This is a genomic window from Bacteroides sp. An279, from assembly GCF_002159615.1.
Taxonomy (GTDB): Bacteria; Bacteroidota; Bacteroidia; order Bacteroidales; family Bacteroidaceae; genus Phocaeicola; species Phocaeicola intestinalis.
In genome coordinates this window covers 1-54,423 of record NZ_NFJA01000008.1, presented here as the reverse complement: position 1 = coordinate 54,423, position 54,423 = coordinate 1, and the positions used below count along the sequence as shown (strand labels likewise).

The following is a 54,423-nucleotide window of genomic DNA, read 5'->3' as shown; positions in this document are numbered from 1 at the left end:
CTGTGCAGTAACGGGCTTACAATCGAGCTTCTTTGTCTTTTGCTGTACAACCACGGCCTGCCACGTTCCTTTGCTTGTCTGCTGAATCTGTTTCCACTTCAACGGCTTTATGTCACTGTGGCGTAAGCCGGTCAGGATTGAGAACAGGAACGCACGTTTCAGCACATCATCCTTGCAGGGCGTATCTACCAGCATCTGTACCTCATTCATAGTAAGAGCAACACGAGGCTTTTCAATCGAACTGATACCTTTCACCTTTGCACTGATGTCAACGGTTAGGTATTCATCAATGAATGCTTGTTTCAGTCCGGCCTTGACGATAGAGAAATAAGTGGATGCCGTATTCTGTGAGATTGTGCCTTTCTTGTTACCTCCCATTGGGGCACGGAGCAGGAACATCTTGATGTCCTCAAGTAATTTTACGGAGATGGATTTGAACGGAATGGGATTCCCTTGCGAATAGATTTTCAGCAACTCGCCCACACGCATCCAATTGACGATAATCGAATTTGAACTGTTGGGATGGCGTTTGCTGATGATACCGTTGAAGTATTTGATGAAGTCCTGTTCACTACGTTCATTCTGCGCTGCAAGTTCATTTTCCTTATCTGTATAGAGAATGGCACTATCGTACTCATGCTGACGCAACTTCCGGACATTATCGGCATAGATACAAGCTTCCTGGTCGATTGTGGAACGGCATTGAATAATTCCGTTCAAATCCCTCTTCGGCTTGTAGTTGAAACTGCCATCCGGCAGAATTCGTGCGATGGATGACTTATCCCAAATAGGCGTGGATATAGTCCGGTTGATTGACTCTACCACTCGGCTTGCTCTGTTTGAGCCGTGTTTGTACACAGGATATGATTCGATAATCAGATACCACTCTTCCTTGTATCTCGACCTTCTGAGCTTAACGGTCACTTTAGTGTTAGGCAATGCTTTCTTCATAATGACTTGTATAATTTATCTATTTCTGTTTTTGGCACATAAACATAGTTACCGATTTGACGTGTTGGGATAGAATTACGGCGAATATGCGTAAGTACAGTACCCTCATTGATGTGAAACTTTTGGGCTATTTGTCCGATTGTATAACAGTCCTTGGGGTCAAAAGACAATGCTTCCTTTTTCTTATTCCTTTGCCTAGGTTTCTTCTTGAAGTGCTCATCCATATACTGACGACTTAAACGTGTTTGGCGTTGGCCGAAATTGTGTGACGGAAGAAGTCCTTGCCTGATCATACGATAAAGAGCATCTTTACTGATGCCATAAATCAATACGGCTTCCTTGACGGTCAGATAACCTTTACTCGACGGTATTTGTCTGATTAAAGCCTGACGAATTGCCTCTTTTTCCTTTGCGATTTGCCTTTTCTTGTACGCTTTTTTAGAACAGGCTGAACAACAATACTTTGACATCAACGTAGGAGGAGTGAAGATTTTACCGCACTCTTCACATACTCTTTGGATTTTGTAATTACCTCTTGGCATATCTTTCTCTTTATAAATAGTTTATGTATATTTAAGTTGTTCCTTTTCGCCAAATAAGACGTGATGCAAATATGTCGCAAATAAGAGATAAAAAAGGGCGTAAAAAAGGCATAGAAACCAAGAACCCCATAAACGCAAAAAGCGTGCAACTCGTTGAGCTGCACGCTTTTGCTTATTGTTTATTATTTGTTTACTTATCGGAATCATTTGACTTCCTCAAATATAACACACACTGATTATCAATAATATACAAATTTATGGTACAAATATGGACTATTTATACACCCAAAATAAAGGACAATGATATTGGAATCATAATAAGTATTCGCTCTAAATTATTTATATTTATTTAACCATTAATATCTTGTTTGCTCTTGTTTATATTCGTGTTTTTCGTTTCTGCTTTTGTTTCACTCTTGCTTTCATAAATACCATACTGAGAGATTGTTGCGTTTTTGCCCTCTATTTTTGACTTTCGTTTTTTATGAAAATACGTTATACCTTTGCAAAAACAACCATAGACAAAAATAGTTATGAAGCAAAAACAACATACATTTCAATCCTTGGCAAAAGAGGTAGGAATGGTACTTTTGGCATCAGCAATATCATTTTTCTTGAGTGCTGTTGTTAGTGTGCCGTCAAGCATTTTACCTTTTGTCATAGTCGCTTGTTATGTTGTTCTAAAACTCATTTATCATTTATGCCTTTTCATGTCAGAATATATAATAACCTTACCCTCTTTATTCCGCCACATTATACAATCTGACCGACAAGCCAAAGAAGAATGCAGCTATGCTGCTACATATGCGATTGGCAACAACATCCCAATGAAACGAATGGAGCTATTCCATTATGAATATCAGCATGAAGAACGGGAATATCTTAAACAAAAGGAAAGGCAAGAGGATGAAAAACTGCAAGCTATATTACAATACACAAGAAACACATTCCGGCAATTTGACTTTAACGAAGAAGAAATCTTCCAAATATGCGAATGCGTCCGATATTTTGTTACCAACAGACAAGTTCTAACTGTAAACATCCACATCAAACGACGTACAGATGTTACTCAAATTTCATTAAAGAATTTTGCTTGGAACATTGCTTTCCAATACAACATCAGTCGGGACATAACGGCACAGTTCGTCATGCAAACATTTCATGAATGGTTTGTCAATTCCACTCTTGATACAATCAGGAAGAATTTGCGTACAACGACTGGAAAGCATAAAATAAAAATTGATGAAAGGATCATTCCTTCAACTGTTTCCAATCCGATAAAACAGCAAACTGAAAAATAAAGAGTTTTATCTGCTTTCTTGCTGTTCTAATAATTGGGAAATCACTTATTGATATACATCTCTATTTTAACCGTTCTAATTATTAGGCATAATTGTTCATTACAACAAAAGAAAAAGTTTTTGCTGGCCAAAAGAAAAAGCCAGTCTGTCCTTTTATTCTCTTCGAGTCATATTCCAAACTGCACAAAAACGGGTACACCTGTAACTTCACATTTATACTTTTCTTTGGTTTAGGATATATATACTAATGGAGCAAAGTAAAGTGTCGGTAAGCCATTCCTCACTCTTCAAATAATCTATTTGACTATTTTCTTTTTTGGCCAGCACCTTTATATCTTATTACCGCTTATATCCATGGACATTTTCACTATTGCGCTACTCCTTTCGGGCAACTTGACATAATTGTGCCGCAAAGGTAACTTCCATACTGTGCTTTCTTGCAAGGTCAGCGCCTTACGGTTCATTGCCGAAATCTCCACCCTGTAAGGTAGTATTTCGTCCTGAAACCTTGCCGAAGCTGTATGGAACCTTTTGTGGCGGCAAAATTATAGTCAAGCCCGAAAGTAGCAGAGCTACATAAGGGAAATGAATAAACCTAAAAACTGAAGATTATGGCAAACTATGCGACCAATCTGTTCTATGCGGAGACAAAGAACATGAATGACCTTAAAAAGGTAGAAGATTACTTGGAAGAGAATTTCTGTGACTGTTATGTAAACCGGTTGGAGAACGGTATCGAATGTGAGTTTTCCTCAAAATGGGTTTACCCTGAAGAAATGATGGACAACATGATTTCTCTTTTGGAGGGCAAGAATGATATTTACATCAGGGTACTGACCCATGAACTTTGCAATGAGTATGTGAGCTTCAGGGTGTTCAGAAACGGAGAATGGGAAATCAGGTATTAAAACCATAAAACGGACAGGGCTATGTACGGATATGAGAACGAGACCATCATCGGCTGCAGTTGTACGTTGCTGGAGCCGTATAAGGGATATACGGACGGAGAAGTGGTATGGGACTACGGCAAGGAAATTGTCGTGAGACTGATAAACGGCAAGGAAGTGGTAAGAAGCCGTGATGATGTATTGATTTTTGACTAACCTTTATAAATATACTGCTTATGTTATATGATTATAAGAAAGAGGACGCAAGACCCATGCGTCTGGTGTTGGAGAACGGATTGGCCGTTGAGGGCGAGTTTATCGACTTGAGAATTTCCGTGGAAACGTTGCCGCAAGGCAAGACTTGGTATCATCTTCGCTATGCGGATGATGACGATACAGAACCGGCAACCATCAAGAACGGTTGCGTGGCGGTAAACTTTTTCGGCACATTGATTTGCGAACCGGTGAACGGTATCCGGGATAACGAGGAAATTGTCATTACGGAATGGAGCTTTCCTGATTGACATCGCCTGACCCTTTACCTGAATGGATTGTGTGGGCTGCTTCCACACAGTTCATTCTGTCCCTGTAACCTTTTATATTACCATTTGTGGCCTGCCCTTTTTTATAGGGTTTCGCTTTCCCGTTTATACAGGCATACTTCCTTTTATAGTCATTGTTCCGTTCACCTGAAGATGTCCGTTCCGCTTTAAGGAATGCCGGATATTACCTTTCCGTCTTTTCCCATTTCATTTCCTCATCGGCGGGAGAGAACCGGCGACCATGCGATTGCGCTTCCGCCTTTCTCTTTTGGCGGACAGAACACTCCGGCTTTTCCTCGTCAAAAGCATTCCACCTTTCCGGTCGAACCGTAGGCTTTCTTGCGCCTCCATACAGACAAGACGGCTGATGGCTTTCATACCTGCATCATTTCCTTTATGATCGGTTGCAGGAAACGTTGTCGCTGCATGGAACATGCGGACCGTCCTTGCACGGGCAAAACCGTGTGAAGTGGTTTCCCTGTACTTTTTTCCGAATTGTCCTTTTGAGAAGCCACTCATTTTTTCGATGCAAAGTTAGCGTCCCGCTTCGACGGCTATGAATGGCCGTCTTGTGTGGGCGTTGCACTCCCGCCAATAAAACAGTCCGGAATCTTCCTTTATTTTCCTGCGTAAAATAAAGAGTATTCAGTTCGGTTTTCATGGCCTGACCACATTGGTACGGGACTGCAGTTGTTCGCATGTAAAAATTAAGTTTCACTTCTAAAAACAATTCATCATGAAAAAGTTTCAGAACAACTTCACAGTATCAGGTTTTGTAGGTAAGGACGCAGAAATCCGCCAGTTCACCAATGCAAGCGTAGCCCGTTTCCCCTTGGCAATCGGCCGTCAGGAAACCAACGGCGATGAACCCAAGCGCGTGTCGGCTTTCGTCAATATGGAAGTATGGCGTAAGAACGAGCATACGGAATCGTTCGACCAGTTGGCCAAAGGCGCAATGCTCACCTTCGAGGGGTATTTCAAGCCCGAGGAATGGACCGACAAGGACGGCGTAAAGCACAACCGCGTCATCATGGTTGCCACCAAGTTCTATCCCGTTCCCGAAGAGGAAGAAGCTCCTGCCGGGCAGAAAAAGGCAGAGAAGAAAGGCAAGAAATAATCCAGCCTTCCCATAAAGCGGCCTTCGGGCCGTTTTTTATTGTTCATCTTATTCTTTTCATCCATGCTTGTTGCCGCATTTTCCTTTTTATATTTCCGCCTTTTATAGTCAAAGTACGATTTGCCCAAGCGTCGCTACAGCATGTGGCAGGACAAGGCCTGCTACGTCCTGTACCGGCCCTTTCCGCAAAAGTACGGACGGAACACGCCCGACAGCAAGACGGGCAAGTTCCCTTGTGTCCGTACCGGCCTTTTCTTTGTCGGCCCATTATAAAAACGTCTTTGCCGTCGTCCTTGTCATAAAGCTTCGCCCCACACCGTTGTGGAACGCCAAGGGCTGTCCGACAGGCAAAGCGTCGCCGCACATGGCAGCGGGCTGCTATGATGCGGAAACGCCTTACCGCCGGAATGCGGACGCGGACATACTTGCCCCATTGGTGCAAGTGCGTCCGCCGGGTAGTCCGCACGGCTGCCATTTGCCGTTCCACGCCCACCCTCAATGTCCTTTTATACCTTTCCGCCCCTTTTTACAGTATTCATCCTTCTGCCGGTCAGCGTTGCCCTGAGGATATTTCTTGCAAATTTAGTGTCGTCCTGTCTGCAAATGGCAAGCGCAGCCACGGCGTTTCTGCGGGAAATCTTCCTCCCGCCCCTTGTTCGGGAGCGTATTTCCCTTGACTGTCTTGCCGTATTGCCGCCGCCACTTCCTGAATGCAAAAAATATCCCTGGGCAAGCTGAAAGGCTTGCGAACAAAGGGAAATAAAAAAACAGAGTTATGGCACAGACAATCAGTGAGGACATCAGAAAGCAGTTGGCAAAGCCACAGGTTTGGTTCTGCAAGTATTTCCCTGTACGCATCCGCAATGTCGGGGAAGATGCCATCGAGGCGCGTAATCTGGTGTGGGCGTTCAAGGACGCAGAGGAAGAGGCTACGGAACGTGTGGCACAGATGACGGCAGGGTATCTTGTCTGCAAGTATGGAGAAAAGGTAAAGGACATGACCTTTGTCTGTGTTCCAGCGAGCAGTGAGGAGAAGAATGTGAGCCGTTACAAGTATTTCTGTCAACGGGTGAGCGAGCTTTCAGGCATCGTCAACGGCTTTTCGCTTGTGCATGTTTCCGGGGAACGTCCGGCCGTGCATGAACACCGTCACGACAAGCTGTCCGCCATTACAGACTTGGTAGAGTTCGATGCCGGACAAATCAAGGGAAAGACCGTCTGCATCTTTGACGATGTGATTTCCACAGGTCAGAGCTATGGAACGTTTGCCGACCGGCTGGAGCGGTTAGGTGCGAATGTAGCTGGCGGCATATTCTTGGGAAGGACACATTACAGATATAAAAAAGAGAACTGATTATGGAAAAGACAAAGGACATCAAGGCGCAATCCGTATGCTTCAGCGGACACCGCCTTGTTCCGCAAGACAAGCGGAAAGCTTTGAAGCAGGAATTGATGGCAGAGATAGTTAAGGCTTATGCAAGGGGCGTGCGCAATTTCTATTGTGGCATGGCACTCGGTTTTGACACGCTGGCGGCTACAGCCGCCCTTTCGCTGCAATGCGAGCTGCCTGACATGAAGGTGATAGCCGTAGTGCCGTTCCATGGACAGTCTGACCGTTGGACGGAGAATGACCGTGAGTTGTATAGGGACATCCTCGCCAATGTGGACGAAACGGTCGTGTTGAGCAGGTTCTATTATGACGGCTGTCTTTTAAGGCGGAATGACTACATGCTGGAGCGTTCATGCGGCGTGATTGCCTATTTTGACGGGCAACCCAAAGGCGGCACGTACTATACGTGCAAGAAGGCAAGGTCGCATGGACTGGACGTAATTAACTTGTATGACAGTGTATGAACAACAAAAGAAGAAATTATGAAGGACATTGCAGGCATCATTGTTGCCGCCATCGTATTCCGCGTTTTGTGGATTATCCTCAAGGCTATCATCGGCGGTGACAGGTGGAACGATTTTAGAAGAGACCGTTGAACGGACGATTATAAAATGCAAAAACGGATGGATATGGAAAAAGCATTATCTCAAATGAGCAAAGAGGAAAAGTTACAGGAGTTGGCGGACTACCTGCCGTGCCGCCATGAGCGGCAATACGTGTCGCGTTATATTCAGGCACTTCGGCAAGACGATTCGGAGCAGGTTTCGTGGTTTGAAAGTTTCGGTCAAAGCATCCGCCACGTCATGCTGAATGTCTCCACCTATGAACGTGGAAAGCTGTTCGGTTATGCGGACAAGCGCTTTGATGAATACGGATGGATAAGGGGAATGTTGCCCATTGTGGAGAATATAGAGCTTGACACCGCCAATGTAATACACATCGGCCAATCCGTGAACGGCCAGTATGCCGTTACTGTCAGCTGGGGCACAAGCAATGCGGGTGGAGGAAGCTATCCGTCTGTCTGGGATGAACCTATAGCGGATTATAAGGAAGCCGTGTCATGCGGCATCCGTATGCTGGAACAGCAGTACGCCAAAATGTCTTCCAAAGAGACAAGCCGGCTGATGGCCGGTCTTCGGGAGTTGAAACAAAAACATACCGGGCCGCAGCAACTGACATTGCTCTGAAGTATTGCCATATCATTGTGCTGTTGAACTAATCTCTGAAAACGGGGGCTCTGATAAATAAGCGAGTTCCCCGTTCTCCTTTACTCTATTCAACTCTTGTAGGACAATAAGATACTAATTTCCAATTTTTCCATAATAGTCCAAGTGGACATAAATCCTTTTCACTTGCTCTTGCCCATGGAGTCTTAAGACATTTATCAGGTGTTGGATTTAAGTTTTCTTCGGGATGTATATTGAAACTTCGTAAACACCACGGATATAGTGAACATTGAAAATTTCCATCATGGAGAATTTTATACATTTGATGTACAGATTTCATAATCTCAACACTCCATCCAACTTTTCCTTCAGGCTTGATGGTAAAGTAATCTTTCTGTTTGTTTTTCATCATTGGAGTTCCTAATGTATTTACAATTTCACTAAATAGTTTGCTGGAAGAAACAGGAGAATCTGCAATGATATCTAATAAATACGATGGTGTTTCTTTTCTCATTCTCAATGCGGTATCAATAACTAAATCTACCCATTCGTGATATGCCTTGTGTAACTCTGGATGCTCAGGGACCATAAAATAAGACTTTAATTTTTTTCTTATCTCATTAGCCATATTCTCAAAAAAACAAAAAACACTAATTCCATTATTAACCTTGGCTTTGTTTAGTTGAGAGTAAATATCTTGGGGCTTTATAGGATTGTATTTTTTCTCTTTGAATTGATAGAGCATTTTTACAAAAACAAAACCAGGATTCGAAAACATTAAGGAACAATCAGCCAAGGCTAATACATTTAATACATTTCGTCCAAAATCTGGGTATATTGCACTTGTAACCTTTTCTGCAGAAGAATATGGAAAGTCATAAGATTTTTCATATTCTACACAACAATACCGTTCCATTATATAGGCTATGCTCTCCTTTATTGCTGATGCCCCGAATGAGATATAATCATCCTCATTGGCTTGGAGGCAGATAGTCGTAATTTGAGGTAAATTTTGTTCTTCACCAAATTCTAATCCACATTCATCGAAAGATATTTTAATGTCTTCCAATGATTCAATATTGCTATCCCAATCTCCAAGTGTTAAATTCTGTACCTGCTCATTGAGTCTAATATTATCTTTGTTATCTTTATATATATATGGAACTTCAAACACTTGTTGTCCCTTTTCATATATATCATTGACAACACTTTGAATGTACTCTCCATAAACATAGCATGTAGTTAATCCATACGTGGTTGTTATATCTTGTAGGAAATGAATATATTCATGAAAAAAAAGAGAAAAATCTCTTTCGGATAGCTTATTTAAATCAATATCTCCATCAATTCTTAGATACATCTCAAAAAATGCAGGTATATATTCACCCCTATTTGTCTTTTGTCTATAATCCATATTACTTGAAATTGTTATTTATAATTATTGACATAAATGTTACATCAAAACGGAAAATCCTCCGTTGCCAATGGCAAGGACAGGCAATAATCCCTTACACTTTCTACATTCATGATTTCATGTCTTCCTCCTGTTTCTTTTGGCCAGCCAACAGCCTTCCTCATGCGAGTTGATGATGCCTACGGCTTGTAGATAGGCATAGATGACGGTGCTGCCCACAAATTTCATTCCCCTTTTCCGCAGGTCTTTTGATATGGCGTCGGACAACGGCGAGGTGGCAAGTCCTGTCTCATATACAATGTTACCATTGGTAAAGCCCCAGATGTAGCGGTCAAACGAACCGTATTCCGTTTGTATTTCCCGGAATATTCTTGCGTTGGTTACTGTAGCCTTAATCTTCAGCCGGTTACGGACAATGCCTTTGTCCTGCATCAACGACTGAAGCTTGTTTCCGTCATAGAGTTCTATTTTCCGGCAGTCGAAGCCGTCGAATGCCTTGCGGAACGCCTCCCGCTTGTTCAGGATGCACTCCCATGAAAGCCCGGCCTGGAAAGATTCAAGCAGGAGCATTTCAAAGAGTTTTCCGTCATCGTGAACCGGCACACCCCATTCATTATCGTGGTAGGCCACGTATGTCGGGTTAGCCATGTTGCACCAATGGCATCACCGTTTCCCCTGTTCACTTATGTCCATGTCTTTCATTACGCTATTCCTAAAAGTTCGATTTCAAACACGAGCGTGGAATTTGCCGGAATGCCGGGTTGGGCAAATTTACCGTAGCCCATCTCCGATGAAATGTAAACCTCCCACTTGTCACCCACGCACATCTGCTGCATGGCAACAATCCATCCCTCGATGAGGTCGCAAAGACGGAAGGCCGGCGGAACGCCGCCACAGCTGCTGTCAAACTGCCGTCCGTCAATCGTCCGTCCGGTATAGTGTGCGGTTACGATATTGTGCGGTGTAGGATGCCTGCCGTCGTTTTTCCCTTCTGCAAGAACTTTGTAGCAGATGCCCTTGGCAAGCTTTTTAACTCCTTCTTCCTGCGATTTTTGTATAAGCCAGTCTTTGTTGGCCTGCGCGTATTCTTTTTTGTTCATTACCTGTCTATATTTTCAGTTTCCAAAAAACGGTTGAATGTCTTGCCGTCCTTCGTCACTTTACCGAAGAACATTTTTTCAGGACGCACCCAATAGTCCTTTTCGCCATAGAGAGCCTGATAGACCACCATGCGCTCTTGAGTCTCGCTGTCAAAGGCAGTGTGGATAAAACGATACATTCCACCTTTGAAATGCAGGAAATATCGGTAGCCGTCTGTTGGTTTGTAGTATGTCATCAGCATTTTCTCAACTAATGGCACATACCATGTCATCACCTCCTGTTCCGTCGGGGTGTGTCCGCCCGGAAAGTGAAATGCCACGTTGTAATGCTCCATGAACAACGGTTCGTAGTGTGCCAGCGTGTCTTGCTCCCCGAACAGCCCCCAGACCTTGTCCTTGTAATAAGGACTGCAGCAATCGAACTGGCGGCATTCCAGTTCCGCAAATTCCTCTATCAGTCCGCTGTCAATGACAAACTCCATTTTACCGTCCTTTCTCGGCGATTTGTACCGGTGGTTTCCGATGCGTTCCTTGAGGAACTTCGTCATTTCAAAGTGCGGGTTGCCCAGTAAAGCCGGAATGCCTGCAACCGGCGCGAGCATCTGTGCAAGGAACGAGCCACAACTGTTTCCGACCAGCAAATCGGGATTTTCCTTGTCGCAGAGACGATGGACAAAATCGAGTGCTTCCAAAGGGTGCATGGGAAGGTCAGGTGTCATGACTTCTATCTTTCCGCCAAATGCCTGTTTCAGCGTCAGCGCAGGAACGCAACTGCCGGAAGCGAAGAAACCGTGAAGGAATAAAATCTTTTTCATTTCTTTTATTTCATAGCTGTTTTTCGCACAAGGAGGCCATACGACGGATAAATGCTTCCTCCGTAGGATGGTTGTCCTCAATAAAGATAATCATTTCGTCCAATGCTTCCTTGAATTGCCCAAGTAAATGGATGGCAGTCTGCATAAGTCCGTAGCTGTAGCCTTGTCCTTCCATGAGTGCGTACAATGCCTGTTCCTTTGCTGTCATGAGGCTTACATGTATTGGTTGATAACAGACATCAGGCCAGTCTTTGTCATGGCACCGCTCTGCCTCCAAAGAATCTGTCCTTTGCGGAAAAGCATCAGGGTCGGCACGGCCTGTATGCCATACTGTGCGGCGGTCTGTCCGTATTTGTCCACATCCACCTTGATGATGCGCACCTTGTCGCCGAGAGAGGCTTTCGCCTGTTCCAGTACGGGGTGCATCATTTTGCAAGGCTGGCACCAAGTGGCGAAGAAGTCCACCAGCACCAGTTTGTCTTCTGAAATCACATCGTTGAAAGTTTCCATTTGTTCATTCTGTTTTTAATTCTATGATTTTATAGGTATGTCCGGTTGCCGGAACAATCTTTCCCAGCAAATCGTCCATCCGTAATTTAAGCGTGGCCGTATTTACACACGGATGACATCCGAACCACTCGAAAGCCTGCAGCTCACGGTCTATCAACAGCAGCACGTTGCCCTTCCTGTCGTTAATCAGTCCCATAGGTGATACAGCTCCCGGATGCAGGCCGAGCATTTCGGTCATGTGACTTTCATCGGCAAAGGAAAGCCGGGCACAACCCAGCTCGGATGAAAGGAACTTTGTCTTGAAAATCTTTTTCCCCGGAAGCATGAGCAGGTAGAACTGTGTCTGCTGCCGGTTGCAGAGAAAAAGGTTCTTGCATGCAGGTACGCCAAGTTCTTTTTCCACTTCGGCACAATCATCCATAGTAAAAGCCGCCTTGTGTCGGACTGTTTCATATTCTATTCCAAGAGTGTCGAGGAAAAGGTATGTGCCCCTTTCCATTATTGTTTCCTCTTCCGCATAAGGCGGATGTCCGATATAATGTTCCATGTCCTCATTCAGTTTTGTATCTCTCCGTTGATGCGCTTCCTTACGATGGAATATGCCTTTTGGAACAAAGCTGACTGATCCATCGTATTCATCATTTCCTTAAACCGACTGACCGGAACGGTAAATGTCAGCTCATTTCCGGGAACCAACGGACGTGCCGACGGGTCGAGCAGGCCGATGAAACACCTGCGGCCTCCCGTCCGGTTCTCCTTGACCGCGAAGGTCACGATGCTGCAACAGCCCGAAGCGAAACGCGCGCATACCGCATCATCGTCGTTATTGTCATAAAACGTCCACGAACACAAGCCTGACAGCACGTCGGGCGTGGCGAAGAAAAGTATGCCCTCCATGTCATTAAGGCTTTCCAGCCTGTCCATGCGGATGAAGTTCAAGTAGGGCTTATCCGACAGGCGGATGTCCAGCCTCCCGATGTATTCCTTCGCCAGTTCCTTAGTCTGCTTGTAGTGTTCCGCTTCCGAGACGAACGCCGGCACACGTTCCGGCATGGGCGCAAAGGCGGTATATAACCGTCCGCCACCACACAGCACATTGTCCGCCGAGAGTGTCAACGGTTCGCCGTCACATACCTTGCGTATCGCGCCAATCATGCAACGTGGTATCTTCTTCACTTCCGTTACGGCCTTGTCACTGTAGCCGAAGGCGACGGGGAGAGGCACGCTTTCGCCGAAAGCCTCCCTGTATTTGGCGATAAATTCCTGTATGGTCATATCCAAAAATCCTTTATATTTGCTGTGTGTCATCCTTGCGCTTCTTCAACGGTCCCTGATGCGGTCCCCTGTTCAGCGTTACCCCGTGCTTGTTGAGTATGCGAAACACCGAACTGCGGCTCTTGAAACCGCTTACCTCCCAAATCTCGTCGATGGAATGCCCCTCGTCATACATGTGTACGATACATTCCTCCCTGTCGGCTCTCATCCTTCCGGCGTCGGTCTTCACCTGTTTCTGACTCATCCTGAGCCGCGCCACATGGGCGGAAGCCTTGCGCAGTGCGGCCGTTTCCTCCGGCAACGAGCCGAACATCTCCAACACGTCTTCTGTTCTCGTTTCAGGAAACAGTATGCCACGGGAGTCAATCCGGTCGTGAATGGAAATGACGCGCACCACCTTCACCCTACAGAGTTCCAGCAGTACGGCCAGTTCGCGCACCCCGCGCACGGCATTGCTGAATTTAGCCACCAACAACTCGTCGCCCCGACCGAGGCTTGCCATGAGCTGCTTCCATGCCGGGCGTTGCTTTTCCTGTCCGGACAGTTCCTCCACTACCTGTACGCAGCCGTATTCTTCCATCCAATGCCTGTCCGCATCGAAACCGTCATATTGCTCCGCATGGAAGATGTAACCTACTTTTGCCATATCCGATAAGCGTATTTGAATGATAACAACTGCAAAAGTACATGTTTTCTTCAAGAAACAATCATACTTGAATATTTCTTTAAGATTATTAAACTCGTAATTTCTCTTTCATTTCACTTGTTTGCATAACAAATCATACTTTCGAGTATGATTTATAATTATCGGTAAAGTTTGAACAAATATGCTTTCAATGACCTTTATATCACCTAAATTTGCGGCCAAAATCAAATCTTTCACCGCAATGAAACATAAAATTGAACTTAAAAGACTGGTCGGAACATATTTCTCCTGTATCATCCATTCATCCACAAAGACTGGAAACGGAAAATCATACTCGAAGATTACAAGCCTTATGTCCGCCGCTTGTGCCGTTGCGGCGTTCTCATTCCTATCGGTATCATGCTCACAGGAAAACACCGTGCCGCATTTTGAGACATCCGGTGAAGCCGTCACTGCCTATCGAGAATATCTGTCCGATGTGCAGAAAACAAAGAGCATGGAATGGGATGACCTTGCGGCTTCCTTAGCTTCGTGGCAGGAACTCCGCGATTCAGTATCGGCAGCCTTACAACGCGACACCGTCCGGCAGGCTCACGGTTATCCTGAAGAGACATTCCGCGCCGTCCATAACTCCATTGCCGCTGAATACCAAAGGCTGGCCTTGACAACCCCAAGAACGTACAGGGAGGTGCTTTACCTGAAAGAACAAGGAATGCCGACGGCAAGGCGTGAGGAACTGCAACGGCAATCGGAAAAGCTGCAACCTTTCTTTGCATCGCTTGATACCATACCTTTATATAAAGATACCCCCGAAAAGGCATTGGAGCGTTACGACCACTTCCTGTCGGCCACGCTGGAAAACGGCATCGCGGACAAAAGGCAGTTCCTTGACTACCTCAGGAACGAGGATGTGCTGTTCCGTTCCTATCTGACCCGTCTTCCCGAACTGGCAGGCACGTCCATGTCAGGAATCACGGAAAAGACGGAAAAATGCTGCCTGCTGGCCATACAGTCGGCAGGAAAGCCCGACTTTCCAGTAGAGGAAGCCGTGCAATACCTGACCCTGCGGACCAACCGCCGTCTGTTGCAGAACGCTACAGCCTGCATGAAAGATATTGGGCACGGCAGGCTGAAATCACCGGAACAGGCGCAGGCATACCTGTGGATGATGATGCAGCCCCTTATGGGAATGGACGGCGGACGCATTGCGTTACTCACGCCGGAACAGAGGGAAGCCCTCTATAAGCTGGCGGACAATATGCCGGCAGCCATCGGCCGTCTTTGTGACGTTCTCGGTTATGACAAGGAGCGTCTGGAAGGAATGCCAATGCTGCTGTTGAAAATCCATCTTTCCACACTCTGACACAGACGCTATCCAATAAATGTTCCATTATATGCTGCAAAAATTTCTTGATGATTTCATGGCTTTCGTACCGCTTCGTTTTCCCAACCTGTTGGACGCGGGGACAATGGAAAGCCCGTTGGTGTATGACGACTACATCCTGCTGACCTTTCCCGTTTCCGGCAAGTGTACGCTGGAAGAAGTGATGAACATGTTGGAAGACGACATGGAAATGGTCCTGCTTTACCACCACGTCCCCTCCTATGCCACGGTATTTGGCCACAGTACCTGTGCCTACTCCAATCCCTCGTTCGGCCACATGTTCAAAATCAACGCGCGCACCGACGGCGACGGACTGGTGAGGAACGTCCAGGTGACGCTGTTCGATTCGCTCGAACAGATGTGCGGTGAGGTATGCAACGACCTGGCCCTCCATGACAGGAGCGGACATTACAAGTACCGTAAGGACAAGGCAGACGTGTTGCTAGACTTCCTTTAATGCCCGTACAAAAAACTTTTTTATGCGTACAATTATGGTCTGGAAAATGATTCAACTATTATTCCCCGCATTTATGGTTCTTCTGCCGTTGTTCTTGTACAGAAAGAGTGGCAGGAGGATGTCTCGTTTCTACCTGGTGATGGTCAGTGTGGAGAATGCCCGCAAGTTCTATGCGCAACTGTTGGTGGTGTTCCTGCTGCTGTTCCATTTTGTGCATGTAAGCGGCAACCAGGGAGAATACGGCGTTCTGCTTTCCACCGTATTGTCCGTCCTACTGTGCCCGTTCAGGCGTGCCGACAGGTGGTTGCACCGCATTCACGAGAACCGGAGAGATTTCACGTTTGTGGCACTCGCGGCACTGGCTGCAGCGTTCATTCCCCATCTGTACACGATGGCGGTTACCGCAGGGCTTATTCTTTTGGCGGCCCTGTTTTATCCTTCCCATACGGTTTTGAGCGGATGGAAGGATGAAAAAACACGGGAACATTGGAGGAAACACCCGGAAGTGTTGCCCGGCTATTATTATTGACCCCGATGCTCATTGCTTACGGCAGACGGACATGACACCCGTACATTTTAATGACTAACAAGAAAAACAACAAGACGATGAAAGACAAACCTACATTATCCGCTTGTATTCCGGCAGGCAAGCCGGTATTGGATTACCTCAAGGAGAAGTCCGGCGAACGGCACACCAAGCTGGAAGCCTATTGTGACCTGCTGGACAAGGCTTCGGCAGGCTATGTTTCCGACGCGCTGAAAAAACTGGACGTGGAATTGCAGCCCGGCCAATTTGCCGTGACGATTACCGACCTTGCCGGATGCTGGCATTGGCACCGCGCCACCGTCCGCTCGTTCCTGAACGGACTGGAAGATCTCGGACAAATCAGGAAGTCCTCCCTGACCCGCAGCTACATCATTACGATGGCAGAAACCATCCCCGATGGAAATGAAGCCGGAAAGAACAAAGGAAAAACAATCAATCCCATTATTGACAAGGTGGATACCGCATTGTCCGAATGGGTATTCGGCCGGTTATCCGGCGAGGAATGCGGCCGGGCCTGCCAACGTCTGACCGATACGGAAACACCGACCGATACCAACCAAGGCACAGATGATCTTCCGGAAGACAGAAAGGCGGCTTATGCGGAAAACTGCCGGGCAATCATGGAAAGCATGGCCTTGGCCTCCGTCCGCCGCGTCCTGCATAAGTACCGCTTAGGTTCAACCGCTTCCTTGGCCGGTTTTTTCAATGACGTGCTTGCAGAGGACTGGACATTGATGCCCGAGGCCATGGAAACGCTTGCGGAGCTGGTAATCGACGGGGAATCGGAATCCCTGGAACTGGAAGACAAACAGACAAAAGAAACGTTCCATGCCCTTTGCAAGCCGTTCAAGACGCTTCTTGCAGGCCGTATGGAAGCAGGGAACGGCAACAAATAACGTGAAACTCCGGACAACCGCCTTTTTCAAGGCCTAATCCGTCCCTTAAAGGCTTGCCGGTGGAATGGCGCGACGGGCTCGCCCGCCTGCCACGAACAAAGGGAAGTGGGTAGCCTAATACCCCGTGCGCCTACGGCGACGGGAGAGGCTGTCCGACGGGGCAGCAAGCTGGGACAGTGCGGTTGTCCGCAAAACAGGTACAGACAATATGGCAGGAAACGCTAAACAGGTGATGGACATCCGCCCGTCGGCGGGCATCACGACCGCCCAGAGCGACGAACACCAGCGCAGATGGACGAAGGAAGGCTGGGAACACGCCGTCAGCAAGGGCAATTATGACCCCACGCGCGAACACCTGAACTTTGAAATTGTCAAAGGCGGCAAGGTGCAGGCCGTGGACAAAACGAAAAGCATCCCGGAGCGGATGGCGGAGAACTTGCGAAGCCGCGGCATCCGTGACAGGAACGAGGGGCTGGCGGAACCCAAGTACCGCACCGTCGCCAATTTTATCTTTGGCGGCTCGCAATCCCGTATGCGTGAACTGGCCTTCGGAGACCAGAAGGTGGACTTTGACAAAGGCGCGGACAATTCATCGGTCAAAAGAAAGCCGGAGATTGAGAAATGGGCGCAGGACATCTACGCTTTCGTGTCCGGCAAGTTCGGTGAGGAAAACATCGTCGGTTTCTATGTACACCTGGATGAATTGAATCCGCACATACACTGCACCCTCCTGCCAATCAAGGACGGCGAGTTCGCCTACAAGAAAATCTTTTCCGGCAAGGACATGTACGAGGGCAGCAGACGTTTCCGGGAGCTTCACAACGAACTGGCCGCGATAAACCGGAAATGGGAACTTCACCGTGGTAGCGATGTCGCCGTCACCGGAGCCAGACACCGCTCCACCGAGGAATACCGCCGACACCTCAATGAGGAATGCACTTCCATCGAGGAGCAGATAGAGCAGCACCGGAAGGCTTTGTCGGACCTCCGCGTGGAGATACGCCTGGCAGAGCGCAGGGTGAAAGGCTTGAACACGATGGTGGAGAACCTGAAGAAGGAGAAGGCGGAGAAAGAGGCGCAACTGGCGGCATACCGCCGTGAACTGCAGTCGCAAAGCGGCGACGCCATGGCCTTTTCCGCAGAAATATCCCGGTTGGAAAAGGAGCTCACGGTTGTCCGGGACAAACTGGCGGACAAGCAGGAAAAGCTGGAAGCCGCCGACCGGCAACTGGCCTTGCTCCAGAAGGATATGGATGCCATACAAAGCCGCACGGGGGAACTGCGCGAGGAAGCCTACCGGTACTCCCGTGACATCCACGCGAAGGTGGACAGCCTGTTAAAGGATGTGCTGGTGGAGCGTCTGGTCGGCGAACACCGGGAATTGATGGCACGGTTCGGCGCGGAAGCGTGCGGTGCCTTTGACGGAACGCTCATGCAGAGCATTTCCGAGCAGGGCGCGGAAGTCCTCCATTGCGCCACGCTGCTGTTCCTCGGTTATGTGGATGCCGCCACCACTTTTGCCGAAGGCCAGGGTGGCGGTGATGGAGGAAACGGCCTGAAATGGGGGCGTGACGATGACGAGGACGACCGCCGCTGGGCTTACCGTTGTATGATGATGGCGCAGCGCATGATGCGTCCGGCCACCGGCAAGAAGCCCAAACGCTGACCTCCATTTTTAATCTTATCCATTTGTATATTCACCAATTAATGTTGAACATTATGACAAAGAGATTCATTTTCATTTTTGCGGCATTCTGTTCCTTGTGGGCAAGGGCTGTTGCCAGACCAGTGCCTACAGATTCAATAGGAAACAGCGGCTATCAATATTCCATGGAAAAAGTGCAATCCGTCACCACGCCGTCGTATTTGGACGGTGTGCTGGTGGCTTCCCCGTGGACGGCCAACTGGTTCGTCGGCGTGTCGGGAGGGGCTTCCGCCTTCCTGGGAAATCCTCTCGGCTGCGAGGACTTGTTCGGCCGCCTGCAGCCTTCATGGGCTGTCAATGTCGGAAAATGGTTCACCCCTCACATCGGGAGCCGTATCGGCTGGCAGGGCGGCAAGTTCAAGGACGGTGCATTGGACACGAGGAATTTCCACCATTACCATGCGGACTTGCTCTGGAGCCTTTTGGGCGAGCAGCGGAAAGACGGCACTCCTGCGGAGTGGAGTCTTGTTCCCTACGTGGGCATGGGCCTGTTGCACCACAAGGACAACGGACAAAAACAGTTCTCCTTATCCTACGGCATACAAGGCCGTTATCGGATTACCGGGCGGCTGGCTGCCACCCTGGAGCTTGGCGGATGCACCACGTTCCGGGAATTTGACGGATATGGGAAGATTGGCAAATGGGGTGACAGGTTCCTGACGCTTTCAGCCGGGTTGTCCGTCACTATCGGAAAGACGGGCTGGAAACGCGTGGTGGACGCAAGGCCGTATGTTTGCCGGAACGAATGGCTCGTGAGGCGGTCGGAAGCGTTGGCCGGTGCCAACCGCCGCTACGCAAGCCGTCATGAGAAAGACGGCAGGATTATCCGTGAGTTACGCAAGATACTGGAGCTGGAAGGCTTGCTTGACAAATACGGATGGGCTGCGGACAGCCTGTATAACTATGACACGGGCAATCCCGGAAACGATTACAGCGGTTTGAACTCCCTAATGGCCCGGTTAAGGAACAGGCATTGGAACGGAATGGACCCGTTGGCCTCGCCGACCGATACGCTCAGGACCAAAGGTGATACAGACACGTTGCATAGCCATGACATTAAAGGCTTGTATGACAGCACGGCTATGGCAAATGCTCACAAACAGGCGGATGCCCGGCTGGCGAAATATACAGCCAGCGGACACATTGGCATTCCAATCTATTTTTTCTTTGAACTGGGAACAACAAAGCTGACCGAACCGGCACAAGGAATCAACCTTGATGCGCTGGCGCGTGTCATCACCGGCCATGGCCTGTATGTGACCGTTACGGGAGCGGCGGACAGCATGACCGGAACGGTGGAAATCAACGACCGCCTCGGCATGGCAAGGGCGGAATACATCGCCTGGGAACTTGTCCGTCGGGGTGTCGCACCGGACAGGATTGAAAAGGCGGACATAGGTGGCATTTCCGATTACACTCCTTTGGAAGGCAACCGACATACGCAGGTGCGCCTGTTTATCCCACGATAATTGTCGCAGCCATATACATTTTCTTTTGCTTTTGAAACCGGTGGGCTTGTCCGTGACGGACAGGCTCACCTTTTTTTGTTCCTTCCCTTTTACCGATGCAGGATTTGTAGGTTTTCCTGCATAAGTGACGTTCTGTAAAAATTCGTGGAAAAATTTTGGCCATTATCAAAAAATGACAGAAATGTCATTTTTCGTCAATATCCACTTATATCCCCCCTATACCCATCATCTCACCTTTTCCATGTCAAAAAGTTGACAGATATGTCACTTTTTTCACCCGGCCGTTTTAAGCGTCCATCCTACGGTTATACAAGCGTTTATTCCGGCTTCTTTCGCATTCACATGGCCGGCCACGGATTATTTTTCCGCAAAAGTAACGGGCTGCGTCCAATCAGCAAATCCGGTTTCGCCAAAGGTGCCTGCCGGAAATCTTCCTTTGCGCGCAAAGCGTATTTCCGCCGTCAGATTTGCCTTTATGTCCTTTGGCCCTTTGATTGGGCAGAAAAATAACCCCGTTGCAGGCCGTGAAAATGGCTACATTAGGGAAATAAAAGAAATTCAATCATCAACAATTAAAAACAAAAACTTATGGGAACTAAAGACATTCAGACCGTAGCAGAGAGAAACATCGTATCGTTGGCATTGGCAGACATCCGTCCGGGCGGTTTCAACCCACGCAAGCATTTTGACGAGGAAAGTCTCGGCGAGCTTGCGGACAGCATCCGTCAGCAGGGTGTCCTGCAGCCTATCGGAGTGCGTCCTATCGCGGACACCGGCCTGTTTGAGATTGTGTTCGGCGAGCGCAGATACCGTGCGTCAGTCATGGCAGGAACGGATGAAATTCCGGCGGTAGTCCTTGACATCACGGATGACGCAGCCGTGGAAATGGCCATAACGGAAAACCTCCAGCGCAAGGATGTTACCCCTATGGAGGAAGCCAGAGCCTATCAGAAGTTGCTGGAGGGCGGGCGTTATGACGTTCAGTCTTTGGCTGTGCAGTTCGGCAAGTCGGAGGATTACATCCGCACACGCCTTAAATTTACGGCATTGATACCCGAAATCGCCGAATTGCTGGAAACGGACGAGCTGTCTGTCAGCGTGGCAAGTGAAATCTGCCGTTACGGAGAGGACATCCAGCAAGAGGTGTATGACCGTCATTTGAAAGAGGGCGTATATGGCAGTTGGCGAGGACTGAAAGCATCCGAGGTGGCCAGGAACATCGAGCGTGACTTCACCACCGACCTGCGTCATTATCTGTTCGACAAGACCACATGCGCCACCTGTCCGTTCAACACCAATAACATGAGCCTGTTCCACGAGGAGGGATGCGGAAATTGCGCCAAGCGGAGTTGCCTTGAGGAAAAGAACGTGTCGTTTTTGGTGGAAAAGGCAGTGCAAATCATGGAGCGGCAGCCGACCGTCATCCTTTGCCGTGACGCATATAACGGTAATGACAAAGCCGTGGAGCGTCTTGTGGGCATGGGGTATGTGGTAGAAAACCTGCAAGGCTACCTGCCAATTTATCCCAAACGCCCCGAAGAGCCACAGACGGACGAATATGACACCCAGGAGGATTACGAGCAGGCTTGCAAGGATTACGGGCAAGACATGTCCGTTTACAACGAGAGGTGTGAGGAAATAAACAGCAAGGCCGATACAGGAGAAATCATGTTTTATGCGAGGATAGAACGGAACGACATCACCCTGTGCTATAAAAAAGCGGAACAAAATGACGGCATGGACGGACAACCGATGTCACCCATTGAGAAATTGGAGAAGCAGGACAGGCGCAACAAGGAGATAGCCCTTGAAAAGACAGTGGAGGACACGAAGAAACGCATTCTGGAAGCCGACATTACGGAAACCAAGTTTGGCGCGGACGAGGACAGGATGATTTATTTCTTTATGTTGGCCGACCTCCGTAAGGAACATTATCAGACGCTCGGCATTGACGCAGAAGTTCCATACCTCACGGATGAGGAGAAAATGAACTTCATCGCTAACCTCACGGCCAAAGCGAAAGCCGTCATCCGCAGGGATTTTCTGATTGCAAGGTTCAAGGACGCACGTGGCGGCAACGCCGTGGCATCCCTGTTGCTTGACTTCGCAAGGAAGCACATGCCCGACACATTGGCCGACATCAAGAGCGGGTATGACGAAGTGTATGAGAAGCGTCACCAACGCATCGAGGAAAAGAAAGCGGCCTTGCTGGCCAAGGAAGCGGAAGAGGCAGAAGAACTGCAGCAATCCGGGGAACGGCCACAATCAGAAGAGGCGGCATGATGTGAAATCCAAGGAGGCAGGGCGGAGAAATCCGTCCTGCTTTCCGTTTCGGCAAGCTCCGACCCCATACGCCCTGTTTCCACGGAATTACAGAACCGTTTACGGATAAGGCTGCTGACCTTTTGTCGTGCGGGTCATTTTCACTTATAGACAGCCTTCCCGAGCGAAAGCTCTCACCCTTTTATACCATTCCGTTCCTCTCTTTATACCATCCCCCTTATATCCCTTTTATACCGTTTGGATCTTCCTCCCTTATTTCGCATCCGCCCACGCCACGGCCTTGATTTTCCCGTGCAAAGCTACTGCCCGTCCATGCCATCAAGTACCGTCCTCGGACTAATCCGTTGAAATCTGACGGCAGCCTTCCGCAAAAAAATATTTTGGGTATTCCGTAAGATTTGACCGGATTTCCTTGTCTTGCATTTCCTTTCCGCAGTCTGTCCGGCACGTAAAATCAAATCCCGATGACGGAGCCGGAAAAGCTCCAATCAAAGGGAAAATAAAAATCATTAAAAACTTAAATGTTATGGCAGTACAAAACAAAATCATGCACGAGGCGGAAGCCTATCTTCGTAATCCTGAAAATCCTACAAGGCTTTGTGTGCAGATTGGCGGAAAACGCCGTCACCTGTTTATCAACAGGGATGAAGGCGGAATTGGCATATTGGCTATCGGGAAGCGCAAACGTGGATTTGTTTTCAATGATTGGCAATCCATTGAAAAGATTTTCTACCCGGTTCCGGTCAGTGAGGAAGAACTCAACCGCAAACTGGTGTTGAAATACCAGCGTCTGGCCCAATCAGCTTCGTTTACCAATGACTGGCTGGCAGGCATAGCCAAGGCAGACCCGGCCAAGTCGCTTTATGAAAACCATGTCACTACAGGAACGCGGATAGACGGGAAGTGTATCAGGCTTTCCACCATAGAGAAGTATTGCGGCAGTGCAATCATGTCGATGTTTAAGTCCGCACTGAAAAATTGCAGGAAATTCACCACCTCCCGTTTTGATTTTTGCGGCTATGACGGTACGCTTTGGTGTGAGCCGAAAGGCGATGGCAAGGTCACAGCCGGCTTCTGCAAGGAATACAGGGGGTATGGCAACGGCTATTATTACCTGTTAATCAACGATGACACTTTCATTGGTTATGATGTGGATTGATGTTAAATACTTAAAACAGAAATGTTTATGTTTGAAAATGACGATTATACGGATTTTCCGGAGTATGGCAGGCATTGTTACCTGACAATCCCATGGAGAGGCTACCGCAGTGCGACCATTGTCGGCAGGACGGACAAAGGATTTGTCGTACAGGTCAGCAGCGGTGCAGAAATGGATGTTTATCCCGATGAAATAGAATTAGACTGAATGTTTGATTAAATCCCTCCGACTTGTCAATAAGCCGGAGGGTATCAAACCTTCATCCCGACAGCTTCCGATTATTCGGAAACAGAGATGTTCTTCGTGGAGTTGCTGCCTTTGTAAGTTCTTATGGCTGTATATCCAGAGCTACCCAGTATGCCTTGACCTGCCAATCCTTTTATATGCTTATAAGAGTTTCCTTCCTTTTTAAGGTTCATCTCATTCCGTTTTTATATTTCATTTTTCCTTTTATATCCACTTTATTCCATCCTTATTTCGCATCCGCCACGCCATCGTCCTTGATTTTCCGGTGCAAAGCTACTGCCCGTCCATGCCGTCAAGTACCGTCCTCGGACTAATCCGTTAAAATCTGACGACAGCCTTCCACAAAAGCACACTTTTGGGTATTCCGTAAGATTTGACCGGATTTCCTTGCCTTGCATTTCCCTTTCCGCAGTCTGCTGGGCACATAAAATCAAATCCCGATGGCGGAGCCGGAAAAGCTCCAAACAAAGGGATAAAAAACAACTAAAATCATTACAATTATGCACGGAAAGATTTTTCAAATCACTACAGTAAAGGTGGACGAGGATTGCCGCCTTACGGAGAACACCATTGAACAGGGTGACGGCACGAATTACGATTATTGTTCGGAGATTGACGATGAGGAACGGCTGGAATGTATTTTCTATCTGGTGAATGAAATCCTGCCTGCCGGTATGTTCGAGCTGGTTTCAGAAGACGTGCTTCGTTATAACGGAGGCATTGAAGAATGGACAGAAAAGTTTATCGGCAATATCCGCCTGAAAATGGAAGCAATCACCGCCGAGAACGCATACAAGTCCGTAGGCCCTGTATATCAGCTTGAAAAGGAATTGAGGAACCCGTTGCATACGGACTGTCAGTTCCATATGGACGAAGGAGGCTTGCAAAGCTATGCGGAAGAGTCTTATGAGTTCATGTGCGCCGTCAGCAGCATGAAGCCCGGCACATTGCTTTATATAGGTGGTGTCATTGATTATCATTTTTGATAATTCGGCAAATCGGAAAAAGATTGGAAAAGCGGTGTAAACAACCGCTTTCCAAACTTTGGAATATAAATGAAACTTAAAACAAAGAAGATTATGGATTACAGTCAGATTTCAGAGAAAGACAAACAGTTTGTGGACGGTTTTTCCCGTTTCGTAAACGGCGGGATGTGTTCGGCAAAGGAAACAGGCAGGGCATTGGCTGCCGACCACCGTTACTTGGTGAATGAAAAAGGCAAGGTCATGTTCTACTTTATGGAGGCACTGGCCGCCGACTGGCGCAAAGGGCGTTATGACCAGCGTAACGAATGGGCCTGCAGGCTGGCCGCTGTGGCAATGGACGCATTGGAGGCACAAGGACTTTATTATAAAACACTTGAAAATGAGGCTTATTAAAAGGACAAGACGATGAAAGACAGACTGATTACACCACGGCTGGCGGAAAGATTCAAGGACTATCCGCTGTATTCACAGGAAGGTAAAGGCAAGGAGGCCGTTTGCGTATGCGTGTTCTTTATCGGCCACATCCGCTGGTATGTGCTGGAGGGGCAAAAGGTACACGATGATTTCACGCTTTTTGCCATTGTGGCCGGCCTGCAGGAAACGGAGTACGGTTATGTCTCCGTGCACGAAATGGAAATCATCGAGGTGAAGCGGAATGGGATAATCTTCAGGATAACCGAGCTTCCCGGTTACGTTCCATGCCCGCTGAAAGACATCAGGGACAAGGAGCTGCAAGATTTCCTTTCAGGACTATATGATACAAACAAGAAAATATGACTATGACACAGGAAAAGATTATCGCCATTGCGGAAGAAAACGGATGGCAGGTTCATATCGCGGGCAGTGGAAATGACGACAAGGTGATACTTGAATTTTCAAAGTTCACCCCTTACGGGCAGGATTTCAATTTCCAGGCAGGGATGGAGAGGGGCGACATTCAGACGCTCATTGACGGCATCATTTATTTTGTGGACGGCTTTGACCCCGACAGCGAGGCATACCTCTGGCTGGGGCCGGACGGCCATGGGAAGAACGGAGCACCATACAACATGAAGGACATCGTGGAGGATATGGAAGCTGCCGGAGACATGGTATTGGACTTATGCGTCGCCTATCAGGAGGCCAACGATGACGAGGAAGAGCAATAAGTAATAAAAAGGTAACGGGGAGGCCGACCACCTCCCCATAAATAAAGACATTATTATGGATGAAAACAAATACCTTCACCGGCTTTGCCGGAACATCATCAGCGGACGTTTCAACTGGCGTAAGTATTGTACGCCGCAAAGTTATTTCGGACTTAACCTGTGCGTGCAGCCGCTGTTCTGCTCATACGGACAAATCGGCTACAGCGTCCATTTCCCGTATGCCGTCCGTCCGATGCCTGATTTGGAATACGATTGGGAAATGGGCAAGCTCTTGATTGACGAGGTAGGCTGGAAAAAATATCTTTCCGATAATGGGGATTAGCCAACCGGGCTGTTATTAACGGGAAATCCGGGTGGATATTATTTCCACTCGGATTTAGCCTGTTATTTTTCGTATAGCAGGAGGAACTCCACTTTCCGCCTCAGTTCTATGGAGGGTATGACTTTCCCATTCCAACATCGGAAAGTTACATATTCCTTATATATGTTCCTGTCGCCTCTCTTCAGCTTGCTCACCAGCCTGCTCTGCGGTATCTTGCCATAGCCGAGCAAACGGGCAGCCCCGACATTATAAGCAAGGGTGGCAAGAAGAATACTGTCACGGCCAAAGCCCCTGAATACGGCACAAAGCCCCTGCAAATCTTTTCGTAGGAGCGCGTCTGCCTTTCTTTCAGACATCCGCCATGATAACTTTTCGCCATGTTTTAACCGGTGTCCGTAGCCTACATAAGGATAGTTGGAAGGCCCGTGTAGCCTTTCGAACCATTTGATGGCCGTGACAGCCAGTTCAAACTTGGAAACGGTCTGCGCACGGATTGACAGGCAACCTGATATGAACATCAGCAGGATTAAATATCGGTATGTCATGATTTATGTTATTTTTTTTCTTAGTTTTGTCAACGACGGAAGCCTCCTCTTTCAAGTTCTATATCCTCCTTTTCCCTGTTTTCGTAGTCCGGCATTTCCGAAAGTTTTTCATACGCATTCTGCAGGTTATCATCAAGGCTGCGGTCGTATGCGTAGGGAAAACTGTGCAGGACGGCCAGCCCGGCATTGGTGGCGCTGCCCACATCCAGTCTGTCCGTTCCCCTGTTGTAGCGGATGTGCAGCACATCCCCGTTCTCCATCTCAAATGCAGGCATACGGCGGCCGGCCATTTCATCAAACTGTCCTTCCGCCATATCCCTTGCCAACTCTTTCACATCTTCGCTGGCCCGGTTGGTGCCGTTGCGCCGGATGTGGTCACGCACTTCCTCTTCCGTGAACTTGAGCATCACCTCGTATGTGCCGCCCACACTGCCGTTGTACACGACGGCGAAGTCCTTGTCCTCGACGAGCAGGTCATCACCCCTGTTCTGAAGCGGCGAGCGGAAAGTGTATTTCTCGTCCATGCCGTTACCGTCGTAATACTCCCTGGCCAGTTTCAGGAGACCGTCATAGTCGCCTTTGTCCTTGAGGGCGTCAAGCCGGAAAGTGTCATCGGTGGACTGCAGGTAGGCTACGGAGGAATAGAACACCTTTCCCTCTTCCTGCCCGTCTTGCTTTTCCTTAGCGGCCTGTTCCATCTCCTGCGCGATACGGTCAATGTGCCGGGTTATCATGGAGGCGGCCTTTTTCACGTCCAGCAAGGTGGTCTTGATGAACTGCGGTGATTCTTTCAGACTGCCGAGCCATGATTTCAGGTAAGCCGCGCTGTCCTCCTTCAGGTGCCGGCTCATGCCGTACCGTTGCGCCACCAAGGCACTGCCCAGTTCCGCCACCAGTTCCTCGCGGGCGTAATCGGCCGAGCCGAAAGCGGCGGGCTTGATGCGTCCGAGGCGGCTTTCTGCTCCCGTACTGTGGGTCATCTCATGCAGCAGCGTACCGTAAAAAGACTCGCCGTCCTTGAACTGCGCCTTTTCAGGCACGACAATCTCATCCTTGCTAATGGAATAATACGCTCTGTCCTGATACTTTGGAGTAATGGGGCACACCCACAGGTCTTCGCTTATCATCCGGTCCATCGGACCGAAGCTGAACTGCGGTTCTGTCTGTTCAGGCTTCCTTTGCCCGCTCTCTTCCGCCAGTCTGCCGTAGAGTTCAGGGCGGCTTTCCTTCAGATTGGTCTGGTCTATGTTAAACACCCTGAAAACCTGCGTTTTAGGATATACATTATACTGCTTCTTTTCCTCATCGCTCAGCTTCTTGTAATCCTCGTACTTGATTTTTTCCTTGGTCTCCTTGTCGATGCACGTGAAGGTTGTGAGCATCACGGGAAAAGACTTCTCCCCGCGCAGGACGGACACCCTCGGCAGGGGATTGCCTTCCTTGTCCGTCTTGCCGTTCATGCGCATTACCGCATCGAACGTGCAGAAACGGGGTATCCTGTACCCTTGATCCTCGCAGTGCATGAGCAACATCAGGGCGTTGAGTCCGTTATACTCCCGTCCGGCCATGTTCTTCGGCCATGTGAGCGTGCCATCCGTAAACCAAGGCTTCCTCCAGTCCTTGCTTATTTCCTCGATTTTCCGTATCATCATTTCTGAAAACAGGATCAGGGCCTTGTCCTCACTGCCCGGACCGTCCGGATTATTTTTCCTGTACCCCATAAGCGTCAGTTATTTGCCGGATAAGGCGGTTTGACATACTCGGCCATTTCGTCCACGCGGCATGACAGGCTCAGGCTGTCATTGTAGGCGGACAGTTCCAGCTCACCCTTGACTTCCGCCCTCGTACCGGGCTGCAGCCATGCCTCGCGCTTCCGGTCGAAACAGAAGAAGCGCACCCAGATATAGGTAAAGCCGTCGCCTATCTTCTCGGCGCTGAAGGCGGAGAACCGGATATAATCCTTGCCGTTCTTGTCCTTGCACTCTTCCACGGACTTGCCGATTTTTCCACGGAACTCCATCTGCCCCTTGATGAAATCCTTGTCTTCCGTGGTGGCAAAGTTCACGCCCGAGGCGGAGAGGTTGAAATACATCCGCTCTTCACGTTTCTTCAGGACGAGCGTACCGGCCACTTCCAGCCTTGTCCCCAGACGGTAAGCCGCCAGGTCCGTGTCGTTGCCGTCCTTGGCCACGCTCACCTCGATGGTCTTGTTGATGCCGTTTCTGGCCGGGATTACCACGTTCAGGGCAAAGCTCACGAACGGCTTGCCCGCCTTGTCCGTGCGCACCGCCGCTTCCCTGCTGACGGTTCCGCACACTGTCACATTGCATTTGATCATACGTCTTTAATTAAAATGATGTTTTGCCGAACCCTTGATGTGTGTGATGGATGGAGAACGTTGAATACTGACGGTCAGTCGTCATAGTTCGGCGCCCGTATCATCTCATAGACAATCCAGACGGTTATGGCTGCCTGTATGCCAAAATAGACCAACGTACCCGTCCTGCCGAACAGGAGCAGGCATACCGTTATGTGAAGTGCCAGTACCGACAAGGCCAACACTCCTTGTGCCAGATATAAAACCAGTCCTTTCATATTGTCTTTCCCTTATTTCCGTTGCAGGCTTTCTGCGCGTTCCTGTCCCTCGCTCATTCCCAGTTCATAGTTCTGCGCGGCCTGTCGGCTCAGCACGATTCCGTTCACCATCCCTGCCACACGCATCCGTTTGGCTTCGTCGGACAAGTTCCCATCGGCCAGCACCAGTGAGAGGCGGTTCATCTCAGCGGCGGTCAGTTCGTGTCGGACCGTCACGATGCCGTTATCCGCCAGGAGGACGGCCTTCCCGTTGCCTTCCATGCCTACCGTACAGCTTTTCATGCCGGGTACAAGGGCGGTCAGGTCCGCCTGTTTCCGGTTCGCGTATTCCGATACCAATGCTTTCCGTTCCTCTTCGGCCTTGCCGTCTATCTGCACGGCCAGCAGCATCAGCGAGGTGTAGGCGTTCATGGCCATTTCCATTACCGGGTCTGCGCCGGTGACGCCCACGCCGCTGTCTTCCGAGGAGAGCAGTTTCTTCATCCATTCCTCCGTGGACAACGGACGGCCGGTGTCCGGCGTTTCCGGCTTGTATTTGGCCAGCAGGTCATTCCCGTCATGCAAGGCCTGCAGGCGGATGCCGCCTTTCTGCGCGATGTCCGCCAGGTAAGCTGCCGGGTCGATGTGCCTTTCCGTACCCTCCTTGTCAATGTCCTTGACCTCGAAATGCAGGTGCTCGCCCGTGGTGCGGGTGCCGGTGTTTCCCGACACACCGAGCTTTTGGCCTGCCTGCACCGTGTCGCCTTTCTTCACGGCGATACTGTCCAGGTGCATATAGGTGACCTGCAGCCTTCCTCCGCCTTCCCGTGCGTACTCGACGGTGACGGACTTTCCTTCGGCGGTTTGGGCATTGTGGTTTACGCCGACCACTTTCCCGTCCGCCTCAGTGGCCAGCACGTCGTCATGATCCGTGCGGATGTCGATGCCCTTGTGCATCTGTTGCCTGGTTTTGTCCATCGGGTCGGTACGCATCCCGAAAGGCGAGGTGACGAACAGGTACTCCTCCCTGCTGACAGGAAATGAATACTCTTTCCGGCTCTCCGTGTTTCTCGGATTGCCCTCCACACCGAAAGACTTGCCTTGCGCTTTCATCTCCTGCATCACCATCCGGTCATATTCCTGTAGCCCGTTCCGTTCGATAATCTGCTGTAGTTTGGCGGCATACCCTCCGTTCGTGGCATATCCGGCCCGTTCGATGCCTTCCGCCCATCCCTTATAGTCATCGGGCGGCAAGGTGAAGCACCTGGCGTAACGTCCGTTCTCTTTCAGGAACTGTGAATGATGCTCGTAGCTGTCGCCTACGGAATCATACCTGCAGAATTTTTCGTTTGGCCTGTCGTCCGTATATACCAGGTAGCCGCCACCGTCCTCCAGCCATGCGGACGTAGCCTTGATACCGAAATGGTTGTTCCCTTTCCGGGCCAGTTCGCTCTGTCCGTTGCTGCTTTCCAGTATGCCCTGTGCGAGGATGACGGAGGCCGGTATGCCGTACCGCCGCATCTGTAACATCGCAAATTCCGCGTATTTTGATGCGTATTCTTGATTCTTGCTCATTTCAGTTGTGTCATAATTAAGAATTATTGTGTCATCGTTTCATTCCTTTGGCCTGTCCTTCTTGTTCTGCCCGGCTTTCCTGTCGCCCGGTACTTGGCTTTGGCTCAATCCCGTCGCAAATGGCCACCCTGCATCCGCCGCGTATCAGCTTGGGCAGGAACATATCCAGTTCTTTCGCTTGGAACGCCGCAGTTTCCAAATCCTTTCCGTCTGTGGTCCTGAGCTTTCTGACTTCCACACCCAATATCCTTCCGGCTTTTCCGGCATCTTCCTTGTAGGCCTCATAGCTGTCATCCTTACGCAACAGCAGGACGGTATCGGGATGTTTTTCTTTCAGCTTCTCCCATTGTTCCAGAATGGAGGCATCAACCTGGCGGTTTTCGGCGGCCGTTCCATCTTTGCCCGGCTGTACATTTTCAGCCGGAGGATCTGCCGCCGCCCTTTCCGTTTGTTTCCGTTCTGTTTCCGCAGACATTTTCTCGCCGGTCGTTTCCTCCTGCACCTGTCCTTTCCGAAGCACGTCTGCGAAGAGCGTGGCCGCAAGATGCTTCTTGTATTTCACCGGCTCGTCAGCCACCCACATCCGCTGCCATTGCTGGGGCGTTACGCTGCGCGGCTGCAGTTGCCGCCCGTCAATGGTGGCGGCGCACTGTATGCCGTCCGTCCGGGTCTTGTACACGGACACGCGCTCTATCCTGTTAAGGTCGATGCCTTGTACATGGGTGGAAAACAGGTCAGCCTTGAGTTCCGGGTTGCTTTCGGCCAGCAGGTAATATTTGTTCGCCAGTTCACCCCGCACGGCGGAGATGTTCTGCATGGCCTGTTTCAAGGTCGTGAAAAAACGGTTGAGGTCATCCTTGTCGGGATAGACGCTGTACCCCGCCTTGCCTTCCGGCTTGATGTACAAGGCCCAGCGTTTTTCGTCATCCTGTATCATCTGCACCTGCTCGAAGCGTACCTGGCTGGCACGTTTTACGGCATCGGACACGGCCAGGGTGGAAAGGGTCTCCATCGACCAGTTCCGTAGCCTGGCCACCGTGACCTGCTTGCCTTCAAAGGTCAGGTCGTCAGGACGGTATCCCCATGTGCCGTCAGGGTTGTAGAACGCCACGTTTTCGATGCCCTCCTTGCCCAGTATGTTCCGTATGCGCTGTCTCGACATGCCAGGCACTTCGTTCTCCGCTTCCGGCGAGGCTCCTGCGGGGAGGATGACATCGGCGCTTTTCCCGTTATTGTCCCTGACTACCACGAAAGTCTTTTTCTCCTTGTCGGGATGCTTGGCTATCTCGTCAGCGATGAAATGGTGCAAGGGCTGTTCCTTTTTCAGCCTGGCGGTCTCACGCCGGTTGCGGTGCGTGGCGTATTCGATTTTCTCGCCGCGTTCCGCCTTGTGTATCACGTCGAGGGTGTTGTTCACTTCGCTCTCGATGATGTCGATGAGCTGCGGGTTCTCTTTCAGTTCCCTCGTCCAGTAGTCTGTCAGCGCCATGCTTTCCGGACTTAGCCGGGCAGGTAGTCCCAGTTCCAGCATCTTGAGGCCGGAGGCCAGCTCCACGGTGAGCCGTTCCTGCCTGACTGCTTCTTCGGATGGTGCCTTGCCGTCTTTCATCACCATGCCTTCGCGGGCCAGCCGTTGCTGGTGGCCGGTGGCGCTCACCACCTGCCGGAACACCTCCTGCACGTAGTCGTGGTAATGCTCGAAATCCTTTTGGCGAGGCACATAGACGGCATCCCTCGTGCTGTCGTAATGGGCCACGCCGCTGCCGTCCATACGGACAGGTACGAGATTCTCGCGCATTTTCAGCAGGAAGTCGTTGACACGGATGTGCAGATTGCGGTCGTCGGATTCGTTGAGCCCGCGTTCTGTAGCGCCACCTTCCTTTTTCAGCAGCCCCGTGTAGGCCTGCGCGTCCGTCATGGGCAAGAGGGTCTGGTCGATGTTGAACACGGTGCGTATCTCGCGGTTATGGATGCCCTTGTAACGCTGTTTGCCTTCTTCCGGTAGTTGCAGGTAGGCTTTGCGGTCAATCACGTCTTCGGGGTTGTTGCGGTTCACGTACTTGTTCCAGTTGTAGAACAGGAAGGGCGTACCTTTCTCATGTTCGCGTACCGGCTCTCCGCGCCGCTTCGCTTCGGCAAAGAGGGTGTACAGGTTGGTCTTGCATCCCTTCGCGTCTGAGTCGAGTGCCATGACAAGGGCGTTGAAGGGGCTTACGGACACGCCTTTTGGATAGAACCTCGGCAGGGTCTTGCCTGACGGGTTGAGCCAGTACCTTCCTGTATCTCCCGCACCGGCAAGGGCTTGGATGAGCAGTCCGGCCTGTTTCTGCGCCGCGTTCTTTTCTATGGGTGATTTCTCGTTCATAATATCGTTTTTTTAATGTTCCGTTTTTATTGGATTCCGCGTGAGCGGTGTATGGCCGGGCTTTCCGATTGCTCGTAGTTTTGTTCCGCCATGCTGCGCATCCGGTCATACCGTGCCAGTACGGCGTTGGCCAGCGTGTTCAGCGGCAGTGCCCCGGTGCGGTAGGCGTCGGCCACCGTGTCCGTCAGCTGGATGGTGCAGGGTACCTTGTCGATGGTGGCTACAAGGGTGTTCCCCTGCAGTACGGGCTGTCCGATGCGTGGGTCAAGCGGCTCGTCAGGGTAAGCCTTGTAGCGGACTTGTCCGGGGATTTCCTCCTGCCTGCCGCGTTCCAACGCCTCATGCCCGGCCTTGTTCAGCAGGTTCAGGCCGCCTACACCGATAAGCAGCATTTTCAGGATAGGGTTCTTGACGAACAGCCCGGCGATGACGGCGGCTATCGGTACGAGGTTGTCTTTCAGCCCCAACGACCGGGTCTTTCCCGTGAATATTCCCACGAGCAGGTCGGGCAGCATGGACAGCACGTAACCGAGGTTCTCCCCGATGTCGCCCATGCCGTCCAGACCGAAGTTGGCCAGCAGGCCTTCCCAACCGTTTTCATTGGTGGCCGTGACGCAGTTTTCCGACTCATCGCCAGATGGCCGTGTTTCCTCTTGCCCGGCGGCATTTTCTGTTTCTTTCTTTCGCTTTTCCTCCAGTTCCGCCTTGGCGGCTTCCCGCTTGGCCTGGTCAGCCTCCAGCTTCGCTTTCTCCTTCAGATAAGCTTCCTCCTGCCCGGGAGCGACAATCAGGGGTACGTCCTTGTATTTTTCATCCCGTTTGTTCACGTCCGGAACGGTGAACGTCTTGAAGGGGAAAGCATTGCTGTCTTGTTTATTCCAACCCATAAATCCAAAGTCAAAATCTACAATCGGTATCTTGTTAGCCAGTTTTTCGTTGGTGTCGGTGATGTAGTCATCCTCATGCGGCTGTATCGCCTTTTCTTCTTCCCTTATCTCGTTGAATATGTTGGTCTCGCTTCCGAACACGCCCTTGCTGATGCAGGCTTCCATGTCGTCTGCGGTGGGAGCGGCCTCTTTCCCTTTGTTCAGGTTGGCCACCGCGGTCATGCCCGCATCAAACCCTACAAGCCGGAGGAAAGAAGTCCATGAGCCTACGCCTCCCATAGCCAGCGCGTCTGCCGCCGTCCCCAAGGCCCAACCGGCGCCTTTCTCCACGGCCGACGGCTGATAGGCGGCCTCGCCCCGCGCTTCTATCTCTGCGTCCAGCGGCGAGCGGTTCAGGGTCTGCGCCATTCCGAACAGGCTGGTCTTGGCCGCCTTGCGGAGAATGTAGTCCGCAGATGATTTGGGCATCCCGTCTCTTACCAGCTTGTTTATCATCTGCCTCTCAACCCGGTAGCCGACGTAGGCACAGGCCAGGTCGCACCCGATACGGGCGGAACACTCGTCGTACTTCGCCCGCCCGATTTCTTTGATGACGGCATCGCGCCATTCCCCTGCCAACAGGGCAAGGTCCTGTTGGAGCTTCCCGGAAGCGAGGATGCGCTGCCGGCACATCTCCACATAGTCCTCCGTCGTCTTGGAGTTCCATTCGCCCGTCACCTTTAGCAACTGGTACGGGTCGCTTCCTGGCATCTGCGAGGAAGCCATGAAGCTGAGTATGCCTGCCGCGCTGCACGAATAGTCGCGCATCTCCTCCGCCTGCCTGTGCCCGAGTTCCTTGCGGACATCCTCCATTACGGGGGAGATGTGAAAGCGGAAGTAGTCCTTCAGCAGCCATTCTATTCCGGCGAAACGCCCGGTATCCTTTATCTTGCCCATCCGACTATTGCCATTTTTTAATTCTTAATTTTTAATTCTTCATTGAGATTAACTGTTCTCTCGTCTGCTCGATGGCACGGTGATAGACCTCCATCTGCTTGGGAAAATGCTCCTCCAGCCAGCCGTCCTTGTCAATCCGGTCGTGCAGGAAGAGGATGGCAGCCTGCCGGGTGATTTCCACCGACGGCTCGCCCTCATCCCGGTTGTTGAACCATGCCTTGGTCCACCAACGGACACCGGCCCTGTCGGGATAGACGCTGACGATTCTCGGTATGTCGAAGTGCTGTACGTCGATGTCCAGCCCGGCCAGCGGGTCGATGGTACCGTCCGCCGCTAAGTCCTGTTCACGGACTTTTTTTTTACTTCGTCATCCGCCGTGGAGAGGAACACGCCCAGCCTTGAGGCGAGGTAGTCCAGGAAGTCGGCTATCAGCAGTTCCTGTACCTTGCAGGCCAGTGGCAGGGCGCGGCGTCCGATGCCGAGCGGGTTGTACATGGACGGCACTGCCTCGAAAAAGTAATTCCGTGCGGCTGCCTGGGTGAATAGGTTGCGGAGCGACTGCTCCGTCCGCTGTGGCGATGCGTACAGACCGTGGCGCAGGTCGTCCAGGTAGCGTGGCAGAAAGCGGAGCATCAGCGTCTCTATCTCCTGCCGGTCTTTGTCATAGCATGTCCTGATGCCGGTTCCTTCCACGTCTTCCTGCATCCGGCTGTCCGAAGCATTGACGGCTTTCAGGTTGCCGTACAGCATGGTCAGGAACTCCAGCGGGTCAAGTTCCTCTCCGTCGAACGTCACTTCCATGTGCAGCAGGCGGCCGCTGAGTGACACGGGGTCCCCAGCTTGGACGGACTGGCCGAAAGCGGCGTACACGTTGGCCAGGTGGCCGTAGGTCACTTCGTACTTGCCATAACGGATGGTCTGGCAGATGCCGTGCGTCCGGTCGCTGCCGACGGCTGTCACCGTGCCGCTGGCCACGGCGGCCAGCAGGCGGTGGCTGGCGGGAAAGTCGATGCCGTGGTGGAAGAACTTTTCACCGGTGACGGGATGCGTCTGTTCCCCATAGCCCAGGGAGAGCGTCACGTCCTTATCAGTTTCCTCAAAGGGCATGCAATATCCGCTGGGGGAACGCAATATCATTTCTACGGTATATTCCATTGTCGTATGTATGTTGTTGTCTTATCTTCTCATTCCTGTGGACTGTCCTTGGTTTTCCTCCTGTCCGTCTTCCCGGGATTGGGCGGTCCCGGCCCTTGACTCTCCGCCCTGCCGGCGCACGTTGGAGTTGTTGCCGATGAGCATCAGGCCGAGCAGCAGCCCGGCGATTTTGCCCAGCCAGCCGGTGCGTCCGAAAACGAGGTAGGCTGCGGCAACCAGCCCGGCGAGGCTCAGGCCGGACACGTTGCCTTTGGCGAGGTTGCCGAAGAAGTTTCCGAACATGTCCAGGGCGTTGCCGCTGAAGATTCCTTGGAAAAAGTTGCCGATCCCGTTCCATCGGTCGGCGGTCTCGCTTACGGAGTCCATCGTTTCCCCGGCTTTCTCCTTTATGTCGCCCACGCTTTCCACGACCGTGTCCGTGGCACTTTCGCCTATCACCGCGTCGCTGACAATCCGTGCCACGCTCTTGTCTGTGGTGAGCTTTTCCCATGCCACGTAACCGGCCGCGCCTCCCACGGCCGCGCTCTTCATGGCCTGCCCGGCTCCGCGCAGGGTCTGCGAAGGGTGCAGGACGGCATGGCCTGCCGATTTGCCGGCCTGTCCGGTGGCTTTCCCGAGGCTGCGTGCCGCAGTGCCTCCGTATTTAAGTAAACTGCTCCAAAAACTCATGTCCTTAATTATTTATTATGTGGTATGCTTAAAATCCCTTATGTCCGTTCCGCTTCCACCGTTGCATGGCGGCGCGGGCTATCTCTTTCTTGTCGGCCATAGGCCGTGAACCTTCGTCTATCTCCGCCCAGATGTCGCCGAGCGTGGTGTATTTCACTGCCTTGGTCAGCCTCCGGATTTTCCGGTTCATCTGTTTCAATTTCGGGCGGATGCCGAAAACGGTCTCCATCCGTTCCTTTTCCGTCATCTTGTTGTCGCCCATGCAGACGGTGCGGATGTCGTTCACGATTTCCACGCCGCCGAGGATGACCTCCCTGTAGATCTTGTTACGTCGCGTGGAAAGGGCCACGGCAAGGGCGTTGTCGGGCGATTCGCCCAACTGCCGGGAAAAGTCGCCTAAGTTGTCGCACAGGGCGGTCACTTCGTGGTAGAAGCCGTAGATTTCCGCCGCATAGCTGATGACGGAACGGAACGAGTCAAGGTAGTCGTTGAACTCCCGCTGCAGGTCTGCCGTGGCCTTCACTTCCTCTTTGGTCCAGATATGCCCGGTCGTTTGCAGGAGCATCACTTTCTCTTGGTTCTTCAAAGACTTTTCCGCCTTGTCGGTATAGACCAGTATCATCCCGGCGAGGGTCGGGTCAATCTGCGCGCGGGCCTTGTTCCAGCCGGAGAAGGCGAGGAGGACGGCGGTAAGCAGGATGTACAGTTTCTTTTCCATGATGTGTCCTTTCTATCTGGTTGCGGTGCGGGCCGCCCTCCGCCAACGTTCCATGGCCATGGAGGCCACTTCCCCGTAGCTGCGGTCGAGCATCCCGGCGGTGGCGTTGTTCCATACGTCCGTCAGGGTGTAGTAGCGTATGCTCAGGTGGAGCTGGTGCAGCTTCTTCCCGAACAGTTCCAGCTTGTCGTTGAGCGCCCACAGGGTCATGGAGCGTTCCGCGCCGGTGAGCATGTTTTCCGGGCCGCCCTTGGCCACCGCGTCTTTCAGCAGGGTGAACACGGACACCAGTTCCGTGGCGGTCTCCATGTACAGGTTGTTCATGCTCAATGTGGCCGCGATGCCTTGCGGATTATCGCTGACGGCCTTCCGCAGCTTGCCCAGCGTGATGAAGATGCGCACACCGTCGTTGTAGAGGTGGGTGCAGGCCTTGAGCGAGGAGGCATAGCCGCCGGCGGTTTTCAAATAGCTGTTGTATTTCTCCTGCCAGCCGTGTATCTGGTTGAACTCGGCGGCGATAGTGTTCTGTAGCATGGCCGTCTGGGTCTGCCCCTTTATCTGGCTTTCCATCTGTCCGTCAATAAGCTCGTTACCCTCGGCCAGCGCCATCCATTCCAGCGGGTTGGCGGTGACTATCTGCGCGCGGCCTTTCACCCCAGTGCAGGCGAGGACGGCAAGCAGGAACAGTATGTCAATGGTTCGCGATTTCATAGATTCCTTTCTTTTGACGGTTAAACTCCACCCGATCGCGGATGGTGCGCACAATGTCCGAATCCTGCCGGATGCCGGTCAGGTCCTGCCAGGGCGTATTCCTGTCCGTGGAATAGACGCGGACGGTTTTCAAGCTGAAAACCTGTTGGAGAAATGTCTGGGATTCGTGAAAGTCCACCACGCGGTACAGTTCCATATAGTCCACCTTGCGCCGGAACACGCCCCGCTGGCATACAAGCTGCTCGTCGCCGATGAGGTAGCGGATGCGCCTGAGATAGATGAAACGGTAAAGCAGGCATACCCCCAATAGCAGAGATGCAGCCAGTGCCACGCCGGACAATGGCTTTTCCATGCCGCCGTAGGCCAGCCCCACGGGGCAGAGCAACAGCAGGGTCAATTCGTCTATGGCGAACTGTGCCGCGTGCGGCTGCAGAACGATGGTCCGGAAACGGGGTATGTATGCTGACTGGTTCATCGGTGGTATCCTTTTAATTGTTTCTGTTCGTCCTCGTTGTTCCCGTTCTGTCCTTGACGATTGGTTTCTTCCTGCTTTCGTAGTCTCAGGAGCTGGTCGTTCCAGTCCTTGCAGGCATAAAGCGGCTCTTCACGGACGGATTGGGTGTCGTTCCTTTCGTCCAGGCCGAGAAATTCCGACAGTCCTTTCCTGAAAATTTTGTAATATTCGTTCATGGCCTCCGTCTGTTCCAGGATGTCGTCCGGGTGGCTCACTCCGCCCGAGCGCATGGCCGACACTTCTTCCCATGCCGCTTCGTATTTCCCGTAGGCAGCGCGCACTCCGTCGGGCATCAGGTCTGCGTCGCCTTGGTCAATACCGCCGCTTTCGGGGATGGAATCCAGGTAGGGCTTCCGTTCAGGGGTAGGCTCGATGCCTGAGCGTACCGCACGGCGGATTTCCTTTTTCAGGTTCTCCGTGAACTCCTTGCCTGCAGAATCCGTGTCGAAGCAGATATGGTGTACGGCGGAGCGGCTGTGCGAGATGACACCGCGCATCTGGCCGGTGGTCGGGTTGCCGCCCGTGGAAACGAAGGCCGCTTTTCTCAGTTCCCTGTCCTCTTTCTGGTGGAGCTGGTAATAGGCCATCGCGTCGTAGGCGCTTTCAAACCAATAGATGCGCGTGGCGGAGGATAGGGGCGTTTCGGCCGGGCTGGCAATCCACAGGCCTTCCGAGGAGTTGCTTCCTTCGGCTTTTCCCTTGTAGCCGCCGCTGCCGTCCAGCCTCGGCCGCCCGCGCTCTTCCAGCCCTACCGTTCCTTCCTTCCCGGGCAGGGACATGGGAAAGGCGAGGTTGGAAAAGGTCAGGTCGTCCGCACGGTGTCTGGTGGCCAGGAAGAAGTGCTTGTGGAACGCATACTGTGTGTAGAGGTCGATGCCGCGGAACTTGAAATAAGGATAGAACTTCTTTTGGGTTTCCCTCTCTTGCGGATTGAAACGGTGGATGTCGTAGTCGTCCATCGAGAAGGGCTTGCTTTCCTTGAGCGGCTGCAGGACCCTCGTGGCGCGGTCGTCCGTGAAATGGTGCAGCAGGCGGTTGCATACCAAGTTGACCAGCCGGTCGGGCGACATCCCGACCCTGTAATCGGAGAAGTATTGCGGATGCTCCTTGATGAAGGAGATGACGTTGTACCGCTTTTGTTCGGGCGGTTGGAAACAGCAGATGCCGTTTGCCGTTACGATAAACTTGTCGCCACGGATACGCCTGCCGTCTCCGTCCAGACGGACGTAGCTGGGATAACGCAGGCCGTCACGTCGGTTCAGATGGTAGCCCGCGTCCTTCAACACGTCCTGTATGTCTATCCGCCGCAGGAAATCGTCGTATGTCAGGTCTCCTTCTCGCATCGTTATTGTTTTAATTCCGTTGTATTTCTTTGTTTATCTGCCGTTGCCCAAGTGCATGTCCCTATGCTCCGCGTTCATGGCCGCCTCGAAGTTCCTTGCCGCCACGTCCATCGGGGTGTCCACTCCCGGCTTGAAATAGGGTCGCGGTGGGGGTGGTCCGAAACGGTCGGCGAACACGGCCGGGGCATGGTGCGGTGGATGGTGCGCGTCATGGAGCAGTCCGCCCATTACGGCGGCCCCGGCCAGCAGGGCACCGCCGATTTTCGCGCCCAGCCCGGTACGGCTCTTCATGTCAACCTCGCCGAATATCTTGGAAAACAGCTTCATGCGATGGTAATCGTCCACAGCAAGAAACTTGTCGTAGTCTTTCTGGGTAATCTCATGGCTCACCCTTTCGCCGTCGATGACGGCTGTCATGCGGTACTTGCCTTCCGTTTCGGTGGGCTCCACGCTGATTTCTCCCACGCTGACCTCCCTGCCGTGCCTCCCTTCACGGAACCAGCCCTTGTCTTCATTGATGTAGGCCAGATCGTTCCCATCTACGGATGCGCCCTCACGGAGTGTTTCCGCTTCCACGGAATACCTGTCGGAGGCTTGTACCGGTTGTACTCTGGTCTTAGCCGTCGTTTCCTGTTGCTGCGCCGCATCTATTTCCTGCCGCACTTCCGGGCGCAGGTCGATGGCGATGCGTTCCTTTCCGTTCAGCATGTCCATAGTGACGGTGGAGGCAAAGTCGGATTGGATGATGCCGTTCAGCGTTTCCAGCCTTTGCTCCAAGGAATGTTCCTTTAGGGAGTTGGAGGTCAGCACGGCCAGTTCCTCGTCGGTCAGGTCGTACACCATGTCCGCCGCCACTTTCTCTGACTGGACGGTCAGGGTTTTCTTTTCCGTGTCTATGACAAGGCCGTGCGAGGCCAGGCATTCCTGCCATTTCTCATTGGAGAAATAGACAGGGGAGGTGACAAGTTCTTTGTAGGGCTTGGCCGGTTCCGTGCTTCTCGGCACGGTGTGCATGGGTGTGATGACGGCCTCTAGGTCTTGCAGTACGTCCTGGCTGGCCGGTGCGGAAGGACGGGCCTGTCCTTTGTAGTAAAAGCCATAGCCGCCCGATTGCAGTTCGCCGGGTTTCAGCCGTCCGTCGGGACGCTCGGCCATCATCGGCGCGCCGGGGAAGAACATGGCACCCCCTACACGGCGCAGGTGCCAGCCGCCCTGTTGCCTCGGCGTCCATCCTAAGAAGGCGGGATGCCAGCCGAGCCGTCCGTATTCCCCGGCACCGATGCGGTAGCCGTGAAGGCCCATCGCCACCCGTCCGTTGGCGTTGCGGGCGTGTACGAAGTTGCGGGGCAGGTAGAAGTCGCCGCCCACGATCTCCGTAAAGGTGTTGTAGGCTTTCTTGTTGGCGTAGTTCGTGCCCCAGTCGGTCAGAGCCGTCACTTGCCTGTCCGTGAGCGGATAGGACAAGAGCGGGGAGTCGTGTCCTTGCACCAGCAGCTTGTAGCTGCCGCCGTCCATGACGACGTGGGCCTGCATCCCATTGCGCAGCAGGATGTCACGCAGTTCGGGTTGCAGGTCCGCAGCTCTGGGGTTGGTGTTCTTTCTGATGGCCATAGTCGTAATCTGTCAAGGGTTATGCGTCACCGCTTTCCAAGGCGGCTTCCAGTTGTGCGTCTTTATGATGGACAAATCGTTCCGCGCTCTCGTCGTTGGCCGGGAGGGAGTGCCTGTCGCAATAGGCGGCGTATTCCTCCTGCCACTCGCGGCTGTGGTGGTTCACATAGTCCAGCCAGCCGTATTCGCCGTCCTGCATCTTTTCGATAAGGATGTCTTCGGGATAGAAAGTTGTCGTTTCCATAGGTCTGTTTTATTTGCGGAGTGAGGCGGCATGGCGTTCCGCGCTCTTCTTCTGTTCGTTCCAGAGTTCTTCTGTGTATTGTTCTTCCGGCACATAATCCAGGTTGCCGTCCTCGTCCGTCACCCAGCAGCCGTAGCAGCCGAAGGTGTACTTGTCCCATTCGCGTTTGGCCTGTTCCTTCCATTTCTGACTGTCGCCATCGCAGAAGCGCAGGCCGGTACGGTCGTTCAGGTCGATGCCCACCGTGACGGTTTCATCGTCCACAAGGAACGTCAAAGGTTCCCCGTTCTGGATGCTGCGGATTTCGGCGGAACCGAGGCGCATTTCGTCAGACAGCACCTGCAGGTTGCGCCCGATAATGGGAGTGGCTACGGACATCACCTGCCTGGTTCCGGGATCTATCTGCACAAACATCTTCTGACGGCCTTCCGCCGTTTCCACCTGGGCAAGGATGGCCTTGCCATCCATCAGTTGCTTTTGCTGTTCCTCGCTGTATTGTTCCAACGGGGAAGTTTCCAGCACGGGATAGAATACCACGTCCACCTTGCCGTCATCCAGCCGGACAAGGGCGAAGCGGGTACGGCTCTTGACGGTCTGGCCGTCCTCGTCCGACACCCGGATGGGCAGCACGGGCGAACGTCTGCCGCGGCCGATGTCCTCCAGGGCGAACAGGGGCAGGTCTTCTATCATCTCGCGGGTCAGTCCGAACTGGCCGAGTACCTTGTAGGGTACTTCATGTTCTTCAAATCGTACTTGTTTCATACTTATAAGATATAATTTGAATCATACTCCGGCAAAGGTAATTTAATTCATTTATAACCTCTCATTTTATGGCTTGTTGTCTCACTGTTTTAGGTTAGTTTATCTTTTGAGTATGATTTAAGTTGTATTTTCATACTCGAATTTTATTTTATGTTATATCTTTTGTGGTGGCCGTCTGATTTTTCGTTCGGATGTCAGACTATGCTTACTTTTGCAGCATGAAAACATGGATTATGATATTGATAGGCGGATGCGTCCTGCTTCCGTCAGCCGTATGGGCGCAGTTCCATACGGTCCGTTATGATTATGGCCGTTGCAGTCTGGAAGTGATGGAGGATGCTTCAGGCAATGCGGAAAGTAGGCCGGACGCTATGGACGCAAAAGCGGCTGCACCATCCACATCGGATGATACAGCCGCCAAACGGAAAGAGTGGATAGGTCGCTACATGAGCGTATCCTATCCACTCCGTAAAATTAAGGTGAATTCTCCCTACGGTGTCCGCCGTGACCCGTTCACGGGAAAGAAGTCCAGGCACAACGGCATCGACCTATATGCCCGTGGCGACGATGTGTTTGCCATGCTGGACGGACAGGTCGTGAAGATAGGGCAGGACAAACGGTCTGGCAAGTATGTAGTCTTGCGCCACGGTAACTATACCGTCAGTTATTGCCACCTCTCGCACATTCTTACATCCAAAGGCGCATCCGTGCGTCCTGGCGAGACAGTCGGCATAACCGGCTCAACGGGACGTAGTACGGGTGAACACCTGCATATTACCGTTCGCTACCGGAAGAAATATGTCAATCCGCTTGTTTTGTTGGATGCCATTCACAAAATCAAGAGCCAGGCATTTGAACGCTTATGCCTTATGTATCAGTGACATTATCGGTGACATCACCACTGACATCACCACTGACATCACCTACGACATCACCTATAACATTGCACATGATGACTTTTACATCAAGCACCATATTATCTGATGGAATCAATGGCTTTGTATTTCTGATTCCGGCTTGTCGGTGTCTCTGGCTCCGTCATAGTAAGCATACCGGTTTCCAACATGGGATTCAGATAAGTTTCCATGAGGTTCTTCCTGTCGCTTAAACCTAAATTTTCAAGAATTTCGGATGCGGTTCTTGGCTCCTTGCAGAACTCTAAAATTTGTTTCATCCTAACATCTTTCTTGTGGGGTTTTCTTGTGGGGTTTTCTTGTGGGGTTTTCTTGTGGGGTTTTCTTGTGGGCTCATCATCATCGGATTTTCCTATCCGCATGGTCAGTACGACATAATCCGGACGTGTCTCCTCCGTCACGGTCGGTGTTGGCCATCCCAAGTACCGCCAGCCGCTCACAATCTTGTCCACACCGCTTCCGGCTTTCTCTGCCCGTCCCAGACGCATGAACATCTTTTGCAATGTCGGGTTGCGGCAGATGCTTCGCCCGCCTTCAAAATACTGTTGTTTGGATACCAGCATCATGCCTGGATTCTGGAATGTAAGCGCTTCGTCTGTCCTTTCCACGATGATGTTGCCCATCGCATTTGTATCAGCATGAATTATGCAATTTATCAAAGCTTCCCTTACTGCATCATGGGCGGGTGTCTCCTCTTGCCGGATTCCATCCTTTATCATGAACGGGCGGGGCAACGATTGTATCAGGCGGTTGTACACCCTCACATAGAACTGGTACAGGTTGGCTTCCCACATTCCATCGGGATAAATGCGGTTCGTCCACCTTACGTCGGGGTCGTCAGTGGCTATCCGTTCCCGGTAATCCACAAAGAAACTCGGGTCGCCCGAATTGTTGGTGATGCTGTCGTACTTCCCGAACATCAGTATTCCGGCCAGGGTAAATCCCTCATTTCCGGTTTCAAACTCCGTGGCGTATGCCCCGATCTTTTTCAGGAAATCCATGTCGCTGATACCTACCCACGGATGGGTGGGTTGCAGACTGGCAAAAGTCTGCCGGTACTGGTGCAGGGTTTCTATATCAATGTCACGGTTGAAGTCATACCCTTTAAGGATGCGTCCGTCCTGCGGATGGCGGTCATGCTCGGCATCGGAGAACATTCGCCTTATTTCCGCGTCCGTACACAGGTAGTCGCCTTCATGATTGCGGCGGTAGGTGTTCCCGAATGGATTTGTGGTGAGGTAAACGGGGCGCAGGTCATAGCTGGCACGGGGAATTTTGCATATCAGAATATAGGAACCGTCAACGGACTCTATTCTAACGTCATCTTCATGGGGAAGGCATACGCTGACTTTTCCCTTGTTGTGTGCGCAATCCCAAAAATTCTTTTTATAGCGTGTCACGGTTTCTTCGGTCAGGCCATCCAAAGTAAACGTGCCGTTCTTTTCCTGTATGCCAAGCACAATAATGCCTCCGTCCGTATTGGCAAAGGCTGAATAGCTTTCCCACAGGCTGGCAGGAATACCGCCACGGGCGGACTTGAACTCTATTTCCGAATTTTCGCCTTTACCCATCATAGCCTTCAGTCTTTCTCTTATATCTTGCATGATGTCAATTCTATGTTATGGACGCAATAATTCCCTCCGGCTTACCTGAAGCAACTCGGCGATTTTGGAGAGTGTGTATAAATCCGGTTGACAGGTGTTGGTACACCATTTCGATACCGTAGTAGGGTTTACGCCCAACTGTTCGGCCAACCAAAGGTTGGTCTTTCCTGTTTCGGCCAAAACGGCTTTTATACGGTTTATTTCTTGTCCCATGTATAAATTCATTTGAATTGGATGCAAATATAATGATTTTTGTTGAAAATAGTTCGTCTTTTGGTGATTTTGTACCTGTTCCGCCTGAAATGATTTTCCCGTGCAAAGTTAAGGCGGCAGTGAACCTGCAAGGCGCGTCATTCTTTTGCGCTTAACAAATATCAACTCGCAGGTTCTTTAATATTTGTCAACACAAACGAACCGCACGGACTTTCCGCTTCTTCCTTGCCTTGTTCCCTTCTTTCGCCTTTAGGGAAAGCACGTAAAATCAAATCCCGTCGGACGAGGTGAAAAACCTCCGAAAAAAGGGATAAAAAAAGAATTTCTACAAACAATTAAAACTGTAAAACGTATGAAACAGATGATTTGGACAAGCGAAGCACTGTTCGATGAACGGTCACGGCAAGAGTATCAGAAATTTCAGCGGGAAGCGTTGGACAATGCGATGTACAAAGTCTGTGACGAGGAATGGGCGGATGAGGTATATTCCTGGCTCGATGACGAACGTATCAATTTGGACAAGGAAGTGGATGGTGTCATCATGGCGTTCGGTGACATCGGCACTTGGCGTGGCAGGCGGCAAGGTTATCAGATATTGGGCAGCAACATTGCCGGTATTCTGAAAACAGAGTGTGAGAATGCGGAATGGTACGGCGACAGCTACAATATCCGGGCACGGATGGCACACCACGACGGTACGAACTATGCCCTTTACCGCATTGCCAAAGACCGCGACGAGGCGGAACGTATTGCGGAGAAGATTTACTATCATGAGATTGACGAGGAAGGCTTCCGCCGCAGGACACGCTCACTTTATCCGTATGTGGCTGATGTATATGGATGGAAAATCAGGCAGTCTAAACATAAATGACGGATTTTATGTATTACGAAACGAATTGCACCTGCATCACCATAGATGAGTGGTACAGGCTGATGAAAGGGGCACGGAAATGTTCATACAGACGGTTGGTCAGCAGGATTAAGAAAGAGATGCCTTCCTTGTACCACGAGCTTGCCCTTCAGTTTTACAGTAAGCATTCGATAAACTACAGTCATTAAATATCTATATAATGATAGCGACTGTTACTATTGGATTCATAGTGACAATCCTTTTGAGGAACAATGCAAACAGACAAAAACGCATTACATTCTGGTACATTCCGGTATAGAGTATTTCTTGCATAAATAGATGAATAAAACAAAAGCCTTGACACATTTCAGCAAGACCAATGGAGGTACGCGGAAAGTGCCAAGGCTTTTTATAGAGCGGAACAATGTCTAAACCATAGTTGTATTCAGATACAAAAATCCCCTTGGTTTGTACTTCGCAAGCACAAGCCAAGGGGAAAACTTCTATGCCTTTTGAAGGCTTTTGAAAGCTGTTCTATTTCTTATCAATGAACGCCGCCTCCACCTCCGTTGTGTTCACGGTTATAAGTCGTCGTTACGATGGCCACATCACCGTATTGGCTTCCTGATACCGAACGGTTCAAGGCAGACACGGTCAATGTCGTCACCTGTTGCTCTCCGGTTACATGCAAGGCAGTACCGATAGGCAAGGTCACGTTGATAGGATAACTTCCGGTAGCTGTAGTGACATTGGCACCGGCTATGCGGGCTAAAATCTCTATCAAGTATGCCATGATACGGCTTGTACCAGATGATGTGATTTCTGTACCGACATGGTAGGTGAATGAAGCCGAACCTACTGTCATGTCACCGTTGCCATACAGGTTATCCCAAAGGTCTTGTTCAAAAGCAAGCGGGGTGGTTGTCGTGGATGAAGTCACTTCTGCACCGAACAGCAGAGTATAGGAAGTAAACTGGTCGGCGAACACGGTTACATGGTTGCCGTCCACTGTATATTCGGCATCTACCCATTGGCCATTCACGAATTTCTGTGCCCTGATGGACTGTGCCACTTCCGCATCAATATCGTAGGTCAAAGATATTGGCTCTGCCAGCGTGGTATTCGCATCGGTGCAAGCAACGTTCGTACCAATAAGCATAAGTGTTTCAGCAGCACGTGTGGTTGCCCGTGTCCCAGTCCGTGCTTCAGCCTCGTCCAACGTATATAGAGGCGTGATGACAATAGAGCTTCCTTGCGGCAGTGCTGATTCCGGCACAGTCACATCTACTGTCACTTCGCCTTCCTCATTACCTTCGATGGTCTCAGATGTCACACTGGTTTCTGTATTTCCGTTGGCTGAGATTTCCACGGTTGTACCTTCATTAGGCAATGAAACATTCCATACCACGTTATTGCCGTTTGAAGAAACTGTGACGGTCGTCTCTTTAGTCTGTTTTCCGGAAGCGGATGCTGTCAATGTATGGGCGCCTGCAGACACACCGTCGAAGACAAACATACCGTTTTCATCGGTTTGCACACTTGTGCCATCCATGCTTACTGTGGCTGATGGCAACCCATTCCCATCCATGCTTGTAACACGGCCGCTGATACTATGTGATACCTCTACGGTAGGCGGTGTTACATTGCTGTAGTCCGGGTCGTCATCACTGCACCCTACAAAACTTGTGGCAAGAGCACACCAAGGAATGCGTACATTCCAAACTTCACAAATCTTTTCATTTTAAGAATGAATTTAATTAAACAAAAAATTAAAACCCTGTTGGGGTATATTGTTCTCACCAATTATAGTCGAACCTTTCAATGTCTTCCTCAACCAGTTCGTCACCAGTTTGGACTTCAATAAAGTGTAAATCCGTAATGGCTTTCACCGCATGTTTCTGTCCTTTCCGGATGAATACCACATCACCGCTTTTTATCTCGCTTACTTCTCCGTCAAGAACCAACTTACCGGTTCCATCCACAAACACCCACACTTCATCCCTGTGGAAATGCACTTGGTAGCTGATGTTTTTTCCAGCCTTGATGCAGAGGTGTTTTGTCAAAGACCGGCTGCGTTTGTCTTGCGCCTCATACCGGTCAATGACTTTGTATGTTCCCCATCTGCGCTCTTCGTACATGGGTCGGTCGTTTATTTGGCTCACTAAAGGCTTGATGCGTTCGCAGCATCCTTTGTCCGCAACCAATATCCCGTCCCGACTTGTCGCCACGATAAGGTTGCCTGTTCCTACGCACACGCAAGGAATGTCAAGGGTATTGACTACATGGGTGTGGCCGGCATGGTCCAACAACGTATGGCCAATGGACTCGTTTCCGAGTGCATCCGACAACACATCCCAAGTGCCAAGGTCTTTCCAAATGCCTTGGAACGGGATAACGGCTACAGATTCTGCTTTCTCGGCCACTTCGTAGTCGAAACTGATTTTTGGAAGTTCCCCATAACGGTTGCGGATGTCCTGGAATGTTTCAGCTTGTATGTATTTCCGGGCTATATCTATCATGTATTCCAGCCGGAAAGCGAACACGCCGCCATTCCAGAGGGCACCGCCATCGATCAGTTCCTTGGCCTTGTCCGCATCCGGTTTTTCTGTGAAACGCTCCACACGCCAGACACTTCCAGTCCTGTTTTTAGGGATGATGTAGCCATATTTGGTGGAAGCATAGGTAGGTTCTATGCCCATCAGCACTAAGTCAGCCGTTTTTTGACTTGCCGCTTCCGCCATTCGGCGGATTGCCTGGAAGTATCCGTTTTCCGTATAAGGGTCGCTTGGCATGACGACCACCACTTCGTCCTTGGCGCAATGCTTCTCTTTTTGCAGATAAAGGCAGGCCAGCGCAATGGCAGGGAAGGTGTCGCGCCGTTCCGGTTCCGTCACGACGTTTACAGTTTCACCGAGTTGGCTTAATATCGGATCACGCTGGCTTTCACCGGTGGCGATGGTTACATCTGCATCCAGCCCCGTCTCCCTGATTTGGCGGACAACCCTTTGCAGCATGGATTCTCTTGTTCCATCCGGAGCAGGCAGCAGGCGCAGGAACTGTTTGGAATAGGATTCATTGGATAGCGGCCACAGGCGTTTGCCTGAACCGCCGGATAACAATATCAATTGCATGTTGTCCTCCTCGTTTTATCGGTATTCCTATATATCCTTACCGTTCCGCCCGCATGGGATTATGCAGGAAGTCATCATAGGCAAGACGGATTCCGTCTTCCAACTCTGTCTTGTAGGTCCACCCAAGCGCTTTCGCTTTCGACACGTCAAGCAGTTTGCGCGGCGTGCCGTTAGGGCGGGTCGTGTCCCAGCGGATTTCACCGGTATAGCCGATTATTTTTGCAACCAGCTCTGTGAGTTGCTTTATGGTCAGTTCCTTGCCGGTGCCTGCGTTCACCGTTTCATTTCCCGAATAATTGTTCATCAGGAACACGCACAGGTTGGCAAGGTCGTCCACGTACAAGAACTCGCGGAGCGGAGAGCCGTCACCCCAGCAGGTCACATAGGGAAGCCCTTGTTCCTTGGCCTCGTGGAAACGGCGTATCAAGGCCGGCAATACATGGCTGTGTTCCGGATGGTAGTTGTCATTTGGCCCATACAGGTTGGTAGGCATTACGCTGATGTAATCCGTTCCATATTGCCGGTTCAGGAACTCGCAATACTTCAGTCCCGAAATCTTGGCAAGAGCGTATGCCTCATTGGTCTTTTCCAACGCTCCGGTCAGCAGGCAGTCTTCTTTCATGGGCTGCGGTGCCATGCGCGGATAGATGCACGACGAACCGAGGAACTCCAGTTTCTTGCACCCGTTCTGCCAGGCTGAATGGATGACGTTCATTTCCAATACCATGTTCTCGTACATGAAGTCAGCCAATGCCGACTCGTTGGCTACGATGCCGCCCACTTTGGCTGCGGCAAGAAACACGTACTCCGGCTTTTCTTCGGCAAAGAAACGTTCCACCGCTTCCTGTCTCGTCAGGTCCAGTTCCTTGTGGGTACGGGTAATGATATTCGTATATCCTTGCCGTTCCAGTTCACGTACAATGGCGGAACCGACCATTCCACGGTGTCCCGCCACATATATTTTTACGTTTTTCTCCATCATTTCACGATTCCTTTCTCCAAGTATTCCGCAAGGTTCAGGCGCACACGTTCGCTGGCGCGTTCTACGGCTACCTTTGCCATGTCCGCGTCCACCATTAACTTGACAAGCTGTTCGAACGGAGTCTTTTGGGGATTCCAGCCCAATTCCCTCTTGGCTTTGGAGGGGTCGCCCCACAGGTTGACCACATCGGTCGGGCGGTAAAAGTCTGGCGACACTTCCACCAGCACCTTGCCGGTCTTGGTGTCAATCCCTTTCTCGTTTTCACCTTCCCCTTCAAACCGCAGCTCGATGCCTGCATAGTGGAAGGCGAGCTGGCAGAACTCGCGCACCGAATGCTGTTCTCCGGTGGCAATGACGAAATCTTCCGGCTTGTCGTTTTGCAGGATGAGCCACATGCATTCCACGTAGTCTTTGGCATAGCCCCAGTCGCGGAGCGAAGACAGATTGCCGAGGTAGAGCTTCTCCTGCTTGCCTTGTGCGATGCGTGCGGCTGCAAGGGTTATCTTGCGGGTAACGAATGTCTCGCCGCGCCGTTCGCTTTCATGGTTGAACAGGATGCCTGAGCAGCAGAACATGTGGTAAGCGTCGCGGTATTCCTTCACTATCCAGTAGCCGTAGAGCTTTGCCACAGCGTAAGGGCTGTAAGGGTGGAACGGCGTGTTCTCATTCTGCGGCACTTCCTCCACCTTGCCATACAGTTCGCTGGTAGAAGCCTGGTAGATGCGGCAGGTGTCCGTAAGGTCGCATTGCCTTACTGCTTCCAAGATGCGCAATACGCCGGTGGCGTCCACGTCAGCCGTAAATTCAGGCGAGTCGAATGACACCTGCACGTGGCTTTGCGCAGCGAGGTTGTACACTTCATCCGGTTTCACCTTTTTCATTACCTGCAGGATGCTCATCGAGTCACCAAGGTCTGCATAATGCAGGTGAAAGTGCGGATGCCCTTCCAGATGGGCAATCCGTTCCCTGTAGTCCACGGAAGAACGGCGGATGGTGCCGTGCACGTCATACCCTTTACCTAATAGGAATTCGGCGAGGAACGAGCCGTCCTGCCCTGTGATTCCTGTAATCAATGCTCTTTTCATAATCCTAAAAATATATTTACCATAAAAAAATAACCTGTTGTCTAATAAGCGTCTTTGTCGCCGTGCAAGGCGTTTGCCACCGTCTTGTAGATGATGTATAAGTCCAGCCCGAAGCTCCAGTGCTCGATGTACCAGATGTCGCCTTGGATGCGTCCTTCCATCTGCTCCAGTTCTTTTGTCTCGCCCCTGAAGCCGTTCACTTGGCTCCATCCCGTGATGCCCGGCTTGATGAAATGGCGCACCATGTACTTGTCTATCAGTTTCGAGTATTCCTCCGTATGTTTCACCATGTGCGGCCGTGGGCCTACCACGCTCATGTCGCCCAACAGGACGTTGATGAACTGTGGCAGTTCGTCGATGCTTGTCCGGCGCATGAAGTCGCCCCACTTGGTCTTGCGAGGGTCGTCGCGGGTCGCCTGTAAGGTGTCGGCTTGCGCGTTCACTTTCATGCTGCGGAACTTCAAGCAATAGAAGTCCTTGCCGTTCAGCCCGGTTCTTTTTTGCCGGAAGAATACCGGACCGGGCATGGTCAGCTTGGTGATGATGCTTACCACAATAAGTATCGGGATAAACAGTGTGCAGAGGAAAGCCAGTGAGAACACGATGTCGAAAGCACGCTTCAGCATCCGGTTCTCTATCCAGCCGAGCGGTTCTTCGTGCAGGCTCAGGCAAGGCACACTGCCCATCATGCTGAAGTGCATGCGGTGGTACAGGTAATTGCGCACGTTGGGCACACTGTAGAACCTTACCAGGTGGTTCTCGCAATACGTGATGAGGGGCAGTATCTCGTCCTTTTGCCGGGAGGGCAGGCAGCAGTACAGGTTGCGCACCTGCGCTTCATGCGTTTGCAGGTAAGGGATAACGTCAGCCGTTGTGCCGAGATAGGCACATTCCTCCGGAAAGTTTTTGTTAGGTTGTGCGTCGAAGTAACCGTATACCCGATACCCGATAGACGGATCATCCACCAGCTCATGATACAGCGTCACGTTGTTCTCCGTGCTGCCCACAAATACCACACCGTTCTTGCGTCTATTCTTCTGCCAGTAGCATTTGATGAATTTTCGTATGCCCAGCCTGAAACCGGAAATCACCACCAGCATGGCAACGAGGTAGGCAGCATAGATGCTCCATTCTGGAAAAGCGAATTTCCCCCAGTACAGCATTGCGGTTGCCACGATGGAGAAGAAGAACACGTTTCGCAGCACGCGCCCCACAATCTGGTAGTTGCGCACTTTCTTAAAGTGCAGGATGATGCCTCCGTTCACCGTACAACCGAAATATACGGCAGTGATGAGCAGGTGCGATTGCAGCGACGCCGCGTCTTCATGCAGTCCGCTTATCCGGCAGGCAATGCCGAACAGCACGTTACAGAGCAACAGGTCTCCCAACATGACCAGTGGTTTTACCAGAGAGTCATCCCGTTTGCGGTAGTCTATTTTTTCCATAAAATGAGGTGATAGAAGTTAAGTTCTAAAGGATAATTGCCGGCTAATTCATCTTTTCCATGAAAATCAGCCAAAGGAAGCGTGCATTCCCGATGATGTACCGTCGCCACATCCTCTTCGGCTCTTTCAGTAAGCGGTACAGCCATTCGAAGCCGCTGTCTTGCCATTCCTTCGGGGCACGTTCCACTGTTTTTGCAAAGAAATCGAACACAGCGCCGATGGTGCCTGTATGGCATTGGATATGCAGTTTGTCCCAGTGCGTATAAGCCCACACCTCCTGTTTGGGGGCAGTCATGCCTATCCATAGCAAGTCCGGGTTAGCTTGGTTGACAGCCGTGATAATGGCAGCGTTGTCCTCGTCAGAGAACACCGGTTTATAGGGCGGACTGTAGGTTTCCACCTCGATGCGTGGATATTCCTTTGCCGCATGTTCCTTGATGCGGGCAAGCGTCTGTGGGCTGCTGCCCATAAAGAAACATTTGCCGCCTTTCTCGTTCAGCCGTTCCATTTCGGCGACAAACAAATCCCATCCCGCAATGCGTTCTTGAGGTTGCGATTGGGCGTTCAGCCACCGGCATGCCTTCACGATGCTCATTCCGTCGGGAATCAGCACGTCGCCTTTTGTCAGGGCTTCGGCAAAGAGCGGATTATCCTGCGCCATGTCGTAAGAATAAGCGTTGATGGTGTTTATCAACAGCTTGCCTTCGGGCAATGACGAGATATCCGACTTCTTTTCCAAAAGCCGTAAATGTTTTAGTTGAATCATTGTTGAATTTGTATTTGAATCTGTTTGGACTTACTGCAGATTGTTTGTTTTCAGTAGTTGGTTATACAGCTCCACCATTCGCTTTGCCTTGTTGTTCCATGACAGTTCCTGCTGCCTTTCCTTGCAGTTCCGGGAACATGCTTTCAGCAGGTCACGGTTCTTCTCAAAACGGTTCAAGGCTTCGGCAAAATCAGTTACCGATTGTCGGGGATGGGTCAGCTCGATTTTATGCCCTACTTTTTCGTCAATTACAGATGCCATGCCGCACGCATTGAAGCACAGTACAGGCAAACGATTGCTGATGGCTTCTAATACTACTGTAGAAGTGTCTTCGCTTACGCTGGTGAAAAAGAATAATTGGGCACGGCGCATAGCATCCATTATTACGTGATTAGGCTGGTTGCCAATCTTAGTCTTTTCTTCATGGGTAATCTCAGGAGCACCGTCAACCTGGACTTCAACTACTTTTTTGCGGGTATCCTTAAACCATTTCTGGAAAATGTTATAAGGGACTTTGTTCTTGACACAAAACGATTGGAGAGATTCTCCACGGGGTAACGCCTCCG

At 51.0% G+C, this 54,423-nt stretch carries 64 protein-coding genes and 1 pseudogene (1 of these 65 only partly in view); 26 read left to right on the top strand and 39 right to left on the bottom strand.

What is annotated here, in order from left to right; translation table 11 throughout:
- Both B5F78_RS02870 and B5F78_RS02865 read right to left on the bottom strand, forming a co-directional pair.
- On the bottom strand, positions 1-951 hold the 5' portion of the coding sequence (locus B5F78_RS02870) for a site-specific integrase (RefSeq protein ID WP_087405939.1). It extends 312 nt beyond the left edge of the window; the window shows 951 of its 1,263 coding nt (coding positions 1-951); it begins with the start codon at positions 949-951; the stop codon falls past the left edge of the window.
- A complete protein-coding gene (locus B5F78_RS02865) occupies positions 948-1,493 on the bottom strand; it encodes a helix-turn-helix domain-containing protein (RefSeq protein ID WP_087405938.1) in 546 nt (181 codons plus the stop codon). Before B5F78_RS02865 ends, B5F78_RS02870 begins: the two co-directional genes overlap by 4 nt.
- 533 nt (positions 1,494-2,026) lie before the next feature.
- Between B5F78_RS02865 and B5F78_RS02860 the strand changes: the two genes are divergently transcribed.
- The 4 genes from B5F78_RS02860 (at position 2,027) to B5F78_RS02845 (ending at position 4,205) form a co-directional block, all read left to right on the top strand.
- Entirely contained in the window at positions 2,027-2,794 is a 768-nt protein-coding gene (locus tag B5F78_RS02860; RefSeq protein WP_087405937.1) for a hypothetical protein, read from the top strand.
- Positions 2,795-3,405: 611 nt separating this feature from the next.
- Positions 3,406-3,702, top strand: a complete 297-nt coding sequence (locus tag B5F78_RS02855) for a hypothetical protein (protein WP_087405936.1) — start codon at positions 3,406-3,408, stop codon at positions 3,700-3,702.
- A gap of 21 nt (positions 3,703-3,723) precedes the next feature.
- Positions 3,724-3,897 carry a ribonuclease P gene (locus B5F78_RS02850; RefSeq protein WP_087405935.1) on the top strand — a complete coding sequence of 58 codons (174 nt, stop codon included), beginning with the start codon at positions 3,724-3,726 and terminating at the stop codon, positions 3,895-3,897.
- Between the two features lie 20 nt (positions 3,898-3,917).
- Positions 3,918-4,205 (top strand): LPD28 domain-containing protein, encoded by a 288-nt coding sequence (locus B5F78_RS02845; RefSeq protein WP_087405934.1) that lies wholly within the window; start codon positions 3,918-3,920, stop codon positions 4,203-4,205.
- Between the two features lie 225 nt (positions 4,206-4,430).
- Here the strand turns inward: B5F78_RS02845 and B5F78_RS02840 are convergent, their stop codons facing one another.
- Positions 4,431-4,742, bottom strand: a complete 312-nt coding sequence (locus tag B5F78_RS02840) for a hypothetical protein (protein ID WP_087405933.1) — start codon at positions 4,740-4,742, stop codon at positions 4,431-4,433.
- Positions 4,743-4,959: 217 nt separating this feature from the next.
- On the opposite strand from B5F78_RS02840, the gene B5F78_RS02835 reads away from it, so the two are divergent.
- The 4 genes from B5F78_RS02835 to B5F78_RS02820 all read left to right on the top strand — a co-directional run bounded on the left by B5F78_RS02835 (position 4,960) and on the right by B5F78_RS02820 (position 7,917).
- Complete coding sequence (locus B5F78_RS02835; RefSeq protein WP_087405932.1) at positions 4,960-5,340, top strand: single-stranded DNA-binding protein; 381 nt, start codon at positions 4,960-4,962, stop codon at positions 5,338-5,340.
- 775 nt (positions 5,341-6,115) lie between these two features.
- On the top strand, positions 6,116-6,694 hold the full coding sequence (locus B5F78_RS02830) for a ribonucleotide-diphosphate reductase subunit alpha (RefSeq protein ID WP_087405931.1): 579 nt from the start codon (positions 6,116-6,118) through the stop codon (positions 6,692-6,694).
- A gap of 2 nt (positions 6,695-6,696) precedes the next feature.
- A complete protein-coding gene (locus B5F78_RS02825) occupies positions 6,697-7,194 on the top strand; it encodes an SLOG family protein (RefSeq protein WP_087405930.1) in 498 nt (165 codons plus the stop codon).
- A gap of 165 nt (positions 7,195-7,359) precedes the next feature.
- Entirely contained in the window at positions 7,360-7,917 is a 558-nt protein-coding gene (locus B5F78_RS02820) for a hypothetical protein (RefSeq protein WP_162608467.1), read from the top strand.
- Between the two features lie 85 nt (positions 7,918-8,002).
- Here the strand turns inward: B5F78_RS02820 and B5F78_RS02815 are convergent, their stop codons facing one another.
- From B5F78_RS02815 to B5F78_RS02775, 9 genes are all read right to left on the bottom strand, one after another.
- Positions 8,003-9,310, bottom strand: coding sequence for a hypothetical protein (locus B5F78_RS02815; protein WP_087405929.1), 1,308 nt, complete (start codon positions 9,308-9,310; stop codon positions 8,003-8,005).
- Between the two features lie 117 nt (positions 9,311-9,427).
- Positions 9,428-9,958, bottom strand: a complete 531-nt coding sequence (locus tag B5F78_RS02810) for a DNA-3-methyladenine glycosylase I (protein ID WP_087405928.1) — start codon at positions 9,956-9,958, stop codon at positions 9,428-9,430.
- Positions 9,959-10,011: 53 nt separating this feature from the next.
- On the bottom strand, positions 10,012-10,410 hold the full coding sequence (locus B5F78_RS02805) for an FKBP-type peptidyl-prolyl cis-trans isomerase (protein ID WP_087405927.1): 399 nt from the start codon (positions 10,408-10,410) through the stop codon (positions 10,012-10,014).
- The gene (locus tag B5F78_RS02800; protein ID WP_087405926.1) at positions 10,410-11,225 is read right to left on the bottom strand and encodes a YqiA/YcfP family alpha/beta fold hydrolase; all 816 of its coding nucleotides are present in this window, start codon (positions 11,223-11,225) and stop codon (positions 10,410-10,412) included. Before B5F78_RS02800 ends, B5F78_RS02805 begins: the two co-directional genes overlap by 1 nt.
- Positions 11,226-11,235: 10 nt before the next feature.
- A complete protein-coding gene (locus tag B5F78_RS02795; RefSeq protein WP_087405925.1) occupies positions 11,236-11,433 on the bottom strand; it encodes a hypothetical protein in 198 nt (65 codons plus the stop codon).
- 5 nt (positions 11,434-11,438) lie between these two features.
- Positions 11,439-11,735, bottom strand: coding sequence for a thioredoxin (gene trxA, locus B5F78_RS02790; RefSeq protein ID WP_087405924.1), 297 nt, complete (start codon positions 11,733-11,735; stop codon positions 11,439-11,441).
- Positions 11,736-11,739: 4 nt separating this feature from the next.
- On the bottom strand, positions 11,740-12,282 hold the full coding sequence (locus tag B5F78_RS02785) for a prolyl-tRNA synthetase associated domain-containing protein (protein WP_087405923.1): 543 nt from the start codon (positions 12,280-12,282) through the stop codon (positions 11,740-11,742).
- 8 nt (positions 12,283-12,290) lie between these two features.
- On the bottom strand, positions 12,291-13,010 hold the full coding sequence (locus B5F78_RS02780; RefSeq protein ID WP_087405958.1) for a DUF169 domain-containing protein: 720 nt from the start codon (positions 13,008-13,010) through the stop codon (positions 12,291-12,293).
- Between the two features lie 13 nt (positions 13,011-13,023).
- The gene (locus B5F78_RS02775) at positions 13,024-13,656 is read right to left on the bottom strand and encodes a recombinase family protein (protein ID WP_087405957.1); all 633 of its coding nucleotides are present in this window, start codon (positions 13,654-13,656) and stop codon (positions 13,024-13,026) included.
- Positions 13,657-13,897: 241 nt separating this feature from the next.
- Between B5F78_RS02775 and B5F78_RS02765 the strand changes: the two genes are divergently transcribed.
- The 15 genes from B5F78_RS02765 to B5F78_RS02695 all read left to right on the top strand — a co-directional run bounded on the left by B5F78_RS02765 (position 13,898) and on the right by B5F78_RS02695 (position 26,258).
- Positions 13,898-15,019 carry a hypothetical protein gene (locus tag B5F78_RS02765; RefSeq protein WP_140400007.1) on the top strand — a complete coding sequence of 374 codons (1,122 nt, stop codon included), beginning with the start codon at positions 13,898-13,900 and terminating at the stop codon, positions 15,017-15,019.
- A gap of 31 nt (positions 15,020-15,050) precedes the next feature.
- Positions 15,051-15,497 (top strand): hypothetical protein, encoded by a 447-nt coding sequence (locus B5F78_RS02760; protein ID WP_087405956.1) that lies wholly within the window; start codon positions 15,051-15,053, stop codon positions 15,495-15,497.
- 118 nt (positions 15,498-15,615) lie between these two features.
- Positions 15,616-16,026 (top strand): hypothetical protein, encoded by a 411-nt coding sequence (locus B5F78_RS02755; RefSeq protein WP_087405920.1) that lies wholly within the window; start codon positions 15,616-15,618, stop codon positions 16,024-16,026.
- Between the two features lie 77 nt (positions 16,027-16,103).
- The gene (locus tag B5F78_RS02750; RefSeq protein ID WP_087405919.1) at positions 16,104-16,940 is read left to right on the top strand and encodes a hypothetical protein; all 837 of its coding nucleotides are present in this window, start codon (positions 16,104-16,106) and stop codon (positions 16,938-16,940) included.
- Positions 16,941-17,148: 208 nt separating this feature from the next.
- Positions 17,149-18,606: a MobV family relaxase gene (mobV, locus tag B5F78_RS02745; RefSeq protein ID WP_204502453.1), complete on the top strand. Its 1,458-nt coding sequence runs from the start codon at positions 17,149-17,151 to the stop codon at positions 18,604-18,606.
- A gap of 53 nt (positions 18,607-18,659) precedes the next feature.
- The gene (locus B5F78_RS02740) at positions 18,660-20,114 is read left to right on the top strand and encodes an OmpA family protein (protein ID WP_087405954.1); all 1,455 of its coding nucleotides are present in this window, start codon (positions 18,660-18,662) and stop codon (positions 20,112-20,114) included.
- A 261-nt stretch (positions 20,115-20,375) separates the two neighbouring features.
- On the top strand, positions 20,376-20,624 hold the full coding sequence (locus tag B5F78_RS02735) for a hypothetical protein (protein ID WP_087405918.1): 249 nt from the start codon (positions 20,376-20,378) through the stop codon (positions 20,622-20,624).
- A gap of 78 nt (positions 20,625-20,702) precedes the next feature.
- On the top strand, positions 20,703-22,397 hold the full coding sequence (locus B5F78_RS02730; RefSeq protein ID WP_087405917.1) for a ParB/RepB/Spo0J family partition protein: 1,695 nt from the start codon (positions 20,703-20,705) through the stop codon (positions 22,395-22,397).
- Positions 22,398-22,923: 526 nt separating this feature from the next.
- Entirely contained in the window at positions 22,924-23,556 is a 633-nt protein-coding gene (locus B5F78_RS02725) for a hypothetical protein (RefSeq protein ID WP_087405916.1), read from the top strand.
- Between the two features lie 27 nt (positions 23,557-23,583).
- Positions 23,584-23,763, top strand: coding sequence for a glyoxalase (locus B5F78_RS02720; protein ID WP_087405915.1), 180 nt, complete (start codon positions 23,584-23,586; stop codon positions 23,761-23,763).
- 539 nt (positions 23,764-24,302) lie between these two features.
- A complete protein-coding gene (locus B5F78_RS02715) occupies positions 24,303-24,788 on the top strand; it encodes a hypothetical protein (protein WP_087405914.1) in 486 nt (161 codons plus the stop codon).
- Between the two features lie 93 nt (positions 24,789-24,881).
- Entirely contained in the window at positions 24,882-25,181 is a 300-nt protein-coding gene (locus B5F78_RS02710) for a sulfide:quinone reductase (RefSeq protein ID WP_087405953.1), read from the top strand.
- 12 nt (positions 25,182-25,193) lie between these two features.
- Positions 25,194-25,565, top strand: a complete 372-nt coding sequence (locus B5F78_RS02705) for a hypothetical protein (protein ID WP_087405913.1) — start codon at positions 25,194-25,196, stop codon at positions 25,563-25,565.
- A 2-nt stretch (positions 25,566-25,567) separates the two neighbouring features.
- Entirely contained in the window at positions 25,568-25,936 is a 369-nt protein-coding gene (locus B5F78_RS02700) for a hypothetical protein (protein WP_430746763.1), read from the top strand.
- Positions 25,937-25,991: 55 nt separating this feature from the next.
- Positions 25,992-26,258, top strand: coding sequence for a hypothetical protein (locus B5F78_RS02695; RefSeq protein ID WP_087405911.1), 267 nt, complete (start codon positions 25,992-25,994; stop codon positions 26,256-26,258).
- 62 nt (positions 26,259-26,320) lie between these two features.
- Here B5F78_RS02695 and B5F78_RS02690 read toward each other — a convergent pair whose 3' ends face one another.
- The 17 genes from B5F78_RS02690 to B5F78_RS02610 all read right to left on the bottom strand — a co-directional run bounded on the left by B5F78_RS02690 (position 26,321) and on the right by B5F78_RS02610 (position 42,867).
- Entirely contained in the window at positions 26,321-26,803 is a 483-nt protein-coding gene (locus B5F78_RS02690) for a glycoside hydrolase family protein (RefSeq protein ID WP_087405910.1), read from the bottom strand.
- A gap of 29 nt (positions 26,804-26,832) precedes the next feature.
- Positions 26,833-28,524, bottom strand: coding sequence for an ArdC family protein (locus B5F78_RS02685; protein WP_087405909.1), 1,692 nt, complete (start codon positions 28,522-28,524; stop codon positions 26,833-26,835).
- Positions 28,525-28,529: 5 nt separating this feature from the next.
- A complete protein-coding gene (locus tag B5F78_RS02680; RefSeq protein WP_087405908.1) occupies positions 28,530-29,141 on the bottom strand; it encodes a hypothetical protein in 612 nt (203 codons plus the stop codon).
- A 74-nt stretch (positions 29,142-29,215) separates the two neighbouring features.
- Positions 29,216-29,398: a hypothetical protein gene (locus tag B5F78_RS02675; protein ID WP_087405907.1), complete on the bottom strand. Its 183-nt coding sequence runs from the start codon at positions 29,396-29,398 to the stop codon at positions 29,216-29,218.
- Between the two features lie 12 nt (positions 29,399-29,410).
- Entirely contained in the window at positions 29,411-30,952 is a 1,542-nt protein-coding gene (locus B5F78_RS02670) for a glucosaminidase domain-containing protein (RefSeq protein ID WP_087405906.1), read from the bottom strand.
- Positions 30,953-30,983: 31 nt separating this feature from the next.
- On the bottom strand, positions 30,984-33,317 hold the full coding sequence (locus B5F78_RS02665) for a zincin-like metallopeptidase domain-containing protein (RefSeq protein ID WP_087405905.1): 2,334 nt from the start codon (positions 33,315-33,317) through the stop codon (positions 30,984-30,986).
- A gap of 26 nt (positions 33,318-33,343) precedes the next feature.
- Positions 33,344-35,140, bottom strand: a complete 1,797-nt coding sequence (locus B5F78_RS02660) for a hypothetical protein (RefSeq protein WP_087405904.1) — start codon at positions 35,138-35,140, stop codon at positions 33,344-33,346.
- 31 nt (positions 35,141-35,171) lie between these two features.
- A complete protein-coding gene (locus tag B5F78_RS02655) occupies positions 35,172-35,450 on the bottom strand; it encodes a hypothetical protein (RefSeq protein ID WP_087405903.1) in 279 nt (92 codons plus the stop codon).
- 23 nt (positions 35,451-35,473) lie between these two features.
- Complete coding sequence (locus B5F78_RS02650) at positions 35,474-36,295, bottom strand: M23 family metallopeptidase (RefSeq protein ID WP_087405902.1); 822 nt, start codon at positions 36,293-36,295, stop codon at positions 35,474-35,476.
- Positions 36,296-36,316: 21 nt separating this feature from the next.
- A complete protein-coding gene (locus B5F78_RS02645; protein WP_087405901.1) occupies positions 36,317-36,964 on the bottom strand; it encodes a hypothetical protein in 648 nt (215 codons plus the stop codon).
- Between the two features lie 28 nt (positions 36,965-36,992).
- Positions 36,993-37,682 carry a hypothetical protein gene (locus B5F78_RS02640; protein ID WP_087405900.1) on the bottom strand — a complete coding sequence of 230 codons (690 nt, stop codon included), beginning with the start codon at positions 37,680-37,682 and terminating at the stop codon, positions 36,993-36,995.
- A gap of 12 nt (positions 37,683-37,694) precedes the next feature.
- Entirely contained in the window at positions 37,695-38,393 is a 699-nt protein-coding gene (locus tag B5F78_RS02635) for a hypothetical protein (protein ID WP_087405899.1), read from the bottom strand.
- Positions 38,374-38,868: a PH domain-containing protein gene (locus tag B5F78_RS02630; protein WP_087405898.1), complete on the bottom strand. Its 495-nt coding sequence runs from the start codon at positions 38,866-38,868 to the stop codon at positions 38,374-38,376. Before B5F78_RS02630 ends, B5F78_RS02635 begins: the two co-directional genes overlap by 20 nt.
- The gene (locus B5F78_RS02625; protein ID WP_087405897.1) at positions 38,865-40,250 is read right to left on the bottom strand and encodes a toprim domain-containing protein; all 1,386 of its coding nucleotides are present in this window, start codon (positions 40,248-40,250) and stop codon (positions 38,865-38,867) included. The genes B5F78_RS02630 and B5F78_RS02625 overlap by 4 nt, the downstream gene beginning before the upstream one ends.
- A 33-nt stretch (positions 40,251-40,283) precedes the next feature.
- Entirely contained in the window at positions 40,284-41,861 is a 1,578-nt protein-coding gene (locus B5F78_RS02620) for a hypothetical protein (RefSeq protein WP_087405896.1), read from the bottom strand.
- Positions 41,862-41,880: 19 nt separating this feature from the next.
- Positions 41,881-42,105, bottom strand: a complete 225-nt coding sequence (locus tag B5F78_RS02615) for a hypothetical protein (RefSeq protein WP_087405895.1) — start codon at positions 42,103-42,105, stop codon at positions 41,881-41,883.
- A gap of 9 nt (positions 42,106-42,114) precedes the next feature.
- A complete protein-coding gene (locus B5F78_RS02610) occupies positions 42,115-42,867 on the bottom strand; it encodes a DUF4099 domain-containing protein (RefSeq protein WP_087405894.1) in 753 nt (250 codons plus the stop codon).
- Positions 42,868-43,085: 218 nt separating this feature from the next.
- On the opposite strand from B5F78_RS02610, the gene B5F78_RS02605 reads away from it, so the two are divergent.
- A complete protein-coding gene (locus B5F78_RS02605) occupies positions 43,086-43,748 on the top strand; it encodes a M23 family metallopeptidase (RefSeq protein ID WP_087405893.1) in 663 nt (220 codons plus the stop codon).
- Positions 43,749-43,843: 95 nt separating this feature from the next.
- On the opposite strand, the gene B5F78_RS02600 is transcribed toward B5F78_RS02605, so the two are convergent.
- Positions 43,844-45,385, bottom strand: coding sequence for a Fic family protein (locus B5F78_RS02600; protein WP_087405892.1), 1,542 nt, complete (start codon positions 45,383-45,385; stop codon positions 43,844-43,846).
- Positions 45,386-45,400: 15 nt separating this feature from the next.
- A complete protein-coding gene (locus B5F78_RS02595) occupies positions 45,401-45,598 on the bottom strand; it encodes a helix-turn-helix transcriptional regulator (protein ID WP_087405952.1) in 198 nt (65 codons plus the stop codon).
- 352 nt (positions 45,599-45,950) lie between these two features.
- On the opposite strand from B5F78_RS02595, the gene B5F78_RS02590 reads away from it, so the two are divergent.
- On the top strand, positions 45,951-46,469 hold the full coding sequence (locus B5F78_RS02590) for a hypothetical protein (protein ID WP_087405891.1): 519 nt from the start codon (positions 45,951-45,953) through the stop codon (positions 46,467-46,469).
- Positions 46,466-46,657 carry a hypothetical protein gene (locus B5F78_RS17740; protein ID WP_241148250.1) on the top strand — a complete coding sequence of 64 codons (192 nt, stop codon included), beginning with the start codon at positions 46,466-46,468 and terminating at the stop codon, positions 46,655-46,657. The genes B5F78_RS02590 and B5F78_RS17740 overlap by 4 nt, the downstream gene beginning before the upstream one ends.
- Positions 46,658-46,992: 335 nt before the next feature.
- Here B5F78_RS17740 and B5F78_RS02580 read toward each other — a convergent pair whose 3' ends face one another.
- The 8 genes and pseudogenes from B5F78_RS02580 to B5F78_RS18055 form a co-directional block, all read right to left on the bottom strand.
- Entirely contained in the window at positions 46,993-48,000 is a 1,008-nt protein-coding gene (locus B5F78_RS02580) for a carboxypeptidase regulatory-like domain-containing protein (protein ID WP_241148249.1), read from the bottom strand.
- A 244-nt stretch (positions 48,001-48,244) separates the two neighbouring features.
- Entirely contained in the window at positions 48,245-49,579 is a 1,335-nt protein-coding gene (locus tag B5F78_RS02575) for a sugar phosphate nucleotidyltransferase (protein ID WP_087405890.1), read from the bottom strand.
- A gap of 37 nt (positions 49,580-49,616) precedes the next feature.
- The gene (locus tag B5F78_RS02570) at positions 49,617-50,561 is read right to left on the bottom strand and encodes a GDP-L-fucose synthase family protein (protein ID WP_087405889.1); all 945 of its coding nucleotides are present in this window, start codon (positions 50,559-50,561) and stop codon (positions 49,617-49,619) included.
- Positions 50,558-51,646: a GDP-mannose 4,6-dehydratase gene (gene gmd, locus B5F78_RS02565; RefSeq protein WP_087405888.1), complete on the bottom strand. Its 1,089-nt coding sequence runs from the start codon at positions 51,644-51,646 to the stop codon at positions 50,558-50,560. Before gmd ends, B5F78_RS02570 begins: the two co-directional genes overlap by 4 nt.
- A 41-nt stretch (positions 51,647-51,687) precedes the next feature.
- Positions 51,688-53,091, bottom strand: a complete 1,404-nt coding sequence (locus B5F78_RS02560) for an undecaprenyl-phosphate glucose phosphotransferase (protein ID WP_087405887.1) — start codon at positions 53,089-53,091, stop codon at positions 51,688-51,690.
- 43 nt (positions 53,092-53,134) lie between these two features.
- Positions 53,135-53,857, bottom strand: a complete 723-nt coding sequence (locus B5F78_RS02555) for a WecB/TagA/CpsF family glycosyltransferase (protein ID WP_087405886.1) — start codon at positions 53,855-53,857, stop codon at positions 53,135-53,137.
- Between the two features lie 30 nt (positions 53,858-53,887).
- On the bottom strand, positions 53,888-54,229 hold the full coding sequence (locus B5F78_RS17735; protein WP_239473373.1) for a glycosyltransferase: 342 nt from the start codon (positions 54,227-54,229) through the stop codon (positions 53,888-53,890).
- 12 nt (positions 54,230-54,241) lie between these two features.
- Positions 54,242-54,423: pseudogene (locus B5F78_RS18055) on the bottom strand (hypothetical protein); the annotation flags it as partial.

What these genes read in the sequence shown, in the direction of transcription:
- B5F78_RS02600 (WP_087405892.1), bottom strand. Translation starts at nt 45,385, where the DNA reads ATGCAAGATATAAGAGAAAGACTGAAGGCTATGATGGGTAAAGGCGAA.
- B5F78_RS02695 (WP_087405911.1), top strand. Translation starts at nt 25,992, where the DNA reads ATGGATGAAAACAAATACCTTCACCGGCTTTGCCGGAACATCATCAGC.
- B5F78_RS02855 (WP_087405936.1), top strand. Translation starts at nt 3,406, where the DNA reads ATGGCAAACTATGCGACCAATCTGTTCTATGCGGAGACAAAGAACATG.
- B5F78_RS02560 (WP_087405887.1), bottom strand. Translation starts at nt 53,091, where the DNA reads ATGGAAAAAATAGACTACCGCAAACGGGATGACTCTCTGGTAAAACCA.
- B5F78_RS02820 (WP_162608467.1), top strand. Translation starts at nt 7,360, where the DNA reads ATGGAAAAAGCATTATCTCAAATGAGCAAAGAGGAAAAGTTACAGGAG.
- mobV (WP_204502453.1), top strand. Translation starts at nt 17,149, where the DNA reads ATGGCAGGAAACGCTAAACAGGTGATGGACATCCGCCCGTCGGCGGGC.
- B5F78_RS02800 (WP_087405926.1), bottom strand. Translation starts at nt 11,225, where the DNA reads ATGAAAAAGATTTTATTCCTTCACGGTTTCTTCGCTTCCGGCAGTTGC.
- B5F78_RS02805 (WP_087405927.1), bottom strand. Translation starts at nt 10,410, where the DNA reads ATGAACAAAAAAGAATACGCGCAGGCCAACAAAGACTGGCTTATACAA.
- B5F78_RS02825 (WP_087405930.1), top strand. Translation starts at nt 6,697, where the DNA reads ATGGAAAAGACAAAGGACATCAAGGCGCAATCCGTATGCTTCAGCGGA.
- B5F78_RS02615 (WP_087405895.1), bottom strand. Translation starts at nt 42,105, where the DNA reads ATGGAAACGACAACTTTCTATCCCGAAGACATCCTTATCGAAAAGATG.
- B5F78_RS02750 (WP_087405919.1), top strand. Translation starts at nt 16,104, where the DNA reads ATGAAAGACAAACCTACATTATCCGCTTGTATTCCGGCAGGCAAGCCG.
- B5F78_RS02850 (WP_087405935.1), top strand. Translation starts at nt 3,724, where the DNA reads ATGTACGGATATGAGAACGAGACCATCATCGGCTGCAGTTGTACGTTG.
- B5F78_RS02625 (WP_087405897.1), bottom strand. Translation starts at nt 40,250, where the DNA reads ATGCGAGAAGGAGACCTGACATACGACGATTTCCTGCGGCGGATAGAC.
- B5F78_RS02755 (WP_087405920.1), top strand. Translation starts at nt 15,616, where the DNA reads ATGTCTCGTTTCTACCTGGTGATGGTCAGTGTGGAGAATGCCCGCAAG.
- B5F78_RS02630 (WP_087405898.1), bottom strand. Translation starts at nt 38,868, where the DNA reads ATGAACCAGTCAGCATACATACCCCGTTTCCGGACCATCGTTCTGCAG.
- B5F78_RS02610 (WP_087405894.1), bottom strand. Translation starts at nt 42,867, where the DNA reads ATGAAACAAGTACGATTTGAAGAACATGAAGTACCCTACAAGGTACTC.
- B5F78_RS02730 (WP_087405917.1), top strand. Translation starts at nt 20,703, where the DNA reads ATGGGAACTAAAGACATTCAGACCGTAGCAGAGAGAAACATCGTATCG.
- B5F78_RS02760 (WP_087405956.1), top strand. Translation starts at nt 15,051, where the DNA reads ATGCTGCAAAAATTTCTTGATGATTTCATGGCTTTCGTACCGCTTCGT.
- B5F78_RS02795 (WP_087405925.1), bottom strand. Translation starts at nt 11,433, where the DNA reads ATGACAGCAAAGGAACAGGCATTGTACGCACTCATGGAAGGACAAGGC.
- B5F78_RS02635 (WP_087405899.1), bottom strand. Translation starts at nt 38,393, where the DNA reads ATGAAATCGCGAACCATTGACATACTGTTCCTGCTTGCCGTCCTCGCC.
- B5F78_RS02865 (WP_087405938.1), bottom strand. Translation starts at nt 1,493, where the DNA reads ATGCCAAGAGGTAATTACAAAATCCAAAGAGTATGTGAAGAGTGCGGT.
- B5F78_RS02840 (WP_087405933.1), bottom strand. Translation starts at nt 4,742, where the DNA reads ATGAGTGGCTTCTCAAAAGGACAATTCGGAAAAAAGTACAGGGAAACC.
- B5F78_RS02580 (WP_241148249.1), bottom strand. Translation starts at nt 48,000, where the DNA reads ATGGATGGCACAAGTGTGCAAACCGATGAAAACGGTATGTTTGTCTTC.
- B5F78_RS02775 (WP_087405957.1), bottom strand. Translation starts at nt 13,656, where the DNA reads ATGGCAAAAGTAGGTTACATCTTCCATGCGGAGCAATATGACGGTTTC.
- B5F78_RS02660 (WP_087405904.1), bottom strand. Translation starts at nt 35,140, where the DNA reads ATGGGCAAGATAAAGGATACCGGGCGTTTCGCCGGAATAGAATGGCTG.
- B5F78_RS02780 (WP_087405958.1), bottom strand. Translation starts at nt 13,010, where the DNA reads ATGACCATACAGGAATTTATCGCCAAATACAGGGAGGCTTTCGGCGAA.
- B5F78_RS17735 (WP_239473373.1), bottom strand. Translation starts at nt 54,229, where the DNA reads ATGCGCCGTGCCCAATTATTCTTTTTCACCAGCGTAAGCGAAGACACT.
- B5F78_RS02605 (WP_087405893.1), top strand. Translation starts at nt 43,086, where the DNA reads ATGAAAACATGGATTATGATATTGATAGGCGGATGCGTCCTGCTTCCG.
- B5F78_RS02815 (WP_087405929.1), bottom strand. Translation starts at nt 9,310, where the DNA reads ATGGATTATAGACAAAAGACAAATAGGGGTGAATATATACCTGCATTT.
- B5F78_RS02590 (WP_087405891.1), top strand. Translation starts at nt 45,951, where the DNA reads ATGAAACAGATGATTTGGACAAGCGAAGCACTGTTCGATGAACGGTCA.
- B5F78_RS02620 (WP_087405896.1), bottom strand. Translation starts at nt 41,861, where the DNA reads ATGGCCATCAGAAAGAACACCAACCCCAGAGCTGCGGACCTGCAACCC.
- B5F78_RS02570 (WP_087405889.1), bottom strand. Translation starts at nt 50,561, where the DNA reads ATGATGGAGAAAAACGTAAAAATATATGTGGCGGGACACCGTGGAATG.
- B5F78_RS02690 (WP_087405910.1), bottom strand. Translation starts at nt 26,803, where the DNA reads ATGACATACCGATATTTAATCCTGCTGATGTTCATATCAGGTTGCCTG.
- trxA (WP_087405924.1), bottom strand. Translation starts at nt 11,735, where the DNA reads ATGGAAACTTTCAACGATGTGATTTCAGAAGACAAACTGGTGCTGGTG.
- B5F78_RS02830 (WP_087405931.1), top strand. Translation starts at nt 6,116, where the DNA reads ATGGCACAGACAATCAGTGAGGACATCAGAAAGCAGTTGGCAAAGCCA.
- B5F78_RS02675 (WP_087405907.1), bottom strand. Translation starts at nt 29,398, where the DNA reads ATGAAAGGACTGGTTTTATATCTGGCACAAGGAGTGTTGGCCTTGTCG.
- B5F78_RS02705 (WP_087405913.1), top strand. Translation starts at nt 25,194, where the DNA reads ATGAAAGACAGACTGATTACACCACGGCTGGCGGAAAGATTCAAGGAC.
- B5F78_RS02640 (WP_087405900.1), bottom strand. Translation starts at nt 37,682, where the DNA reads ATGGAAAAGAAACTGTACATCCTGCTTACCGCCGTCCTCCTCGCCTTC.
- B5F78_RS02700 (WP_430746763.1), top strand. Translation starts at nt 25,568, where the DNA reads ATGACACAGGAAAAGATTATCGCCATTGCGGAAGAAAACGGATGGCAG.
- B5F78_RS02680 (WP_087405908.1), bottom strand. Translation starts at nt 29,141, where the DNA reads ATGATCAAATGCAATGTGACAGTGTGCGGAACCGTCAGCAGGGAAGCG.
- gmd (WP_087405888.1), bottom strand. Translation starts at nt 51,646, where the DNA reads ATGAAAAGAGCATTGATTACAGGAATCACAGGGCAGGACGGCTCGTTC.
- B5F78_RS02665 (WP_087405905.1), bottom strand. Translation starts at nt 33,317, where the DNA reads ATGAACGAGAAATCACCCATAGAAAAGAACGCGGCGCAGAAACAGGCC.
- B5F78_RS02785 (WP_087405923.1), bottom strand. Translation starts at nt 12,282, where the DNA reads ATGGAACATTATATCGGACATCCGCCTTATGCGGAAGAGGAAACAATA.
- B5F78_RS02765 (WP_140400007.1), top strand. Translation starts at nt 13,898, where the DNA reads ATGAAACATAAAATTGAACTTAAAAGACTGGTCGGAACATATTTCTCC.
- B5F78_RS17740 (WP_241148250.1), top strand. Translation starts at nt 46,466, where the DNA reads ATGACGGATTTTATGTATTACGAAACGAATTGCACCTGCATCACCATA.
- B5F78_RS02575 (WP_087405890.1), bottom strand. Translation starts at nt 49,579, where the DNA reads ATGCAATTGATATTGTTATCCGGCGGTTCAGGCAAACGCCTGTGGCCG.
- B5F78_RS02810 (WP_087405928.1), bottom strand. Translation starts at nt 9,958, where the DNA reads ATGGCTAACCCGACATACGTGGCCTACCACGATAATGAATGGGGTGTG.
- B5F78_RS02725 (WP_087405916.1), top strand. Translation starts at nt 22,924, where the DNA reads ATGGCAGTACAAAACAAAATCATGCACGAGGCGGAAGCCTATCTTCGT.
- B5F78_RS02685 (WP_087405909.1), bottom strand. Translation starts at nt 28,524, where the DNA reads ATGGGGTACAGGAAAAATAATCCGGACGGTCCGGGCAGTGAGGACAAG.
- B5F78_RS02645 (WP_087405901.1), bottom strand. Translation starts at nt 36,964, where the DNA reads ATGAGTTTTTGGAGCAGTTTACTTAAATACGGAGGCACTGCGGCACGC.
- B5F78_RS02740 (WP_087405954.1), top strand. Translation starts at nt 18,660, where the DNA reads ATGACAAAGAGATTCATTTTCATTTTTGCGGCATTCTGTTCCTTGTGG.
- B5F78_RS02710 (WP_087405953.1), top strand. Translation starts at nt 24,882, where the DNA reads ATGGATTACAGTCAGATTTCAGAGAAAGACAAACAGTTTGTGGACGGT.
- B5F78_RS02720 (WP_087405915.1), top strand. Translation starts at nt 23,584, where the DNA reads ATGTTTGAAAATGACGATTATACGGATTTTCCGGAGTATGGCAGGCAT.
- B5F78_RS02670 (WP_087405906.1), bottom strand. Translation starts at nt 30,952, where the DNA reads ATGAGCAAGAATCAAGAATACGCATCAAAATACGCGGAATTTGCGATG.
- B5F78_RS02845 (WP_087405934.1), top strand. Translation starts at nt 3,918, where the DNA reads ATGTTATATGATTATAAGAAAGAGGACGCAAGACCCATGCGTCTGGTG.
- B5F78_RS02860 (WP_087405937.1), top strand. Translation starts at nt 2,027, where the DNA reads ATGAAGCAAAAACAACATACATTTCAATCCTTGGCAAAAGAGGTAGGA.
- B5F78_RS02715 (WP_087405914.1), top strand. Translation starts at nt 24,303, where the DNA reads ATGCACGGAAAGATTTTTCAAATCACTACAGTAAAGGTGGACGAGGAT.
- B5F78_RS02650 (WP_087405902.1), bottom strand. Translation starts at nt 36,295, where the DNA reads ATGGAATATACCGTAGAAATGATATTGCGTTCCCCCAGCGGATATTGC.
- B5F78_RS02835 (WP_087405932.1), top strand. Translation starts at nt 4,960, where the DNA reads ATGAAAAAGTTTCAGAACAACTTCACAGTATCAGGTTTTGTAGGTAAG.
- B5F78_RS02735 (WP_087405918.1), top strand. Translation starts at nt 20,376, where the DNA reads ATGTCACTTTTTTCACCCGGCCGTTTTAAGCGTCCATCCTACGGTTAT.
- B5F78_RS02555 (WP_087405886.1), bottom strand. Translation starts at nt 53,857, where the DNA reads ATGATTCAACTAAAACATTTACGGCTTTTGGAAAAGAAGTCGGATATC.
- B5F78_RS02595 (WP_087405952.1), bottom strand. Translation starts at nt 45,598, where the DNA reads ATGGGACAAGAAATAAACCGTATAAAAGCCGTTTTGGCCGAAACAGGA.